The sequence below is a fragment of the Staphylococcus sp. URHA0057 genome, from assembly GCF_000620265.1.
Classification (GTDB): Bacteria; Bacillota; Bacilli; order Staphylococcales; family Staphylococcaceae; genus Staphylococcus; species Staphylococcus pasteuri.
In genome coordinates this window covers 1-57671 of record NZ_JHVS01000010.1, presented here as the reverse complement: position 1 = coordinate 57671, position 57671 = coordinate 1, and the positions used below count along the sequence as shown (strand labels likewise).

Below are 57671 nucleotides of genomic sequence, written 5' to 3'. Positions count from 1 at the left end.
AATTCATTAACGGATAAAGCCATCATTGAGAAATTATTTGAAGCGTCTCAAGCTGGAGTTAAAATCCAATTAATTATACGAGGTATTTGTTGTTTAAAACCTGGTATTCCAGGTATCAGTGAAAACATAGAAGTAGTAAGTATTGTTGGTAGACTACTTGAACATTCACGTATTTATTATTTCCATAATAATGGTGATGAACGTATCTACTTATCTTCTGCGGATGTAATGACACGTAACATGATTAAACGTGTTGAAATACTCTTCCCTGTTGAAGATAAAACCATTGCTTCACGTTTACTAGACTTTATGAATTTACAATTGTCTGATAACCAAAAAGGTCGCTATCAAGATGAACATGGCAATTACCATTATATAGAAAATAATTTGTCACCTTTAAATTCTCAAGTCTATTTAATGCAAAATGCAATTAAACATGGACAAGAATTAAAAAAACAAAGTACACATCCTACAGGTCAACCTGTACGTTCAAGACGAGGCGGTAACTGGATGAGCCGTCTAAGAGATACGCTTAAACGCTAATATACAAAATTAAAGAGTTTGTAGATATATCCAAACGAATAATCTACAAACTCTTTTTTTATTTATCCAAATTATTGAAATGAATTTATACTGGTCTAACCGTCACTTCATTTACGTTGACATGGCTAGGTTGAGTTAATGCATAAATCGCTGCATCTGCAATATTTTGTGCTTCTAATTTTTTACGTCCATTGAAATCGTAATGCTCAGTTAATGGTGTTTCAACCATACCTGGAGAAATACTTGTCACTTTAACTCCAGTCTTAGCTAGTTCTTTTTCTAAACCTTGAGTTATGGAATGCACAGCGGCTTTTGTCGCACTATAAATTGCACTCCCCTTCGTCACTTCAAAGCCAGAGATAGATGCGATATTAATAATATGTCCACTTGATTGCTCTAACAATGTAGGTAATGCTGATTGAATTGTATATAATGTACCTTTGACATTTACATCAATCATTGAATCCCAGTCATCTACATTGTAATCAGTAATTTTAGATGATTTCATTTGTCCGGCACTATTAACAACAATATCTAATCTGCCAAATGTATCTTTAGCTGTGTCAATCAATTGTTGAACTTCTCTTTTATCTGTAACATCTGTCGCAACAACTTTGACATTTCCTTGTTCAAATTGAGTCGCTACAGCATTTAATTTATCCGTATTTCTACCTGCTAATACGACTTTAACACCATTATTACCAAGTGCTGTTGCAATTGCTTCACCAATGCCACTACCTGCACCAGTAACAACTGCTACTTTATTGTTTAATTCATTCATATTTTAAAACTCCTTCTTATTAATCACTATTTTTATAATTACCTACAAAGTTACACGTTTAAACCTTTGTTCTTTTAACAAAATCACATCTTCTCCTGTGATTATAAAAAATCTTGTTTGTAAAAATCATATATAAGTTATAAAGTTAGTATGTAACTATCATACATGTTTTCAAATTATAGGGGGGATACGATGACTTTTCACGATCGCATATTAAAATTAAGAGAGCAAAATAACCGTACTGCATTTGAATTTCGCTTCGAAGAATTATTTAGTGAAGAAGAATGGTTAGAAATGTCAATTGCTGAGAGAAAATCAACTGAAAAACAATTCCAACATGAATTATCTAAAATGAGTGACGTAAGAATGCCTTACTCAAGTGTAGATAAAGCTAAAAATAAATTGTTCAATCAAGTCTATGCTTATAATGGAATTAAGAAGAACTTTAAACAAGTTGAAGAAAAAAGTAATGCTAGATAATATGATAAAAATAACCTGGGACCTTTAAATTGGTCTCAGGTTATTTTGTAGCATTTTCCAGAATTATATGGGGGTATAATAATGTATTTGCCTTCAATTGCTCACCAACGAAGGCAATCAATTGCTTTTTGATTAGGAGTCAAAAATTATTGTTAGTTTGTTACTAATGTTTTACGTTCTAAGCCATAGTAGTATAATCTTTCTGCATCAATATAAGGGATTGAATCGATAGTTAAATAGCCATCTTTGATGTCACCAATTATACCTTGATTAACACCTGTATTGACATAAATTTCATAACTGCTTACATCAGAGAATACAAGTTCTTCAATTACTTTTCTCACTTTTATCACTCCAACATGTCTTATTCCTTACAATTCATATACTACACCATTTTTCAGAAAATAAAAGCATTTTGTGATTATTTTCACAAATTTATCACTTTTCAAAATCTGTGAAATTAATGTCTAAATTCATGAAATAAGTCATATTTTTAGAATTACATCAATAATAAATTACAATTCCAATTCAATATCTACGTTTATTGTTTATTCTATTACTGAATTGAAAAATGCTGCCATTTGTTCAGCGGCAGTATCACTGAACATCACTTCTAAATTATCTTGAGATTCTTGTGCACTTTCTTTAGAAACTCCATACATTTCTTCTTCATATTGAGCTATAGCTGATTTAAGGTCTTGAGATGTTTTAATGGCACTCGCTAATAAATATGCATCGTACAATGCCATATTAACGCCTTCACCAGCAAACGGACTCATTAAATGCGCTGCATCGCCCATTAAAGTGATGTTGCCATTACTTTCCCAAGTAAAACCGATTGGTAATTTGTAAATTCGTCTAAGTAGCATATCATCACTGGCATACTCGATATATTTTTTTAATTCTGGTGACCAGTCCGCAAAGTCTTTTAATAATTGCTGTTTAATTTCTCCTTTTGATAAAGCTTTGTAATCATCAAGTTTATCTACATCCATTAAATAAGACATATAGACTTTAATTCGTCCATCTCCATTAAGTTGTCCTAGAATTGCTTTGTTGTCACCTAATGCCATCATTTTACCGTTTTTATTGAATTGAGCTAAATCAGGATGGTCGTTTTTAACATTATTCACATTTAATTCGACCATTGAAATATCATTATATTCAACATCTACATCTGAAATAAATGAACGCACTTTTGAAAATGCACCATCAGCACCTATAACTAAATCAAATGTTTCTTTATTTCCTTCTTTAAATGAAACTTCAACTTGGTCATTTTCCAATTGAGTTAATGTATTAAAAGTATAACCATATTGAATGGATGAAGGTTCTAACTGATTCATAATAATATCACACAACTCACCACGATCAATTTCAGGTCGAGAACCTTCGCCTTCTGCATCTTCTTCAAATAATACCGTTCCATCTTTAGCTACAACTTTAGTGTCTTCACCTTCGTATCGGGCTAATTGTTTAAACTGTTCATAAATATTTGCTTCTTTTAAAGCAAGTTGCCCACTATCGTCATGAATATCAAGTGAACCACCACGATCTCTATTCACATTCGAATCTGCTTTTTCAAAAATAGAAATGGTATGTCCTTGTTGTTGTAATAATAGACCAAGCATGAGTCCTCCAGGTCCTCCACCAATAATTCCAATACGTTTTACATCTTCCATCTTCATCACTCCTCAACTTATTATTTATATATTTATGTTCAATGCATTTGTCATTTAATTAGATATCTAACTATTTATTTGATGTTGCTCATTCTATTCCTTTTATTTGTAATATGCAAGTATAAAATTTGTTTTTATAAAAATTTAAAAAATCGAGATAAAAAATTGAATTAGAGAAAGTGTCGTTACACTTTTCTAACCTATTTTCATCTCGATAGATTATGATTTATTCTTTTAAATACTAGATACTAGTTCCAGAAAGTTTTAATACTTTCTGAATCTGATTGACCTTGCTTTTCGCCTAATTTAGCCATATCTGGTCTAATAGATGGATCTACAGTATTGCCACCAAGTTCATTTAATTTATCAAATACTTCTTTACTTGGGGTAATAAGCTTAACTTCAGCACCATTTTGTTCTAATTCATTTATCGCATCTTCCAATTTATATGGTGTGTTGATCGGTAAATTTGTTGATAAAATTAAGACTTTTTTAGCTCCTTTTGCTAAATCTGCATTTTCCATTGAGTGACAACCGCCATCAAAATGTTTGCTATTATTAACTGTTGTTGTTGGCCAAACACCTGGAAGTGATCCACTTGCTGCCATCGCCCTATAAATATCTACATTGGATTCTGTAGTAAATGCTGCTCTTGATTTCGCTTGTGCATCAACAGCCGTAATCATCAAATTTTCAGGCCATTGGTTGACTTTAATTCTATTTTTCAATCGATTAATATGTTCATTTTCATCAAATTTGTCATACTCTAATGCATATTCACTATAGCCTTTTATCCACTCTTTTGGTGTTGATGAATTCTTTTCAATGTCTGCATATCTCGTGAAGATATGGGACATATCACTTTGTGGTGGTTCTTCGTTTGATTTCGGAGCAATTTGTTCTTCAAATATTTCATCCCAACTTTTACTAGACGTAATACCAGTAGCTACCTGAGCACCACCTGATGTACCTATAATTAAATCTGCATTACGAACATCAATACCTTCTTTAGAAAGTGCTGATAAGTATCCTAATTGCCATCCAATTGCTAGTGACCCTCCGCCACCTAGGACAATGGCATGATTCATGTTTTGTTTATTATTCATGTTTAATGCTCCTCTTTTTCTTTTAATCATATTATCTATGATATAGTTGTTCTTTTTCCAGTAAAAGACTAATATGATAGCTAATAATTTATGTTATTCATTTTTAGATTGAATATCTGCTTGGTCTGTATTGTTAGTAATTATTTGTTGAGCGATATTCCAACTATCATGCTCGATATCTAAAACACTTCTTAAATAAGCCCATGTTGTATGTTGTAGTAAGTCAATTCTTTCAGGATTTTCGTCAGTCGTTTCTTTGGCTTCATATCCTGCTATACCACCTAATGAATGTTCCGCTTCATATAATTTTAATAAACTTTTTTCACCTGGACTTAAATAATACGGTTCTTCCATCCATTCAGGTCCTATACTAGTTAATGGATTTTGATCTTTATCTCCCACTACAACTAAAGCTGGTTTAGTCATATGTTCAAAGGTTGGATTTAAAAACGAAAAGTTATCTTTCGCAAATTGTGTTAATTTGTCTCCACCTTCTCCAGCAGTTGCTAATAAAATTCCGCCTTTCACTCTATCATCAGAATAATCTGTTGTCGCTTTAGTTATCGGATCAATCACTTGAAGTCCTAATAAATTACCTGCTGTTTGACCACCGAATGAGTGACCAACTGTCGCAATCTTACTCGTGTCTAATCGTCCACTCAAACCTGGGACTTGAGTCTCAATATATCCCAAATGATCTAAAATTGTTTTAACATCTTCCACTCGCTGACGCCATAAGTTTGATTGTCTAGGATCATCTTGAGACATGCCAATCGTTCTTGAATCTAAAAATGTAGGTTGAATGACAACAAATCCATGCGATGCCCAAAAGTCAGTTAAAGGTTCATATGCGTGCATTGAAGATCCAAATCCATGTGCAAATAAAATGATAGGTAAATTGTTACCTTCAGACGGCATACTTACTTTCACTTGTAATTCATCACCACGTTCAGTTGGCGTTGGTAAAGAAATCGGTTTGATTGTCATACTAGGAATAGCTTCGTTTATATTAAAATTGAGTTGATTCATTTTAAAAGCCTCACTTTTTTATTAGTTAAATTTTGTGGATTTTGAGTATAAAAAGTATATTTATTAAGCAAGTTTAAAATGAGACACTCTGAAATTCAAATATATTGACTGTAATAGACCAATTTGTATTTATTTAATAAAAATATGCCTTGATAACATCTTTTAAGATGTACCAAGACATATAGCTATATCAATATTATTTTTCAATCTATAAAATAAGCAGGTATGGATTTTCGATATATTTTGCAAGCACTTTTAGGAAGTCCGCTGTTCCTGCACCAAAATTTAAAAATTCTAACATTCCAATCAAAGTTCATTATATTTAATCAGAAGTAATATACCTATAAATATCATCTCTAACTGGTTGATACATAGATAATTTCATCGTTACAACTGAATTTCCGTTAGGCATTATATCTTCCTCTTCTGTCCCTTCAATATAATTAGCTGTTCCAAGATAGTAGAAGTACTTACCATCATCGTCTTTTTTCTTTACAAAAATATACATTGTTACATTATTTTCCACATGATTGAGTATATTTTGTACTTCTGGAGATTGGATTTTTCTTGGTGACCTTGTGTACCATTTCAACTCATCTTGGCTTAAAAACTCATCTTCATATTTAGTATTATCACTTATGTCTTCATGTTTATCATAAGTGATAAATATAGGTAAAGTTTGATGTTTCATTTTATAGCCATTTATAGTTCCCGACTCATCACTATCCCAATTAAGCAGTTTAACAAAATCTTCACGGGAATATTTATTATAAATAATCATCCTATTTCCACTATCTTGATATCGACGATTATTATATTTAGACAGTTCTATTAAATCAAAAATATATTTTAAAAATAATGGATTATTTAATGAGTTGGAAAATTCTTTTGTTAATTGAATTTTGTCATTTTCAATATTTATAAGTGGTTCACCATAAGTATCACCAATTGTTGATTTGAATAATGAGAAGTCTAAAATTTTCAGGGATGTTATTACATCTTTTTCAATTATATCGTCGTTTAATTTTCTCATTTTCTCTAATAATTCTTTAATGAATATGGGGCCTTTCAATATTTCTTCTAATACTAAAATATCCACTTTCTTTAAACCTGGAGTTAGTTGCCTTGATAAAAAAGTTAAGTTTTTAAATTCATTAAGATTGATTTTATCTTCTATGTATTTATTTTTTAATAAAAACTCATGATAATTTTTGTATTTAGAAAAAATAACACTAGGATCAATTGAATTTTGTCTAATAAAATCCATTAACATAGGTAGTCTACCAATTCTATTCTGAACTGTTTCATAGGCTTCTCTTATCAATTTAGGCTGATTTAATTTAACTGCATCTAAAGAATCATAAATCTTTTTCTTAGCTATTTCTTCAAAATTTATTGTAGACACACCGTTTAATTCACTATTAGAAGTTAAAAACTTTTTATAACTATCCTTATTTTGAGACTGATCTCCTGATAGAGCGACTGGTATTAAATAATTCGTTTTATAATTCCCAATAAAATCAATAACTGTAACGTATTCTTTATTGTTACTTTTCCTTAATCCTCTACCTAATTGTTGAATAAATATGATACTTGATTCAGTTGGTCTTAACATTACGACTTGATTAACTTCAGGAATATCAATACCTTCATTGAATAAGTCTACAGTTATAATATAGCTAATTTCTCCATTTTTTAAACGCTCAATTGTGGTACTTCTTAATTCAATTTTATCTTTTCCTGTTAATCCTACAGAAGGTATTCCATGATCGGTTAATTTCTGCGCTAATTCATATGCTTCATCTCTTCGACTTACAAAAATTAACCCTTTAAGTTCTTCTCCAGAATAACCATAATAGTTAGTTTTATCTAAAATATTTTGCAATCGTTCATCTGACGTTAGATTCTTTAAATCTGCAACTTCCTCACTTATTTCTCCACCAATTGAATAATCAGTAACACCAAAATAGTGAAAGGGACATAAAATTTCACTTTCCAATGCTTCTTGTAATCTAATTTCAAAAGCTACATTATAATCAAATAATTCATATATATTTAGATCATCAGATCTTTCTGGTGTAGCTGTCATACCTAACATAAACTTGGGTGTGAAATAGTTGAATATTCTTTGGTAGCTCGAAGCAGCAGATCTATGAGCCTCATCAAATACAATATAATCAAAATGTTCTTTTGAGAATGCTTTAAAATTTTCATTATTAGATAAAGTTTGAATAGTAGCAAACAAATATTTTGCATTAACGTTTTTGTGTTTACCAGTAAGTAAACCAAATTCATTATCATCAATATGAGGCATTACTTTTTGAAATTCTTCTCTGGCTCTATTTAAAATACCTTCGTTATGTACGATAAATAAAAACTTTTCTGGGTTAAACGCTCTAACATCTAATGCACACAATATTGTTTTCCCTGTTCCTGTAGCCGAAATAATAAGACTTCTATCTTTTCCTTCTTTTCTGTGTGAATCCAGACAACTTAATGCTTCTTTCTGCATTTTATTAGGCTGAATATTAAATACGCTTTTATATTTATCATTCAACACTTTTTGTTGATTTTGTAATTCAAATATTTGTTTTATTGACTTGTATTCAAAAGTCTCTTTATAATCATCAATCCATTTCTGAGTTAAGGATATACTTTTATCCCATAGGTCATTAAATTGTGACTTAATATTATGTACTAATTCACCATTTCTATGAGTTGATAACAATATATTATGTTCGTAATTAATTTTTAATGCATTAGAGGTTAGATTTGAACTACCAATGATCATAGAAGAGTAATTTTCATGATCAAAAATATACCCTTTTGCATGAAACCCTTCTACATCAGTTAAACGTACTTCCACATTTTCTAATTTTAATAATTCACTATACATTTTAGGACTATTAAATCCTAAATAATTGGAAGTTAATATTCTCCCTTTTATTCCTTTACGATTTAAATCATATAATATGGATTTTAAACTAGCTAATCCACTTTCAGTAATGAATGCTACTGAAATACTAAAAGATATACACTTTTGTAACTCTTGAACTATTGTAGATAAAACATTTTCATTTTTATTATTTATTAATAATTTGGGAGTAAAATTTCCTTGGTGCGAAACATTTTTATCTATAAATCCTTTATGTAAAGATTGTGTGAAATCTTCAATTAATCTATTCATAGCTATTCTCCTTCAATTATTAATTTAACCGCTGGAATATCTGCTGGAGCCCATGTTAATGAATTAAGCTGGTTAATTGGTAACCACTTTATTTCTTTATGTTCAGTTAAAGTAGGAACATCTTGGTTTAATTGACACTTAAAGGTTGTTAAGTTAACTATACCAAAATCATATTCATACTCTGTAGTTGTCAATTTTTCATTAATAGAAATATCACATTTCATTTCTTCTTGAATTTCTCTAATCAAGGCTTCTTCTTCTGATTCATTTTTTTCAACTTTTCCACCTGGAAATTCCCACATTAAAGGTAGGCTCATTTTTTCACTTCTTTGAGCACATAAAATTTTATTATCAGAAAATATAATTGCTCCAACTACATTTATCACTTTTTTCATATATTTCACCTTCTCTATCAAATTTATATATACATTCTATCAAATAATTTAAAAGCAGTAAGTTAACTAATAAAAATATAGAAATTTCATTGAAATCAGAAGTGTAAAAATCCGAACAAGTTCTTCACTTGTCCGGATTCAAAATCTTTCTATTTAATTTTATCAAACAACTTTTTAAAGTTGGCTGCGGCGTTTTCTTGTTTGAGTGTTGCTTTTGTAGCAACATGTGTTAGTGGTTCTCTAACTACTTTATCCATGTATTTTGCAAATTCTTCAATATTATCTGGTTCTACTAAATAACCATTAACGCCATCATCAATAATTTCACTTGGACCGTATCTAACGTCATATGAAATAACTGGACAGCCCACTTCTATACTTTCCATTACTGTTAAACCAAAGCCCTCATACTTACTAGTTAATAATGAAGCTTTAGACTTTCTAAATTCATCCAATGGATTATTAGTATAGTTATATACTTTTACTTTATCACCTAGGTTATACTCTTTTATTAAATCTAACATTAATTTTTTTTGATTGGCTTCATCTGGTCCAAACACTGTTAATTCAGTATCATGACCATAAGATAGAAATTGTTTATATGCTTTAATTAAGTGGTCAATTTGTTTTTGTAAACCTAATCTACCAATAAATACAAATCGGTCTAATTTTTCAACTTGATCTGATTCAGGATATGGTTCAATAAAATGCGGAATAACAGATATTTTATTGTCATCGATATCATACAAGTTTTGAATATCATCTTTTTGCATTTGAGTAAGTAATAAATATTGAGCTACTTTATCAGCATTTCCTAGCGCAGTTTTGTATGAGCCTTTTACATTTTCTCCATCTAAATGACTATTGTGGAATACAAGAACGTTTTTAGTTTTAGGTATTTGATTAAGCATTGGTTTATCTAATACTCTAGCATCATTAAAGATGATATCTCCGTCTTTAAAGCGATGGTTGAAATAATACTCAAATAAATCTTTTTCAGTTTTAAATGAGCGTAAATATTTATTGTCTTTAAATATTTGAATAAAATCGATACGTTTATCTACACTAGCATCATAAAATTTCTTACAATAAATTTGTCCTTCTGTATCGTAGTATTCTTCTAATATTTTAAAGTATGTTTTACTAGAGAAATAATTAATTTTATGAAGTTGACCATACACATTGTACTCATGACGTTCAATTCTTTTCTTAGATACAGGAGACATAACATCTTCGAATTCTACAATATTAGTACCTTCATAATATCTTCTATAAAGAACGTACGTATCTCCATCATAATAACGAACGACATTACCATCTTTAAATTCTTTCTTTTGTAGTCCTTCAATTTCTTTATCTTTTTCTTTATAAATTGGTTTTTTCTTAAATTTTGTCGTTGGTATAGATAATAATTTAAAATCTGAAAGCCAATCATATAAATTTTCGTATTCTGTATTTTTAGTTACAAAACCTTTTTTTAAAAATTCATCATATACTTCTTTATAATTAGCATTATAATTTGTAGTATATATCTTATTAACGATATTCATTTCCTCATCTAAAAACTTGATTCGTTTTAATAACGCTTTAGTTCTTCCCCCATGGACTGGTGGCAATGTGCTTGTAATTGTATTAATCATATTTAATCCCCATTTATATTTGATATGCTAATTATATGAGACAACATTTACAAAGTATAGACTTTTGATATTAAAAAATAATTGATAAACACTTATTTTTTAATATTGTCATAAATACTTAAATTTCAACTTTGAATTTTTCTCATCATTTTTTATATCTTTTTAATGTAACTTACAATAAATGTACTATATAATAAGATTAACTTACATGCGTACATCTGTATTCAATATACCCGTTTGATAATGATTTAAAATAATTAATTTAGATGTAACGCGATTATTTTTTAAAGGGGAATTTTATATTATGAAAGATAATTGGACTAAAGTAGCTGATGAAAGTTTAGTTAAAGACTTTTATGAGAACCAATCAACTGAAGTTCAACAAGAAGGCTTTGAAACAACACTTGCTTTTGGTACGGCTGGAATAAGAGGCAAATTAGGACTTGGAGAAGGACGTTTAAACCGATTTACTGTATCTAAAGTCGCTTTAGGCTTAGCCAAGTTTTTACAATCCAAACACACATCACCAGTAGCAGTGATTCATTATGATACAAGACATTTGTCACCGGAATTCGCTCAAATTATCGCAACGATTTTAGCTAGTAATGATATCAAAGTTTATTTATCTGATACATACCGTACAACACCTGATTTATCTTATGCTGTTAGATTTTTAGAAGCAGATGCGGGTGTCATGATTACTGCAAGTCATAATCCTAAAGACTATAACGGTATCAAAGTTTACGGTGAAGACGGTGCACAACTGTCTACAGAACCATCTGCCGAGCTAAGTGATTATATTAACGATTTAGGTGATCCACTTAACATTGAACTACCTGAATTAAATGAACAACAACAATCAAACATTTTAACAGTCCCAACTGACGTAAGAACATCATACTTTGAACACATTAAGGAATTAGTCGGTGACATTCCTAAATCAAATTTACAAGTGGTGTTTACAAGTTTACATGGAACAAGCGTACCTGTTGTACCTGACATTTTGACAACGTTAAATTTCAATCAATTTAATTTAGTTGAAGCGCAATGTAAACCTGATCCTAACTTCAGTTCTGTTGCAAGTGCAAATCCAGAAGATCATAAAGCGTTTGATCAATCCATTGAACTTGCAAATCAAATTAAAGCTGATTTATTAATTAGTACTGATCCAGATGCTGACCGTTTAGGTATAGCAGAGCGTGATGCAGACGGTAATATTCATTACTTTAATGGTAACCAAATTGGTGCCCTATTATTAAATTATCGTATTAATGAAACAGCACACTTAAACAATAGAATTATGATTCAATCTATTGTAAGTAGTGAACTAGCTAAGTCATTAGCGCGTTATCATAATGTAGAATACAAAGAAGTGTTAACTGGCTTTAAATATATTGCTGAAGAAATTAGAAATATGTCTGATGATCAAAATTACTTACTTGGTTATGAAGAAAGTTATGGTTTCCTAGCTGGTCCATTCGTAAGAGATAAGGATGCGATTCAGATCGTACCGCTTATTATTAAATATGCTTCTGAACTTAAAAATGAAGGACGTATGTTAAAAGATGAGTTGGAAGATATCTACCAACAAGTAGGACACCACAATGACAAATTATTCTCTCATACATTTGAAGGTGCAAAAGGCAAAGCAATTATCGATGATATTATGACAACATATAGAAATAACCCACCACGTTCTATTAATGGATTAGATGTCATTGCTATTGAAGATTATGAAACAGGAGAAAAAGTTGATTTCCAAACAAATCAAACCTCTTCTATTACGTTACCTAAAGCAAATGTACTTAAAATTTACTTCAAAGAAGGGTTTATTGCATTAAGACCTTCTGGTACTGAACCTAAGATCAAATTGTATGTATCATTAACACATGACGATTTTGATAATATTACAAACAAAATAAATTCATTTATTTTTGATAAATAATAAGAAGCTTCTCCAATCAATGGAGAAGCTTTTTATTATACCGCACATTTAATTATTTAATATTTTGATATTTTAATTGATAGTGCTATACTTTTAGTGATTTTCAAATATATTATTCAGTCATAAAAATAACAATTTCAAAACACTAATTAGGGAGAGAGTATTATTCAAAAGCTTATTTCAATTATTGTACCTGTATATAATAAAGAAGCATATTTAGAAACATGTATTCAATCTTTGATAGACTTAAAAATAGATAAAACGCTTATTGAAGCAATATTCATAGATGATGTATCCACAGATAAATCATATGAATTACTAAAACAATATAACGAAAAATATGACTTTATTCAGACGTACCAACTAGATGAAAATTCTGGTGGTCCTACGGTTCCAAGAAATTTAGGTATTAAAAAAGCACAAGGTGATTATGTTACTTTCTTAGATGCTGATGATTGGTTAGATACTGAAGGTTTCCCTAAATTTGTTGAACAAGTGAACAGTCATCAATCAGATATTGGATTTGGTCAATGTTATAAACATACTAATGAAAACATTAAAAAAATTGCTCGTTTTGCGTCATATAAACAGGATGATAATTTAGTTCCAAGTGATATTTTCAAAATATTTCGTGCTGTAGGACCACCAGGTAAAATTTACAAACGTTCTATTTTGTTAGATCATCATATTACCTTTAAACATATGAAATATGGGGAAGATAAATTATTCTTTTTTGAAACTTTACCTTTATGCCATTCAGCATCAATGACCACTGAACCTGTATATCATGTAAACCGTTACGAACTAAATGACTCTCTAGTTAATGACACTAACATGTTAGAGAAATCACAATTAAATTTAAATATACTTGAGCATGTCTTAAAGATGGATATAGAAAATGGAATTATGATTAAAATTTTAAGTAGAATAGTGGAAATTGATTTTATTTCTAGATTTTTATTAACTAAGACATTTAATAAATCAAAAGATAAATCATTCTTTTATAAGCAGTTTGATAAAGTAGAGTCTTTAATTACTAATGCAGGTTACAATATGAATGATTTAATTATTACTGATAAATTCAAACGTATTTATGACGCTTATCAACAAAATAAAAATATTTTAGAATCATTAATCAACTTTTTATTGAATGATGCAAAAGTTAGTAAGTATATTAAAGAAAATACTATGTACTACATGTATCCTGAAGATTTAAAACATTTACCTGAATTAGCACTCGATTGTGTGCCTATATTTAGAGGTACATATTATATTAAAGATGAATTATACGATGAAATTGAGATTTTTAAATTAGCAGAAACAGAAATAAATTCCGTCGAACTAATTAAAATTCACGACGAACGATACATTAAACCCGTCAAATATGAGTGGACAAATCAATCACTTTATATTAAACATAAAGATATCTTCTTTAAAAATACTGACTTTAATATTTCAATCACTTATAATGATTTTGAGAAGTGTTTAGTAAAAGCTACACCACCTCATTATAGCGATTATAATTATTTAAAACGTCAGAACTTATCATTAGCATTTCACTCATACAAAGATGGAGATGAAGACATAAACATGAAACAATATCTAACTGATACACCAAAGCATGTTGTCGCATTGCAAAAGTTTAAGAAGTATGAAGAAGCAAACTTTATAAACGAAATAAGTGATATTAATAAAGGCCAATGTATTCGTATTATCCATATGGATAAAAGTGATAAAGGCACTCCTAGATTGGTTACAGAGGATGGAAGTTATATAACTGCTAATCAAGATTTTGTTACACCAATCAATCTTGATAGTATTGAAGGCTATATTACAAACACTCCGAAATCTGTTGAAGTAATTAAGAAATGTAAGCTATATGAGGATGTAGGTTTTAAGAAAGATCCAGTTAAGACTTTAGAAAAAGGCACAAAAATAGATATTATTGATATCGAATTTACTAGTAAGTTAACACCTAGATTAAAAACAACAGATGGTTATTATTTAACTGCTAATCAAGGTTTTATCAAAGTTTTAAAATAATATTGAAAAAGCATCAATCACTATACATTGTGATTGATGCCTTTTTGCTTTATAAGTCTAATTGTTTAATGAATGCTTTTAAATCATCTTTCATGTCTTTATCTTTTAATGCATATTCAATCGTTGTTTTAACGAATCCTAATTTTTCACCAACGTCGTATCGATCACCTTCGAAGTCATATGCGTACACTTGGCTTTCTGTGTTCATACGTTCGATTGCGTCAGTTAATTGAATTTCATTTCCTGCGCCTTCTTCTTGTGTTTCAAGATAGTCAAAGATTTCTGGTGTTAATACATAACGTCCCATTATAGCTAAGTTTGATGGTGCTGTACCTTGTTTAGGTTTTTCTACGAATTTTTTAACTTCATAACGTAATCCAGATTGTTCTAATGGATCAATGATACCGTAACGGTGTGTATCTTCTGGTGCTACTTCTTGCACACCAATGACAGATTTACCAGTTTCATCATAGACATCCATTAATTGTTTAATCGCAGGTGTTTCAGATTCAACAATGTCATCGCCTAATAACACTGCAAATGGTTCATCGCCAATAAATTGACGTGCTGTGTGGATGGCATGACCTAAACCTTTTTGTTCTTTTTGTCTAACGTAAAAGATATTAGCTAAATCGGTTGAATATTGAACGCGTTCTAATAAATCATTTTTACCTTTTTCTTCTAATACCATTTCTAGTTCTTTTTGGTTATCAAAGTGGTCTTCAATCGCACGTTTATGTTTACCTGTAACGATAATAATGTCTTCGATACCTGCTCTTGATGCTTCTTCAACGATGTATTGAATAGTTGGTTTATCTAGAATTGGAAGCATTTCTTTCGGCATTGCTTTTGTTGCTGGTAAAAATCTAGTACCCAAACCAGCTGCTGGAATAATTGCTTTTTTTATTTGTTTCAAAGTCTCTACTACCCCTTTTTTAAAAGAATAACTGCTAATGTATAACATCATTTTATCATTAATACCACAATGTGCATAGTTTACATCATTTTAATATTTTACATTAAATTAATGTGAGAATTTTTTATATTTAAAACAATATATTGTTCATTAGGATTTTGGGATTTCTATTACTATATCTCCTACTATTTGAAGTCAACTAGTAGTATTTTACACTCAAACTTATTACCTTAATCTTCATATCATAGTATAATTTAAGTATAATATTACACCTAGCAACTTTTAGAGTGTTTACTAGGTGGAAAAACTAAGCAACATATTTTGAGGGTTAACTCAATTCATATGTTCTACACAAACAGCTTTTAGACTCGTCTTATTGCAGTAAGACGGGTTTATTTTTTTGCTCGAATGTGCTTGATAAACCACATAACAATAAATGTAATAGTTACCACAACCGGTAAATATACAATGATATGTATAGTAATATCTATTGTTATCATTATCATCCCTGCACATTAGACCTTCTTAGTAATTGATTACTTAGAAGGTTTTATGCATGAACTTCAGTTCATGTATACCATTAAGTTTTCAAAGCTTTTATATCAATGCTTCACAGTTATTCAAAAATGGTTTAGACAGACAAGAAATATATCAGTTTTTGTTGCGACCTTTTATAAATCCATACAAAAATACCGACTGTCTCCAGCCGGTATAATTATAAATATTTTATACGAATAAACTAATAAATAAGATGAAGATAATGCCTGATACCGAAATAACTGTCTCTAGTAATGACCAAGTTAAGAAAGTTTCTTTAACTGTTAATCCAAAATACTCTCTGAACATCCAGAAACCAGCGTCATTGACATGAGATAAGATAACACTACCTGCACCAATAGCTAGTACGACTAAAGCAACATTGGTATCTGACGCTTGAAGTAATGGCATGACTATACCTGTAGTAGAGATAGCCGCAACAGTAGCGGACCCTAATGCGATTCTAAGTACTGCAGCAACAATCCATGCGAGTAAAATTGGGGACATATGTGTACCTTCAAACATTTTTGCGATTGTGTCACCAACACCGCCATCTATTAGAACTTGTTTGAATGTACCGCCACCACCAATGATTAACAACATCATACCAATTGGATATATAGCTTGTGTGACTGATTCCATAATATCTTCCATTTTTCTTTTTCGAAGTATTCCCATAGTAAATATTGCAAAGATAACTGCTATAAGCATTGCAGTACCCGCATTACCAATTAGATAAATGATCGACTCAACACTATTTTTAGGTGTATCATGTCCAGTAACCAATTGAACAATTGTTGAAATCAGCATCAATATAACTGGTAATATTGCAGTTAAAATACTAATACCAAATCCTGGCATTTCCTCATTAGTAAATTCTTTTTGTGCACCTAATGCTGAAATATCTCCTTCACGTGAGTATGCTGAAGGAATGATTTTTTGTGCAAATTTATTAAATAATGGGCCTGCTATTAAAGTGACTGGAATTGAAATAATAATTCCGCACATTAATACATGACCAAGATTTGCTTTTAATTCTTTCGCAATAACAACTGGTCCAGGATGTGGAGGTAAGAATCCATGTGTCACAGATAAAGCTGTTACCATTGGTAAACCTAGTTTTAAAATAGAAACGTTTGCACGTTTAGCTACTGTGAATACAAGTGGGATTAATAAGACTAGTCCTACTTCAAAGAACAATGCTATACCAACGATGAATGCTGCAATAAGCATCGCCCACTGTACATGTTTCTGTCCAAACTTTGCGATTAATGTATCAGCGATTCTTGTCGCGCCTCCACCATCAGAAAGTAACTTTCCTAAAATAGCACCTAATCCAAAAATTAAAGCTATATGACCTAATGTGCTACCCATTCCGTTTTCAACAGTTTCCATAATTTTATTGAGTGGCATTCCTAGTAGTAATGCCGTGATTATCGATGTAATAATTAGAGCAATAAAGGTATTCAATTTTAAAAATATAATTAAACTTAATAAAATGATAATTCCTAAAACAACGCTAATTAGTGGCCAAATTTCTCCAAACATGGCAGTCCCTTCTTCCTTTTCTGTGTTATTCTCAATAAAGTTGCTCGAATTCAAAAGTGACATGGCTACATTGCAATTAAATACTGTCTATGTGCTAAGATATTTTATGAAATCAATTAATCCATATGTTGACGTTGAAAATCTGCAATTTCACTATAAGATTCTGTTAATGAACGACTAATCTTAATGAATATTTTGACTAACTGTTGATAAATGTCTACTGTATTCGGATCAGGTTGATGTTCATGAGTTGTTCCAACCATTTGTTCAATTATTGAAAAATCATCTATTTCTCCTAGTGCCTTCATACCTAGAACGCAAGCACCAAGACATGAGCTTTCATAGCTTTCAGGTACACTTAATTGTGTATCAAAAATATCTGCCATCATTTGACGCCATATTTCACTTTTCGCAAATCCACCTGTTGCTTTAATTTCATTTGGTGTTTCTTTCATCACTTCAATCAATGCAAGATATACAGTATATAAGTTATATAAAACGCCTTCTAATGCAGCACGAATCATATGTTCTTTTTTATGTGATAATGTAAGTCCAAAGAAAGACCCTCTTGCATCGGCATTCCACAACGGTGCTCGTTCACCTGCTAAATATGGATGGAAGATTAAACCATCTGCTCCAGGTTTAACTCGACTTGCAATTTGTGTTAGTACATCATATGGATCAACACCAAGTCTTTTAGCCGTTTCAACTTCACTAGCTAATATTTCATCTCGAAGCCATCTTAAAATAACGCCACCATTATTTACTGGCCCACCAATAACATAGTGTTCATCAGTTAACACATAACAAAATATACGTCCTTTTTCGTCTGTTCTCGGTTTATCAATAACAGTTCTTATCGCTCCAGACGTTCCGATAGTGACTGCTACTTCACCTTGCTGATAACTATTAACACCGAGATTTGATAAAACGCCATCACTTGCCCCTATGACGACTGGTGTATTTTCATCAATGCCCATTAAAGTTGCATATCGTTTTTTCATTCCAGTTAAAATATGTGTTGTTGGTACCAACTCTGGTAATTGAAATCGTGAAATACCTAATAAATTGAGTACATCATCATCCCAATCTAATTGTTCAAGGTTAAACATACCTGTTGCTGAAGCCATTGAATGATCAATCACATATTGCTCAAATAATTGATATAAAATATATGTCTTAATATCAGCAAACATGGCAGTATTATCGAAAGTAGATTGTTGTTCGTGTTTCATCCAGAAAATTTTTGATAACGGTGACATTGGATGGATTGGCGTGCCTGTTCTTCTATAAATATCTAATCCATTATATTGATTATTGATTAATATTGCGTATTTGCTTGCTCTATTATCTGCCCAAGTAATGTTTTCAGTTAATCTATGATGATTTTCATCCATAGCTACAAGACTATGCATTTGTGCACTAAAAGAAATCAATTTAATATCTTCTTTTGCTATGTTTGCTTCCCTTACCACATATTTCACTGTCATTAAGACTGCATCAAATAGTTCGTCTGGATTTTCTTCAGAGACATCAACATTAGGTGTATGTAATTCATATCCAATGTTATGCTTCATTATAAATTGTCCATTTTCGTCATATAGCACTGACTTAGTACTCGTTGTCCCTATATCGACTCCAATCATATATTTCATCATTTCCCCTACTTTCTCAAAAAAATTATCGTAACCAAAATCCTTCTATATCTTTTCCAACATCATCAAAGTTTAAATGAAATGCTTCTCTTAATTTGTCTGAATCTTTATTATCAACCGCTTCCACAAAAACGTTATGATTGCGATGAATACGTTCAAAATCTTCCGGATTTTGTAACATTCTACGTCTCATAGACAATAAAATGAGTGATTCCATGACAGGTTTAAGATGGTACCAAAAGGTTTTTAGATATTGATGATTAGAAGCTAAAATCATTGCCTCATGAAACTCGAAATCATGTTTTGTAAATGATTCAGCATCTTCGAATTGTACGGCTACTTTCATCATTTCTAACTGCTTTTTCATTTCCTTTGCGATAGCTTGTGTATCCTGTGTTCTCAACCTTGAAAAGGCAAACGATTCTAACATCAAACGTAAGTCATATAGCTCTCTCTTTTCTTGCTCTCCAAAAGGTAGAACCTGTGCACCCATTCGTTCTAAATGTATCAATTGGTCTGTTTGTAATAGTTTAAAAGCATCTCTAACAGGTGATCGGCTTACATTAAATTGTTTAGCAACTTGATTTTCTGTTAACCAAGTCTCAGATTCAATGTCACCATTAATAATGCCTAATCTTATTTCAGCCGCGATTGATTCACCTGTAGTTAAATGTCTTTTCCAACTTTCTGGATAGCCATATGTCATATCTTACACCTCAATTTCCAGTTGCCTTTATACTTGTATACAAGTATATTAATATATGTATCCTCGTTTTGCAAACGCTTACTAATTATTATAAGTCTCTCCATTTAATCGAAACTTTTAAGTTACCTATGTTATTTTCACTAACCAGTTATTTTGATGTAGTGGTTATTATTTTCGATAATCTTATACAAAAAAGTAGTATATTTTAGTCATTAACTTTGAATAAAATATACTACACTTCATTACTCTGTTTAATTTTCCGAGATTTCTGAGTGAATTTGCTGCATTTTTCTTTCAACATCTGTTATTTCTGTTGCACATTGTTCTAACAGTCCTTTATATTTTTCAGTATCTGTATTATTTTTGTATCGGATTTTATGTTCTAAACTTGCCCACATATCCATACCAATTGTTCTTATCTGGATTTCTACTGGTGTTACTTCTACAGAATCAGCTAAAAATACAGGAATCGTTACAACAATATGTAAACTTCGATAGCCATTTTCTTTAGGATGTTCAATGTAATCTTTACGTTTGATTAATTTGACATCTTCTTGTTTTAATAACATTTTTTCAATTACATAAATATCATCTAAGTAATTACATATAACTCTTATACCAGCAATATCCATAATATTTTCTTTGGCACTTTCAGCACTTACTTCCAAATCTTTGCGTTTTAGCTTTCCAACTAAACTACCCATTTCTTTCACACGACGTTCCATATGATGAATAGGGTTATGTTTATACATATGATTAAAGTTATCATCTAATATACTTAGTTTAGTACTAATTTCTTTAAGTGCTGATGAATAAATATGATCTAACTCAACAAAGCCTACTAAAATATCAAAAGCTTCATCGCTATTTTTAAATGTATTCAAACTATTTTTAAATTCTGTTCTTAAGTCTTCTAGATATAATGAGGGTTTTCTCTCTACATACATATTATTTCCTCCAACTTCTTTATCAATTTTATTATAACTAAGTTCATAAAGAAGAAGAAATAATTGCACTCCCTACTTTAGTCGCATCCAATATAAAAAGACTACCCTCATTTTGAGGATAGCCTTTCTAGACTTTTTCTCTATTCATCTTTTTGATGTTCTATTACTTTCGTATTTTTATTTTCTGCAATTTCTTGTGCTCGCTTAACTGCATCTTTTTTATATTGAAAAGTATCAGAAGCTTGTTTAGCCTTTTCTGTTTTTACTTTCCACTCATTGTCTTCAAAGTAAACGTGTATAGGTTCTTCATTTAATTCTGGGTTTGCAGACTGATCTGTTTGATGTTGTGTAATGTGTTTATTTTTCAATTCATTTAAATCATCTTTAGAAGCATCTTTGTACCATTTTTCAGCCTGTTTCGTAGCAATTGGGATAATATCTGATTCTTTATAACCATCTTTCAACATGGCATTAGCTATATCAATTGCTTTTTTACGTTCTAATTCATCAAGATTTTTTAAACTCTGTGGGTAATCATCCATTGTCCAAGGCATAGTATTCATCTCCAGTTTAATTTGCTTATATATTAGTATTACCACTAATACTAACTATTTAACCACTATGACGTCATACTACGGTTAGACAACCCTCAGACTACTCTACTTTCCTAATATGCCTGCTTCAATGGCATCTTCACGTGCTTTTTGACTGTTTTTCTGTATTTTCATTAAACCAGACTTAATATAATTATACTGTGGTAAATCAGTTAATTCTTTTACTTCGAGATGTGATTGTAATTCGAAATGTTTAGCAATATTTTCAAACGTAGCTAAATATTCCCCCATTAATTGATCATCTATTCTTGAACGATGATTATCACTAAGCGCCCTACTAAGCATAAAACTAATTTCTTCAAGCGCAAATATACTTGGATAATAGTATTGGATTACTTTTTTATTACTGAACAACTCACCATTCGCTGCATTATACATTTGAGTCATATTATTTAATCTAACTGATAATCCTAGATTAAGATTTTTTTCTTCTTCTTTATTATGATACTTGTTTTCTGAGAATAAGTAATGGAAGAACGATGCTTCTTTTCTCACAACTTCTGCAATTGTATTTGGTAACAATATTGATGATGTTCTTTGACCTAATATAAATAGGCCGATAGTAGAAATAGCTACACCAATAATTACGTCTACAATTCTTGGATATGCAATACTAATAGATAGGTTTTGTGAAGCAAGACCATTTAATAAGATAACTTGAATTGTAATAAATATGACCGCAAACGTGTAATTTGCACCAACAAACATTTCTGTAATTCCAGCGCCTAATCCCATTAATATAATTGCTAATGGTGTTGGAATAGAAAATGCTAATATTCCTGTAAGCACTATAACACCTAATATAGTACCAAAACTTCTTGCAGTACCTCTTTCTAATGAATGAATTGTTGATGTTCCTACCAATAAGGTATGAGCAGATAATGGAATCCAGTATGCTTTATCAAATCCAAAGAATAAAGCTATGAATATTGCTGCTGACATGATGACTGTATATCTCAATGTGTTTCTAAATACAATAGAATCTAATGTTAGATTTTGTAAAATACGCTTACTATATAAAGGTGTTCTAATTTTCGCTTCATGTTCGATATGATTAGAATCAGCATGTGCAATTTCATCTATTTTTAGTATATGATTTAATAAATTTTCAAATTCAGAACTTACATTGATTTCTTTTTTCCATGTTTGATGATTAGTTTTTGGATGTTTTACTTTATTGATAATGAAATTCAACATTTCAATTAAATCATTAGGTAATGGTCGTATATTTTTTTTCATTAAGCTCTAATAATTCTGAATAAATACCTTGAACTGAAGTATGAATTAATAATAATTTTTGAAATCGTGAACTCATTTTATCGTTATTCGCAGATGACGTTATGAGTAGTTTATCTGACGCTTTAAATGCAGATACTGCTGAATTTGCAACTTTTTTAAATGCTTCTGGATCATTGTAATTTTCCATCATATCTTGAATTACTTTGAAATCTGCATTAATTGCACTATCTTCAGCTTTTTCTTTTTTAATATAAATAGTTAATAGCACCATTAATGTCGCTAATATTCCACCTATTAATATAGCCAACCCTCTAATTAGTGCTTGGTCAGGTGCAATAGGTAAGTTCATCGGTAAACAGAACGTTACGATGAAGAACGTAGATGAAGGGCCTGCTATTTTGAGAGAAGTGAATATATAAAATGGTACTACTGTAACAATTAATAGCAAGATACCAAATATAATTGGTTGTGCTGTTGTCAATGTTCCAAGCATCATACATACTACAAACGCTAAAGAACAAAGTATTACAATTCTAATTTGTGATTTTGGTGCTCCTTTAAAGACATATATATGCGCTAATGTACCTGTGGCAATTAATATACCAAAAGAGAAAAAGCCAAAATAATATCCTAAAAGAGCCGGGATAATCATTAATAATCCTTGTCTTAACCCTTTATATGGATCAACTTTTGATTTATTAAATGTCATGACTAGCTGTATAAAACTCTTCAATATGTCCTCTCCTTTCCTTTTTATTGATTTTAAACAAAATAAAAGAACGGAATGTTTCTCATTTCATTGATTTGAAATCAGCGTTATTCCGCTCTCAATAGCGTTAACTTATTAGATGTATTGTTCACAATCCATCAATGATACATACTATTATATCACTTTCATTAATATTTGATTACTATTTCCCATTATATTTTATCTACCAAATTTATTTAATTTGTTGGGCAATTTCTATAACTGGTTCTTCTGCAACATACTCTTTAACTTTATTATTAAAGTTTTGGAAATGTGGAGACTCCATATGTGAGTTGATTGCTGCTTCATCAATATAATTTTCAACTACCACAAATGTATTACGTTCTTGTACATCTTCAAAATGGCTATAGTATAAGACTCCATCTTCTTTTCTTGTTTCTTCAACTAAACTTTCCATCAATTTTAAATATTCGTCTCGTTTTTCTTCTAATATTTTAATTTTTGCATTAATGATCATCATTTAAAACACACCTTTCTTATTAAGATATTATGTACTTAACAAAATATCAAAAGCAATAAATGAGATTTGATATAGTACATTACTATATCAAATCTCATTTATTGCTCTTTTTAATATCTACTATTCTATTGTTTTATGTTCATCAATAACTAATGGTTTATCAGGTTTAACAAAGAACCACATTATAATTGCTACTACTGCAGGAATTGCTAACAATTCAAATGTTAAAGTCCATCCTAGACTTTCAACAAATATTCCTGCTAACAATGGGCTTGTTAATGCCCCAATATTACCCCATAAGTTCATCCATCCTGATACTGTACCTGAGAAGTTACGGCCTAAGTCAGTAGCTGCCGCCCAGCTCATACCCATAGACATACCAACTCCACCAAGTCCTAATGATAACCAGAAAATAGTAACATAAAGGCTATCTGTATGTACTGCAAGGAACATTGACGCTGAAAATACAATAAATCCTATAATAGCAATAACACCACGAGCGACAAAGCGTGATTTGCCAGTGTTTAAAATTCTATCTGAAATTGCTCCCCCGCTAAGTATTAAGAAGAACATTAATAACCATGGAAGAGAACTAATTGACATATCTTTAAAATCAACATGATATACTTCTGTTAAATATGTAGGTAACCAAATTAAAAACAGAGTGATAACGAATTGAACAACAAAGTATTGAATTGCAATTGCATAGAAACTAAAGTGAGTTAAGAATCGTTTCCAAGGTGGTAACGATTTGTCTGTGTCTACAATATCTCTATGTTGCATAATAAATTGTTTTTCAGCCTCGTTGACCATTTTATGTTGTTCAGGTAAATCTTTTGCAATAATTGCCCAAAGTATTGCCATTACAATTCCTATTGCACCAAAAATATAAAATACCGCTTCCCAGTTAAATGCATTTACGATAGCTATAGTTACAATTGGCGCTAATACAGGGCCAAAGTACGAACCTGCTAATAAAGCACTTGAAGCTCGTCCTTTTTCATTTTTTGCGAACCAAAATGAATTGAATACTGCATTAGAAGGATACATTGGCGCTTCACCTACACCAAATAAAAATCTAACAAAATATAATAAACCATGATGCTTAATCATACCTGTAAATATAGTAAAAGCACTCCACCATACCAATGCAATTGTAATCATTTTACGTGGTCCAAATTTTTCAGCTAACATCCCAGAAGGTACTTGCATTAATGCATAACCTAGTGAAAAAAATGAAGCCAATAAACCAAATTGAGCTTTTGACAAATGCAAATCTTCCATCATTGGAACAGCAATATAAGAAATATTAGACCTGTCCATGTATGCAATAACTCCGATCAAGAAGAATGCAATTGCGAAGCCCCAACGAACGTTACTTCTTTTCTTATTCATTTCTTTTCCTACTTCCCTTATTAAATATGTTGTCTCTAAGTGTTGTCGTTCAGTTTCAGAAATCCTTCAAGATGACTATGATTAAACTACTAAGAAACAACTTAAAAATTTCTTGTAGCGCTACAATTTTTAATAATAATAGCACGAAATGGAAACGGTTACAATATAAATTTAATAAAATATTCACTTTTTATTCAATAAATATTAACAATACATTCAATATACTGTCACAAGTGTAATACTCAATTTAGAGTTAAAACTATAACTACAATAAATAAACAATTTTAGTGTTTTAAAAAACTAAAAATACTAATAAAATTTTAAATTGACTCCCCTTTCACAAGCATTTATGACTATTTTTTATTATAATGACGTTACCGTACTTTTAATTAAGTAGATTGTTTAGATGAATAAAGGAGTCTATTTATATAAATGGAACAAATTATAACGAATTTTATTAGCCAATGGGGCTATACAGCTATTTTTATTTTAATTTTATTAGAAAATGTCTTACCTGTTGTCCCTTCAGAAATTATTTTAACTTTTGCAGGATTATTATCAGTTAAATCTCATTTATCAGTTTGGACATTGTTAATTATTGCAACGATTGCATCATTTATTGGATTATTAATTTTATACTATATTTGTCGTCTTATTTCAGAAGAAAAACTTTACCGTTTTGTCGATCGACATGGTAAATGGATGAAATTGAAAAGTAGTGATTTAAAACGTGCCAATGATTGGTTTAAAAGATATGGCGCATGGGCAGTATTTCTATGTCGATTCATACCAGTATTACGTGTATTAATTACCATCCCTGCAGGTATTAATCGTATGAATATTATTGTTTTCACATCTTTATCATTATTGGGTACAACTATATGGAACTTTGCGCTTATTATACTAGGTCGTTTGCTTAGCGATAGTTTTGGCGCATTAATGAATGGTATTCATACATATTCTAGAATTATGTATGTTATTATCATCATTGCCATTATTTACTTTGTTATTAGATATTTCGTAAAACGTAAACGTGTCAAATAATATATTATTACTTAACGCTAACATAGTGACTACTTTGTTGGCGTTTTTTAGTATGACCCCCTATTTGTTCCATGCCATAATCAATTAGCTCCCTCTAAAAAATTGTCATTTTCAAACTTGAAGCACTCTGAATATAAAAATATATTTTCAAATAAAGCTTTGCTATTGAAAATTAATCACTTTTTCTTGATAATCAAATGTAAGCGCATTAATTATTACAAAGACTGACTATATTGGAACTTATAAACAGGAGTGACAAATCATGACACATATTACTGAAAGTGAATTGAAACAAAAATATTTAGACTTACTATCACAACGTTTTGATAGTGCTGAAAAATTAGCTACAGAAATTATCAATTTAGAATCAATATTAGAACTTCCAAAAGGCACTGAACATTTCGTAAGTGATTTACATGGTGAATATGAATCTTTCCAACATGTTTTAAGAAATGGTTCAGGTAATGTCAGAGCAAAAATAAATGATATATTCGGAAATACGCTTAACGAAAAAGAAATTAATGATTTAGCAGCACTTGTATATTATCCTGAAGACAAATTAAAGTTAGTTAAAAATCAATTCAATGCGAAAGGTCAGCTCAATGTTTGGTATATTACAACTATCGAACGTTTAATAGAATTAACAAAATACTGTTCTTCAAAATATACTCGTTCTAAATTACGCAAAGCGTTACCAAAACAATTTGTATACATTATTGAAGAGTTGCTTTATAAAAATAATGAATATCAAAACAAAAAAACATATTACGAAACATTGATTAACCAAGTTATTGAATTAGAACAATCTGATGATTTAATTATCGGTCTTTCATATACTGTACAACGATTAGTCGTTGACCATTTACATGTAGTTGGAGACATTTATGACCGTGGACCTAAACCAGATAAAATTATGGATACGCTTATTAATTATCATTCTGTAGATATTCAATGGGGAAATCATGACGTATTATGGATTGGTGCTTATGCCGGTTCCAAAGTGTGTCTAGCTAATTTACTTAGAATCTGTGCACGTTATGATAATTTAGATATTATTGAAGATGCATATGGCATTAACTTAAGACCTTTACTTACTTTAGCTGAAAAATATTATAGTGGAGATAATCCAGCTTTCAAACCGAAAAAACGTCCTGACAAGGAAGTAAGTCTTACTCAACGTGAAGAACATCAGATTACGAAGATTCATCAAGCAATTGCAATGATACAGTTTAAGCTTGAAATGCCAATTATCAAACGTCGCCCATCATTTGAAATGGAAGAACGCTTAGTTTTAGAAAAAATTGATTACGACAAGAATGAAATTACTGTTTACGGTAAAACATACCCATTAAAAGATACATGTTTCCAAACTGTTGATCCAGAACATCCTGAAACATTATTGAAAGAAGAGGAAGATGTTATTGAGAAGTTACTCCTTTCTTTCCAACAATCTGAAAAACTTCGTCGCCACATGTCCTTCTTAATGAGAGAAGGAAAATTATATCTGCCTTATAACGGAAATTTACTTATTCATGGATGCATTCCAGTAGATGAAAATGGCGAAATGGAATCATTTGAAATCGATGGTGAATCACATAGTGGACGTGAACTATTAGATGTTTTTGAATATCATGTAAGAAAAGCATTTGACGACAAAGAAATCACAGATGATCTTTCTACTGATTTAGTTTGGTATTTATGGACTGGTAAATACTCTTCATTATTTGGTAAACGTGCCATGACAACATTTGAACGTTATTTTATTGAAGATAAAGCCTCACATAAAGAAGAAAAGAATCCTTATTATTACTTACGAGAAGATGTTGATATGATTCGTAAGATGTTAAAAGACTTTGATTTAAATCCTGATGAAGGCCGTATCATTAACGGGCATACACCAGTAAAAGAAATTGACGGTGAAGATCCAATTAAAGCAGATGGTAAAATGTTAGTTATTGATGGCGGTTTCTCAAAAGCTTATCAATCTACTACAGGAATAGCTGGTTATACGTTACTTTATAATTCATTTGGTATGCAATTGGTTGCTCACCAAGAATTTAATACTAAGGAAAAAGTATTATCAGATGGTGCGGATGAGTTATCAGTTAAACGTGTTGTTGATGAAGAACTAACACGTAAAAAAATTAAAGACACTAATGTAGGACATGAACTACAATCTCAAATAGATATTCTTAAAATTTTAATGCATGATAGATACTTAAAATAATATAAAAACAGAGCGATAATTGAGTAGAATTCCAATTATCGCCCTGTTTTTATATTTTATAATATTTTTTTCTTTTAAATTAATTATCCCTTGCTATAATAATACTATCGTCTATGCTTTAGACGTCCTAATGACGTGTAAAGGAGGTGTTATGATGCGGGATATTCTGATAAATATTCTGGCAACCATAACAAGCGGTTGCATCATTGCTTGGTATACTAATTGGTTACGCTGCCGCAATGATAAAAACAATAGACGTAAGTAACCACACCTATAAGAATCCCCTCACTATCACCAGTAGTGAGGGGATTGGTGTTATATGCGAGATATTTCTGATGTTATATTAACATTATTTTTTTATAAAAGCAATATTTTATACGTTATAAACATTTTTTAATATACCATATGTCCCATGTTCTTCTTTAGGTAGTGAATGATTATTCCTTTTAAAAGTGACATTTTTATTTTCATTAATATAATAAATTAACATATCTTTATCATTAATTTCATGATATCTTTCGGCAGGCACTTCTATAATATTATGTTGTGTTATATAGTTATCAAACCATCTTGGTGTATGATTTTCATCAAATAAAATATGATTTCGAATAGGACCATTTAAATTATTACGTGCTTGTTCATCATTAAATGATACCGGCATCATATGGACATTATTCAAACCAAATTCAGGTACTAGTTCATTAAATGCTAAACTATTAAAAATAAATGATTTCGTCATCAATATACACTTATTATATCTTAGTAAATCTGAATATATACGGTCATTGCTAGATAATAAATTCCCTTTAAATACTTCAAATCCTTGCTGATGTGCTTTATCTGAAGTGTTTTCAAATAAATTGAACATCATAATGGGTATACCATGATCTTTAAGCATACTTCCTAAATGAAATGAGAATTCACTTTCCCCAACAATAATAACGCCAGGTGGTTCATTACTTGCTACGCCTAACAACTTACTTAACGGCGTAAAGCTAAATCCATAAATAACAACGGTAATAAATACAAGACCAAATGTGACTGGTGTTATGTATTGAGCCATCTTAACGCCGTCATCCATAAACAAACTTGAAAAGAATTGTGCAACGGTAAGTACAACAATACCTCTAGGCGCCATTAAGGCTACACTAACACGTTCTCTTTTAGTTATTTCTGTTCTAAATGTGGAAATAATTACCGATAAAGGTCTTACAAGTAAAATCATTACAATACTAAATACAAGTAATTGCCATGATAGTACGTTTAGTAATACATCTTTAGTAAGTGATGATGTAATTAAAATAAATACTGTTGAAACCATTATTGTTGATGCATTTTCTATAAAATGATCAGACTCCTTAAACATTAAGTCATGACGTTTATTTCGTGCCATTATAAGTCCAAATATGGTTACAGATAATAATCCAGATTCTGCTAAAATTTCGTCACAGATACTAAATATTAAAAGTATAAATACCAGTTGTATTGGCGGCATTAAACTTTGTGGTATCATGTCACGTTTAATTAACCAATTAAATAAGAATGATGCACCAAAACCTATTAAAACAACGCTTAAAATTTTTAAGATAAATAGTAAGATTACTAAAAAACTTATACCTTCATCAACAATTTGGTATACATAGAATGCTGATAGTGCCAACATAGGACCAATAGGATCTAATATGATACTTTCCCAACGTAATATTGAATCGACATTTTTCTTTACCTTTGCTTGTTTTAACAATGGTTGGATTACTGTAGGGCCAGTGATTAAAAATAATCCACCCATAACTAATGATACTGAAATTGGAAAATCTAATACAAAATGTAATGCAATTGCACCTAAAATCCATGCAATCGTTGCACCTACAGTAATAATTCTGATGACCGCTTTCGATATCCCTTTTAACTCTCTGAAATCTAAATTACTACTACCTTCAAATAATATAACGGCTACTGCTAATGAAACTATAGGACTAAATACTTCCGATCCCATTGCTTCTTTAGGATTCGCTATGCCTAATATTGGTCCAATTAACAGACCTACAATGGCCATTACTACTATGGATGGCCATTTTATTTTATTTGCTAACCATTGACTGAATATACCTAATGCTAAAAATACAACAATCATTAGCATTAAAGGTAAATCAAATATCATAACAACACCTTCTTCAACTTTTACACTTTTTCCAATCAATATTTGCTAATACTATCAAAGTATCATCATTAATGCATTAATATTTATTAAAAATTTTTGTCATTACTATTCTACACTAATCATTTTGTATTGCATTACTATTTTTAATTCTTAGAAACCGTACGTCTTATTTACACAATAGTCCATATAGCATGTACTCAAGTATTTATTTTTAGTATTATTTCGTCTAAAATAGAAAGATATGAATTTTTAAGATAATTATAATTAAAATTGAAATCTCATTAATTTTGACATGAAGGGATAAGAACATAAATGAATATAGCTAAAGAGTCCATTATAGTGGCTTTCGCATTTGTAGGCGTTGTCGTAGGTGCAGGATTTGCGACTGGTCAAGAAATATTCCAATTTTTCACTAGCCATGGTGTTTATAGTTTAGCTGGCATTATTGTAACAGGAACTATTATTACTCTAGGCGGAATCTTTGTTTTAAAGACAGGTTATCGACTAAAATCAGGTAACCATTCAGAATCAGTACATTATTATTTACATCCAATGATTGCTAAAGTCTTTGATTTAATATTAACTGTTTTTTTATTTTCATTAGCTATTATAATGACAGCTGGCGGAGCCTCTACTATTCATGAGAGCTTCAACGTTCCATACTGGCTGAGTTCATTATTACTAGTCATTCTTATATTATCAACATTATTTTTAAAATTTGATCGTCTCATTGCAGTACTAGGAGGAGTGACACCGTTTCTAGTAGCAGTTGTAACAATGATAGCTATTTATTATTTTGCATCAGGTCATCTTAACTTTAATGCAGCTAACCAATACTCAAATCATCATAAATCTATTTCACCTGGATGGTGGTTTGATGGTATCAATTATGCTAGTTTACAAATTGCGGCTGCGTTCAGTTTCTTCTCAGTTATGGGTGGCAAATTAAAATATCGTCAGTCAGCAACGTATGGCGGACTAATAGGCGGTGTCATCATCACATTTTTAATATTAATGATTAATTTAGGTCTTGTAACTCAATTTAATCAAATTAAAGATGTTGCGTTACCTTCCCTATTATTAGCTAAAAATATTTCACCATCCATTGGACTAATTATGTCAGTCATTATGATTTTAGTAATTTATAATACAGTAGTAGGACTTATGTATGCTTTTGCTGCTAGATTTAGTAAACCCTTCTCGAAACGTTATTATATATTGATTATCACAATGGCATTCATTACGTTTATATGCACTTTCGTTGGATTTATATCACTTATTGGAAAAGTATTCCCTATTATGGGGGTATTTGGATTTATACTCCTCATACCTATATTCTATAAAGGGTTCACAAAAAGTTAGAGCATTGTTGCTCTAACTTTTTTATGTCTAAATTTAATTTTAATATTTAATCACTGACTTTTAGGGAATATTTCAAGTGGAGGTATGTTATATGACTAATCAATTATTTATAAACAATGAATTTATAGAAAGTAATTCAAACGAAACAATGGATGTAATTAATCCAGCAACTGGTGAAAAAATAGATACGATTACATTTGCGACTACTGAGGAAGTTAATGAAGCCATCGAGAAATCTAAACATGCACAATTAGAGTGGGAAAAAGTTCCGCAACCAACTCGTGCCGAACATGTTAAATTATTAATCCCATTACTTGAACAAAATAAAGAAGAACTTGCACAACTTTACGTCAAAGAACAAGGTAAAACATTAGCCGAAGCTCAAGGCGAAATTGATAAATCTGTTCAATTTATTGATTATATGACTAGTTTAAGCATGAGTAATAAAGGCGAAGTTTTACAAAATAGTGTAGAAAATGAAACTATTCAACTCACTAAAAAACCTATCGGCGTAACAGCTGGTATTGTACCTTGGAATGCTCCTATTTTAGTATTATTACGTAAAGTCATTCCTGCTATTGTAACAGGTTGTTCTGTTGTCATTAAACCTAGTGAAGAAACAACATTACTTACCCTACGTTTAGCTGAAATTTTTAAAGCTTCAACGATTCCTGCAGGTTTAATCCAAATCGTCCCAGGTACTGGTGAAACTGTTGGTACACAATTAGCACAACATAAAGATATCAAATTAATATCTTTAACTGGTAGCATGCGTGCCGGTAAAGCCGTATTTGAAAATGCAGCAAACACAGTTAAAAAGGTAAACTTAGAATTAGGTGGAAACGCCCCTGTCCTCGTAACGCCAAATGCAAATATTGATAAAGCTGTGGATTATATTGTAACTGCTCGTATTAAAAATGCAGGCCAAGTATGTACATGTCCTGAGAGAATATTTGTACATGAAGACGTTCATGATAAATTTGTTGAAAAAGTAAAATCTAAAATGGAAGCTTTAACTGTAGGAAATCCTCTTGATGAAAAAACAGATTTCGGTGCTATTATTAATGAAACTCAATTAAATAGCATAGACGAAAAAGTACAAGATGCTGTTAATAATGGAGCTAAACTTGTATTAGGTGGTCACAAATTAGACCGCCCTGGTTATTTCTATGCTCCTACTGTTTTAGATAACGTTAAACAAACAGATAGTGCATTTAAAGAAGAAATATTTGGTCCTGTATTAGCAATCACAACATATAATGACTTTAATCAAGTTATTGAAGACGCTAATGATACAAACGCTGGCCTTTCTTCTTATATATTCTCAAATGATTTATCAGAAGTCATGACGGCAACTGAACGTTTAAAATTTGGTGAAGTATATGCCAATTGTGAAGCTGAAGAAGTTGTTAACGGCTACCATGCTGGTTGGAGAGAATCTGGTCTAGGTGGCGCAGATGGTATTCATGGTTTCGAGGAATACTATAATACTACCGTTTCTTATATTAGATATAGTTAAATTGTTTAAATGCTCTGCTGTAATTTTATCTAGCACTTCAATTTAATCTCTATTCTTATATAGCAAATGTTTTAAATTTTTATTTAGTGATAAATATACTATATACACAATAAAGGAGCGATGAATTATGGCTGAAGAAATTAAACAAGGTACAAATAAATTTTATGTTGGCGAAGATGAAAACGATCCTAAAGCAGTAATCACATTTAAAACTGCAGATAATAATGAAATTGATATTGATCATACTGGTGTTTCTGATGAACTTGGTGGACAAGGACTTGGAAAAAAATTAGTATATCAAGTTGTAGACTATGCTCGTAAAAACAATTTAAAAATTATTGCTTCTTGTCCATTCGCAAAAGATGTTCTTGAAAAAGATGATAGCGTACAAGACGTATATTTAGGTTAAATTGATAAAGTAGAAGTAATAAGAGGGATAAATGTTTATTTCAATTTATCCCTCTTTTTTAAACTTTTATCTTGAATATACTTTTTATATCAGTTATAATAAGTATATTCAAAAGAGAGAAAAGCGGGGAATTAACTATGACATTTCATGATAAAACTGCAACACAAATTACAAATATTAATTTAAACGTCAAAGATTTAAACACAATGATTGATTACTATACAAACATTTTAGGATTTAATGTATTATCACAAAGCGACGAACAAGCTATTCTGGCAATTGGTAAAAGTGGACACACTTTAACTTTAAATGTACTTAAAGATGGCAGACAACCTAGTGCATCAGAAGCCGGACTATTCCATATTGCTTACTTACTTCCTACTGATACTGACTTAGCTAACTTCTTATATTACGTAGCTAATAAAGGTATGAGAATTGGTGCTGGAGATCATCTTGTAAGCCAAGCACTTTATTTCGCTGATCCAGAAGGAAATGGCATTGAAATTTATAGTGACCGTCCAAAAGATGGTTGGATTTGGAATGACGGATTCGTCAAAATGGATACTTTAGAAGTTGATGGACCTACATTATTATTAGAAAGAACTGAAGATGGCTGGGATGGTATGCCTGATGGTGCTAAAATCGGACATTTACATTTAAAAACTAATAGTTTAGAAGATGCTAAATCATTCTATATAGATCAAATTGGTTTTGAACATATTTCTAAATTCCCACAAGCACTATTTATGTCTACTAATAAATATCATCATCATTTAGCTGCTAACACTTGGCAATCAAGTAAAAAACGTGAAGATAATGATAATAGCTATGGATTATCTGGATTTGATATTTATAAACCTAATCAATCAAGCGAAATTTTAACTTCACCTGAAGGACTTACTGTACAATTACATTCAGATGAATCAAAAGTACCACAACAATAACTTCAATATAAACATAAAGCCAGTCCAAGACATTGTTTAAGTCTTGGACTGGCTCTTATTATATATTCACAAACCTCAGAAAGTATTAATATATATTAATATAATCCATTAGTTTCATTTGAAGTATCGATATAAATATTTTTTACTTGTTGATAGTTTTTAATTGCGTCTTTGTAAACTTCACGACCGATACCTGATTTTTTATATCCGCCGAATGGTGCGCCAGCTGGAATTTGGTTATACGTATTGATCCAGATACGACCTGTACGCATTGCTTTAGCTACATTTAATGCACGGTTTAAATTAGTTGTAAAGATACCACCAGCTAGTCCATATTCTGAATCATTAGCAATATCAATTGCTTCTTGTTCATCGTCAAATTTTTCTACTACTAGTACAGGACCAAAAATTTCTTCTTGTGCTAATCGATGACTATTATCTTTTAGTTCTATAATTGTTGGTTCAAAGAAGAAACCTTTATCTCGTCCATTATCAGTAAGGCGATGACCACCTGTTACAATGTTAGCACTTGAATCTTCTTCAGCTAGTTTGACATAGTTTTGGATTTTTTCTAGTTGTTCTTCACCAGTTTGACTTCCCATTTTAACATCATCTGCAAATGGGTCACCTACTTTAATATTTTCAAATGCTTCTTTTAATTTTGGTAATAATTTATCATAAACTGATGATTGGACAAGTAATCTAGATCCAGCACTACATACCTCACCTTGGTTGAATAGAATACCTAATTGAACACCTTCAATAACTTGATCAATATTAGCGTCATCAAAGATGATATTAGCACTTTTACCACCAAGTTCTAATGTAGTTGGTACAATACGTTCAGCACCTGCTTTAGCTACGCCATAACCAACGTCTGTAGAACCAGTGAATGATAATTTATCAACACCTTCATGATTGAATATAGCATCACCAGATTCAGAACCTTTACCAGTTAATACGTTAACAACACCTTTAGGTAATACTTCTTGGAATATTTTAGCTAATTCAATTAATGTTAAAGGTGTAGATGATGAAGGTTGAATAACAACAGTATTACCTGCAGCAAGTGCTGGTCCTAGTTTCCATGATGCAAGTAAAATTGGGAAGTTCCATGCCACAACTGCACCTACAACACCAACTGGTTCATTTACTACTAAACTCATAGTATTATGATCAATTTCATTAACTGAACCTTCATCAGTAGTTAAAACACTTGCGAAATATTTAAATTGGTTAGCCGCCATTGGTACATCTATAGTAGATGTTTCACGATAAGGTTTACCATTTTGTAATGATTCGATAGTTGCTAATCGTTCAGCATTGTAATGAATTTTACGGCTAATTTCTAATAAATAATCAGCACGTTCTTCTTTAGAAATTTTACTCCAAGCATCAAAAGCTTCAGTAGCCGCTGTTACTGCTTTATCAACGTCACCTTTACCTGCTTTAGCTACTTGAGCTAATTCTTCTCCATTTGCTGGATTAGAAAATGTTAATGTTTCTCCACTTTCACTTTTATGAAACTCGTTATTTATAAATAAGCCATAGCTTTCATCTATATAATCTCTTACGTTAATATTTGCCATCGTATCCCGTCCTTTTATAATTTTTGAAATACTGTAGGAAATGTATTAAACAATATATAAAGTTATATCGAAAATGTAAACGTTTACTTTTCCTTAGTTATCATTCTACATCCATACGCTATGATTAAAAAATAATGTGCTCACAAGGATGTACACTTTAAGTTTACCCTGCAACATATGATTCTATTCATCAACCCAAAATAAGAGCGATGATTGAAATAATAATTAAATCGAATTATTTCTCACCGCTCTTTCTTCACTTAAAAATATTTATTTACTCAAACCACTCAATGACATCGTTATAATTTTGACGAACTTTACCGTGTGGTGGTTCATCAGCACGATAACCAAATGCTGCCATTACAGAAATACCAAAATGATCTGTATCTAAAATACCTTCATCTTTTAAAAGGGATGTCACTTCATCTAAATCAAAGCCTTCCATTGGACAAGAATCAATGCCTAAAAGCGCTGCACTTGTCATCATATTTGCTAAAGCAATGTATGTTTGTTTACTTGCCCAATCAAACAATGTTCTTTCGCTATCATTAATATGGAAATTAGTTTGGAAATTATCAAATTTTTCATAAACTGCTGGTAATGTACTTTCCTTATAACCTTTAACACCTTTTACTAAATCTTGAACGAATTGAGATTGAGACGTTACATTTTTACGCGCAAGTACGATTACAAAATGGCTTGCTGAATCAAGTTGTTTTTGAGCGCCCCAACTGTAAGGTTTCAATTTGTCTCTCAATACTTTATTTTGCACAACTACAAACTTCCATGGTTCTAAACCTAATGAACTTGGTGACAATCTTCCCGCTTCCAAAATTGTTTCAAAATCTTCTTTTGGAATGATTTTTTCAGGATCAAATTGTTTTGTTGCATGTCTAAAATTAAACGCATCTATAATTGTTTGATTCATATTACTCATAAAGGTACCTCCATATTATTATTATGGATATTATATCTTAAAAGATGCCCTCTCTAAAATAATTGAACTAATTCATATTTTAATGCTTGTTAACATACATTTGTAATTAAACATATAAAACTATTTCTATTCAGATTTCAAAAAAACTAATTTTTAACTTGATTTGTGAAAAGATTCACAATATAATGTGGATGTAGGTTATAGTTTTACTTATTTTTTATATCATACTATTTGTTAAACAACTTTTTATAATTTTTGAAATGGGGTAATTTCATTATGACAAGAATAATGTTTTTCGGTACTAGAGAATATGAGAAAGAAATGGCGTTAAACTGGGGTAAAAAGAATAATATAGAAGTCACTACTTCACCTGAATTACTTAGCAAAGACACTGTTGATCAACTTAAAGATTATGATGGTGTTACGACAATGCAATTCGGTAAACTTGAAGACGAAGTTTATCCTAAATTAGAATCTTATGGCATTAAACAAATTGCACAGCGAACTGCTGGATTCGATATGTACGATTTAGAATTAGCTAAAAAGCACGGTATCATTATTTCAAATGTACCTAGTTATTCACCTGAAACTATTGCTGAATACTCTGTATCAATAGCATTACAATTAGTACGTAAATTCCCTGCTATTGAAAAACGTGTACAAAATCACGATTTCACTTGGGCAGCACCTATTATGTCACGTCCTGTTAAAAACATGACTGTAGCTATTATCGGTACTGGACGTATTGGTGCAGCAACTGCGAAAATCTATGCTGGTTTCGGTGCAAAAATCATTGGTTATGATGCTTATCCAAATGAGTCACTCGATTTCTTAGAGTACAAAGATTCAGTAGAAGAAGCTATTAAAGATGCTGATATTATTTCATTACATGTACCAGCAAATAAAGATAGCTATCACTTATTTGATAAAGATATGTTTGCCAAAGTAAAAGAAGGTGCCGTGCTAGTTAATGCTGCTCGTGGTGCCGTATTAGATACAAAAGCTTTAATTGACGCTGTTAATAATGGTCCTTTATATGGAGCAGCTGTTGATACTTATGAATTTGAATCACCTTACTTCACATTTGATTGGACTAATAAAAAAGTTGAAGATGAAACGTTATTAGAACTCATTGAAAATGAAAATATTTTATTAACACCTCACATCGCTTTCTTCTCTGATGAAGCCGTTCAAAATCTTGTAGAAGGTGGATTAAATGCTTCATTATCAGTTATCAATACAGGTACTTGTGATACACGTTTAAATTAAGTATATAAATAAAATGCGACGAAGTGATTCATTTAGAGACACTTCGTCGCATTTTTATTATTTATGATTATCAAGTACCATTGTTTCAATTGTTGTTAACACGCCTTGCTCATCATTACTTGGTGCAACGTCATACGCTATATCAAACAATGAGGCGTCTTGACTATTTTTCATGACATAACTATATTGCGCTAGTTCTAGCATGTCCTTATCATTATTTGCATCACCAAAAGCCATCAATTCAGAAGGTTCTAATCCCCATAATTCAAGCAATCTATGTAAAGCTTGTCCCTTTGTCATATTTGGCATAATAATATCAATACTATCATGACCACTTGATACTAATTTGATAGTTTCTGGGAAACGTTCTTGTAAATCTTTATCTAATTGTGGATGTGTTTCTCTATTAATGTTTAAAGCTATTTTGACATATTCATCTTCAGGTAAATTTTGTAATTGGGATATTTCGCTTAATTGATGGTAATAAAATTTTGTATCCTCTTTAAAATCTTCTGGTGTGTCTTCTAAAATATAGGCACTTTCTAAACCACATACAACTAATTGATTAATTTGTCTTTCTAAATTTAAATAATCAATGACGTCTTGATAATCTTGATGATTAAAACTTCGATATTGATATAATTCGTTACCTTTATATATCACTGCCCCATTTTCTGCAATAAAAAACATGTCTCTCTCACCAAAAATAGACTTTAACTTTGCATATTGATTTCCACTAGCAGCTATAAATTCTATGCCTTTACTTTTTAATTCTTTAAAAATTCGTTCGAAACGTTCTTTATCGAATTGTTTTTTTGAATCTAAAAATGTCCCATCCATATCAACGGCAATTGCTTTAATCACATGTAGTCCCCCTATCTCATCTTTATCCTAATTATAGACAACATTTCAAAGACAATGAAGATGACCTATTCAGACTGAAACTATATTCACAATTTGAAATTACTTTCATTATTGAAAAATAAAAATGATGAACACCTTCACCATTGATTCATAAGAAGTTGTTCATCATCTAAATATCTTTTCTATTTAATTTCTTTCGCGACAAATATTTTACGTTTTTCCCAAACTCCAGTTTCTTTATTATAATTATCACAAGTAATCAATGTTAATTGATTTTTTTCACCTTTGTGTTCATCTAATACTTTCACATCAGATGGATCAACATCTCTTATACTTGTCATTTTATATTTTCGTGTCTCATTACCAACTTTAAAGTAAACTTTACTTCCCTTTTTGGCAGCTTTCAAATTAGTAAATTGATAATGTGGTCTGTCAGTAAATGTATGACCTGCAATAGAAATATTTTGATCGCTTAGAGATTCGTTACCTTCCGCAAAGCTAACACCACGATTTAATTGTTCTGGTGTAGCTGGGCCAGGGTAAACTGGCTCTTCAATTTCAGCATCTGGTACTTTAATATATCCAGCCATTTTAGATTTATCCTTAGGAATTTCTGGTGTTTTATCTTTGGAATGTTCACTTTGTTTACTTTCTGTTTTATCATATTTTTCGATTTTATCGCTATTATCTTTTTCATGGAAATAATTATCAATATGAGGTTTAGCAAATAAATATATTGCTACTAATATTAAAATGACACCGACTATAGTCATTAATCGATTTGTCCATTTTTTCATAAATGTTTCTCCTTTAACTAAAAACGATATCATTGAGACCAAATTTAGCTATACTTTTATTTTGCTTTTAGTATATCATTAAACATTGTTCACTACATCATCTTTGAATAAAATTTTGTTTTCATTTAATGATACAAAATTCAAAATATATAAATCTTGCAATCTTTATTTAAATAGTTTCTAATTGATTGAGAGGTGATTAAGATGATTAGAGAAGCGCAAAAATCAGATTTAGAGGCTATATTAACTATATATAATGATGCGATTATTAATACTACTGCAGTATATACGTATGAACCCACAACTATAGAAGAACGTATTCAATGGCTTGAAAATAAAAAACAGAAAAATGAACCTGTTTTTGTTTTTGAAGAAGATAATATCGTTCAAGGATTTGCAACTTATGGTTCTTTCAGAGATTGGCCTGCATACCTATATAGTATTGAACATTCAATTTATGTTCACCCTGACTATAGAAATAGTGGTATTGCGTCACAATTATTATCAAAATTAATTGAGGAAGCACAACAAAGTGGCTATCGTACAATTGTTGCAGGTATAGATGCTTCAAATATAGGTAGCATAAAATTACATGAGAAATTTAATTTCAATCATGCTGGCACTATTAAGCAAGTAGGTTATAAATTTGAACAATGGCTTGACCTTGCTTTTTATCAACTTGATTTATATAACATAAAATGAGATTAAGTCAGATTGAATATCCATTACTTAACCTCACTAGCTTTCCCTATTTTCAATAACAAAACGAATGTAATAAAACATGAACACAATGATCATACTTAGCGATAATGATTTGAATAATAAATTCACCCAAGTTCCCTCTGATGTCCACAAATACGTTATCGTTGTGTTAATGATGAATGCTATAAAAATTAAAGTTAAACGTAGCATTGCACCAGCCCCTTTAAAATTATTTTATTTATTGGGATGTGCAATTGCAATAAGTTTTTTTAATCTTCAGAAAAATAAATGATTATATTTCCATATATTAATAAAAACATATGAAAAAAGCACTTAAGTACCAGAGTTATCCGGCACTTAAGTGCTAAATTATGATTAATGAATTAGTTGTTTTTTACCATATCTTCAGCTTCACCAAAGATTTTACGTTTAATTTCTTCACCAGTTGGTGTTCCTGCTAAACCACCTAAACCAGTTTCACGTAATGATGCTGGTAAATTTCTACCAATTTTATCCATAGCGCTAATCACTTCGTCAACAGGTATTCTACTTTCAACACCTGCTAATGCAAGGTCAGCTGAAATTAACCCATTACCTGAACCAATTGCATTTCTCATAACACAAGGAATTTCTACTAGTCCAGCAACTGGGTCACAAACTAGACCTAACAAGTTACTGATAGCTAATGCCATTGCATGACCTGATGCTTCTGGAGAACCACCAAAAATTGCTACTGCTGCTGCAGCTGCCATTGCTGATGCAGAACCTACTTCTGCTTGGCAACCACCTGTTGCACCTGCAACACTAGCATTATTAGCAACTACTCTTCCGAATAATGCTGCTGTAAATAAGAAATCTACCATTTGATCTTCAGTAATATTATGCGTTTTTTCTAATTTAAATAGTACGCCTGGGATTGTACCCGACGATCCAGCTGTAGGTGTTGCACAAATGATACCCATTGCTGCATTGACTTCATTAGTTGCTACCGCACCTTTAACTGCTTCAATCATTTCATGACCTGATAGCGCATGATTATTTTCGTTATAATCACGTAGTTTTGCTGCGTCATGTCCAGTATAGCCTGTAACACTTTCTACACCTTCGCCCGTAGTACCTTTAACTACAGCATCTCTCATTACTTCTAAGTTTTGTCTCATGTTTTCACGTACTTCATCACGTGAAAGTCCTTTAAGTTCCATTTCTTCTTGGATCATGATTTCTGCAAAGGACATATCTTTTTCAACTGCATAATCTATAGTTTCTCTAATTGAATCAAACATTTTGAATCCCCCTTAATTAATATAGGAAACGGTAAAATCACTGTATTTGTCTCTTAATGTGTCTAATGCTGATTCTTTGATTGCTTTATTTAATGGTAACACTACTAAGCTTTTATCATCATTAATTTGAGTTAATTCATCTTTGTATTCAATTGACATATCGTTTAAATCGTTAATTAAATGATTGATTTGCGCTTTATCTGCCGGTCCATCTACAGTTAAAATCGGTAAACCATGATTCATTTTCGTTTCTAAACCATTAACATGGATACCTTTTATCTTGATAGTTCCGCCACCAATTGAAATACCGATAACTTCTATATAGCGTCCGTTTGCATCTTTAGCTTTGATGAAAGCACAGTTTGGATGTTCTCCAATACTTTCTCCTTCATCTTCAATAATTTCTACTTCAATGCCTTCTTCTTCTGCGATGTCTAATGCTTTTTTAATTCTATTATCAAATGTACTATAACCCATTGCACCACCGACAACTGCAACATCTGTGCCATGCCCTTGATGTGTTTTGGCAAATGATTCATAATAACGAATTTCTAAACTTTTAGGTACATCGCCTAAAACTGCTCTTGCTGAGTTTCCGATTTTTACTGCTCCGGCTGTGTGAGAGCTTGATGGACCCATCATAACTGGTCCAATAATGTCAAACGCACTTTGATAATCATAGCTTTTAGCCATCACTAAACACTCTCCTTAAGTTTGTTCTTTTTGCTCGGTACATTTAAACTTAAATTCATTAAATTGAATTTTTTAATAATCATACTCATGATAAACGCTAGTATTATACTTACAATAGCTACAATTACAATTGTAATAATCGCTCTAACTGGTTGGTTGAAACCGAATAATACGATCGCACCAGCAATTGGTGTTGCCATACCTTTAACGCCGATGACTACGCCCATAAATGTCACGATACAAGCGTTAACCATACCTATTATTGCATTTGAACCGTAAAGCTGTACTGGATATTGTGCGATTAAATCAATTTGAGTTAATGGTTCAATACCAACTGCAAATGCTTTAGATTTACCACCAATTTGTAATCTACTGAATAATACGTAGTTTACAAATGAACTTCCCATACATGTCATTGCACCAATTGCCATCGGTACTCCTGTTAGTCCTAATAAGCTTGTTAATACCATTGAACTTAATGGTGTCATACCTGTTACTGGTATTACGAGTCCTAAGATAATTGCTAGTGCATATGGGTTATTGTCGCCAACTGAAGTTACCGCACTACCAATTTGTTTAAGTGTAGCCATTACTCCTGGTGTAATAACGCTTGCTAAACCAAATGTAATTGCTGGAGCCAATAAAATAACAACAATTAAATCTAGTCCTTCTGGAACTTTTTTCTCTATTAATTTAATTCCAAAAGCCACAATATACGCTGCAATAAATGCTGGTAATAATTTGAAATCATGTAATACTAAACCAACAATAACTGCAAACACTGGAGATACGCCTAAATTTAAACAAGTTAGTATACCTACTGCTATACCACTTAAGCTTCCTGCTAAATCACCAATTTCTTGCAAAAATTTAATGTGGAATACGCCACCAATTGCATAACTTAAAAACGCTTGAGGTAAAAACGTTGCACAAGCAGCTCCTGATAAAGCTTGCAACCCCTGTTTACCATATGGCGCGAATTTTAAGAATAGCGTCATAATTACAAGTACTAATACTAAAGTACCCACTCCTAAGATAATATTCATTTCCCCAAAACCTCACTTTTATATTTTTAAGCCATAGTTATCGTACACCCTTAAGAAAGCGATTTCAACAACTAAAAAGGTTTAATTAAGACTAAAATGTGAAATCATTCACGAATTAATTGTAAAATGCACATTATATAAACTTAATACGTTTATATAGTAATTCTATTAGTGGTTTGTATTTTACATGAAAATAACTCTAATTGTAAAATCACTCTATTTCGTGTAACATTTTTACAACCATAATGGCGACTTAACTATTCTAACGCTTATACACTAAATTTGTAACAAATTGCTCGCAATTTTTTAGAGATTTTTATCACAAATTTGTGTAATAAATATTTATAAAGTGAATTCTTACATTATACTGAGGTTTTACACTTAATCAAAACGTTTCATACCTTCTCATTCCATTAATAATTACCATAATTAAATAAAACGGCGTGGTTACAAATTTCATTTTGCACCACACCACTTCATAATTTATATTATCGAATTAACTTTGCTGTTATGTCTTTAGTTTGTTTATAGATATCTTTATATATATTGAAATAATATTGATATTGATGATGTCTGTCTTTATTAGGTTCGAACGTTGTATCTGTTTGAATAAATTGCTCAACACATTCTTCAATAGAGTTATACCAACCTAATCCATATGCTGCAAGTATAGCAGCTCCCATGCTTGGTCCTTCTTCGTGTTTTAATTTTTTAACTGATGCATTGAAAACATCAGCTTGTAATTGTAACCAAAAATCACTTTTTGATCCGCCACCGATAGAAACTACGGCATTTATGTCTTTACCTTCTTGTCGAATCAATTGTATAGATTCATACAGTGAATACGTAATGCCTTCAATCGTTGCTCTAACAAAATCTGAATGTTGATGTTGATCACTGATACCAATAAAACTTCCTCTAATTAGTGCATCACCATGTGGTGTACGTTCTCCAGCTATATATGGGGTAAATAGCAATCCATTGGCACCTATCCTAGATTGTGATGCTAGTTTTATAAGGTTGTCGAAGCTTTCATTTTCAAAGAACGTATCTTTTAACCAATTTAAACTATGACCTGCTGCTAAAGTTACGCCCATCGCATAATAAGTGTTAGGAATCGCATGATTAAAGAAATGAAGATTATTTCCATATTCTGTTACACTTTGATGTTCTACATTTAATATTACACCTGACGTACCAATACTACACAACGTTTCTCTATCATGAATAATACCTGCCCCTAAGGCACCACATGCATTGTCTGCACCACCAGCAAAAACAGCTACGTCTTCATTTAAACCTAACTCACTAGCAATTGAAGGTAATAAATAGCCTACACTCTCATGTGAATTAATAAGTGGCGGATATATATCACCAATTTCAAACTTATCGCCAATATCTTTATTCCATTGATTAGTCTTAGGATCTAATAACAATGTTCCAGCAGCGTCACTATATTCCATATGTATTTGACCAGTAAGTCGATAACGCAAATAATCCTTAGGTAACATAAAACGATCAACCTGTTTCCAAATATCTGGCTCATGTTGTTGCACCCATAACATCTTTGGTAATGTGAACCCTTCTAAAACAGGGTTACCATTTACTCTATTACCTAATTTGTTGATAATTTGCTTACATTGCTCTGAATTTCTTGTATCATTCCATAATATTGCGTTTCGTAATACGTTACTTTGTTGGTCAATCATGACTAAACCATGCATTTGTCCTGAAAATGACATACCTTTGACTACGGTATCTTTCATTTTAGAAGATGCTAGTAAACTAGAGATGGCATCTTTTGTTGATTGAAACCATTCTTCAGGATCTTGTTCGCTGTAACCATTATGTTCTTGTATTAATGATAACGATGAATTGGTCACATCAAGAACATTACCTTGTCGATTTACTGCTATCACTTTAACAGAACTTGTGCCTAAATCTACTCCGAGAACTATTTCATCCATTTATCTCACACCTTTTATTTTATAACATTAAACAATCTAGTTACTGGTGTTGCCTTAGATAATCAATACAACTCTATCTAATTAATATTTCATACTGTTTCATCTTAATATACACACTAAAAACTGTCTATTTAATGTTAATGAGACTTGTTATTCATTAATAAGAATCTTTCAAAATAAAAAGGGTAAATATAATAAATCAAATTAAATCTACTCACAAAGGATGAATGTATATGAATCATAATCAATTTGAACATTTAAAATATATTGATGTGGGACTTTATGCAACACCAACAACTGAATTACCTTTCGACTCTAGATTTGAATTTAAATCATTAGTTTTACAACGAGATTCTGAAAATGTCATCATTTATCACTCTTCTCATTTGAAAGAATCAGAAAAGGATATTAACGCTTTAGGCGGTGCAGATAAAGTGTTAATGAATCACGATCATGAATCTTTAGGTGGTAGCAAAAGCATTGATGTACCTTATTTTATAAATGAAAATGATGCTTCAGCTTTAAAACCTAGTATTCCTGTCGAAGGTTATCTAAATCAACGCGAAATGTTATATGATGATTTAGAAGTGATTCCAGCCCCTGGCCATACACTTGGAACAACATTATATTTATGGGATAATGGTAAACATCGCTATTTATTCACTGGTGATTTCCTATGCTTTGAAGGTGATCAATGGCGTACAGTTATTCTAGGTTCAAGTGACAGAGAACAATCAATACAGAGCCTTGAAATGATTAAAGAATTAGACTTCGATGTACTTGTTCCTTGGGTCACAATCAAAGAAGGACCACTTGCCTACTATGTAAAAAATGATGAAGAAAAGCGCCAACAAGTCCAAAATATTATTGATCGAGTACGTAATGGTGAAAATGTTTAATAAAGTATAAAAGAAAAATAGGGTGATATGACGTAGCATCACGATAATGTTTGAATTCATCGAATTCATTAAGTTGAATTGTTTCAACGATTTCATTAACATGTCGCGACATATCATTTGTGGGAATATGGACTGAAGTTTCCATAGGTAGCGTATGTTGAATCATGTTATAATCTTTATACATAAGTCACTTCGTTTATTTAGTTTAGTGATGTTTATTAAATTATACGAAAGTGCTTTATTTTCCCAAAGTGTTTTAATGTAAAATTACATATAAATACGTAGTATTTATGGCAAGACTCCTGAGGGAACAGTACTAGTTGAAGACCTTAGAAATTCTCACAGATTTATCTGTGTAGTATTTCTGGCTGAAACTGTACCCTCGGAAAGTGTAGACATACAATACGAAGTATTGGGTATAAAGTAAGCACTAAGATGATTAAAATAAATCATCTTAGTGCTATTATTTTAGTATTTATTTCACAGCCTGTTGTAGATATATCTTATCTGTTACCAACGTCTGAACCGACGTCTACTTTCTTACTTTTCTTGTCGTATACTGCTCCTTGTACACTACCAAAGTTTGGATCATTTCGTTTTTCCTTCACACCATATCCAAGATTTTTGAAAATCTCTAAGTCTTCGTCACTCGTAGCATTTTCATAATAAATGGTACCACCATCATTGTAGAATCTTGGTTTGTCGACCGCTTCTTGTAAGGTACCGTCACCTCTTAAATAATCGACAATGACTTCATTTAACATTGTTGGAATTTTGTTACCACCAGGAGTACCAATACCCATATAGAAGTCTGTACCTACTATAATTGATGGCGAAATAAATGAACGTGGTGCTTTATGTTTTTCACCATAGTTAGGACTTGCTTGAGATTTAGAGAAGTCTCCTAATGAGTTGTTCATATAGAAACCTTCCTTCATAAAGTCACCTGAACCAAAGTAACTTGATAATGTATTGGTAGTACTCGCAACTTTACCTTGCTTATCAATAACAACAAAGTGTGTTGTACTAGTATTATCTGTTTGAATTGGATTAAAATCACTTCCACCTTCAGCTGTTGTACCTACATTTACTTTGTTCAATTCACCTAGTAAATAATCATCTGATAAATGTTCTTCGCTACTAGGTTCCGCACCATTTACAATGTCACGATTGCTATACATAACATCACGAGATTCTAATATACCTTTAATGTAGCTATTACGATCAGCAGTACCTTGATTTTCTTGTTCATCTATTTTTAATCCTTGTAGTGTCAATGTTCCTCCTAGAGGATTTGAAGCTGAATAAACTTTGTTTCCTAAGTACTCTGTACTTACTGGTTCTTTCTTTTCAGTTTTAAATGTATTGAAATCTTTCTCTGTTAATTGATTATCCAATTGTTTAGAGATACTTTTACCTACATCTTTATAGAAATAATCTGGACCTTTATCACGAATTTTCTTCAATGTATCCGCTAGTTTATCTTGTTTAACAACATCGCCTTCACGGACCGTTTTCTTACCTTTAAAGAATGGTGAATTACGATCAATTTTAGAACCATATATTTTCAAACTACGTTCTAATTCTGAATCTACTTCAAATCCATCTTCAGCAAGTGGAATAATATAACCAAAGAGTTTCTTCTCATCCATCTTACCTTCTTTTTCATGCATATCATGCATACCTCTTACGAAACCAGGCGTACCAATTTTATCTCCTTGTTTATAGTTATAAGAAGAATATGTTTTATATTCATATAAATTTGGTACTTGGCCTTCTGTACCATCATAAGTTAATGTGGCGCCACCACCACCTAGACCAGATGAATGAGGTTCAGTAACCGCTAATGCATATGATACTGCGAAAGCAGCGTCTGTTGTATTTCCACCATCTTCAATAACCTTGTTACCTATTTTAGTAGCAATCGCATTGTTAGATGCCACACCATAGTTTTTATTTCCAGCCTTTTTATGATTTGTTATTTTGTTCTCGTATAGTTTATCTTTATCAATCTTTTCATCTTTCGTAAAATAGTAAAATACAAACGAAATAATGATGGTCAAGATTAATATGACAGTCAAGGTTGCTTTATTATATATGTTCATTCCTAACTTGCCCCTTTTGAAAGATATTGCTGTTCTCCATTTTTCAATTCTTGCTGTTCATAACTATCTAAACCTTCATTTGCTCTTGCGAATATGACGAGTAGGAAAATAATTACTACAATAACGATTACAGTGATCGGCAGCCAATGTTTTTTAATATTCAAATGTATAACCTCCATCGTCAGCTTTTTTTAAATCAATTGATTGGTCTTTAATATTATTGTAAAAGCGTCTTTGGTCCATTTTGTTCATATCATCTTCAGAAATTTTACCGTCTTTCGATTGAATTGGTGTGAGATGGAACTTATGTTTTTTATCTTTCCAATCATCTTGTACAACCATACCTTTTTGATTTTTCGATAAGAAATCATCTGATGTTGTATTTCCCAGGCTATAAAAAATAGGAGTGTTCTTGTATTTTTCGACTTTTTGAATAACTGAATTATGTCCAATAATCACATCTGCTCCTGCTTTGGATAAAGCATACGCATATTCTTTTTGACGATCTGTAACATTTCTTTCGTTTGGAATTCCCCAGTCAACATTAACTACTACATAATCATTATTTTGTTTTAATTTTTTAATTAATGGATAAAAAATGTCTGGATCCAAACTGATAGATGTCGTATTTTTAAGTGGTTCTGCATAATTTGATTCTACATCTGTAAATGATACATTAGCTATTTTCTTACCTTTAACATCTTGTTGCACGGTTTTACTATTAATAGGGTTAGAACCATTCCCCGTTAGGAAATTATACCCAGCTTGCGATTCTACCTTTTCCATCAAGTCTCTTGCAGTAACATTATCCGCAGTCTGATTAATTAAATTTACACTTTTAATGTTCTGCTTTTTCAAGAACATGATGTTTTCTAAATTTTTCTCAATCTCTTTCTTAGAATCTTTAGCAAAGTCATTCAATAACAATGAGGCCGTTGAAAAGTCACTATTCTTCAGTGGCTCTTGTAACCCTGAAAATACACTATTGAGATTATTTTGACGTATATGTTTATTTAATGTGATATTACCCAAATAGGTCATGCGAACGCTGTTTGGATCTTTTGCATCACTTTTCACAGGTACCACTTTAACTGCGCGAATAGCGAAGACTATTAATACTAAAGCGATAAGAAGAACTATGGCTGTGTATAAAGTGTTTCTACGTTTATGACGTTTAGATTGTTTGAGCAACCATTCGCTTGGTGTTAATCGTTTTTTCTTTTTCATTGTAATTACGCGCTCCTTGTTCTTGATTAATTAATAAAACTGTATAAGAACAAGATGACATATGTAATACATGTTAATAACATAGTAGATGATAATGTTATTACAACACCTTGTTTTTGAATTGTGTTCGCGATGATACCAGGAATAACTACCCCAATACCAGACACTTCGACCATTTCAAATGGGGTTAATGGATATATCAAATCAAATATAAATTTTAATACCATACCTGTTAAAATCATGGCAGCGAATTTTCTTCTACCATATAAAATAACCCATTTACTAATACCGTTGTTTACAATAAAGAATGTTAAACAACTGATAATTAATACTGATAAAAGCATGATGGGTTGATCAAAAATTAATGCTAAATAACCAGGTACTACCAGTCCTGCTGGATTAATACCAAATTTCTCAGCGAATATAAGACTGAGAACAACACCTACAAATAAGGAGAAATATAATTCTGAACCTATCATTTTATTCTATCCCTTCTATGAATTCCGCTATTCTTCCACCTGGTCCGTGTATGTTACCTACACAAAAGACAAGTGCATTGTCCGCTTCTTTCATAATAGCTTTTTCTATTTCTGTAAAATCTTGTCCTTCAAAATTTAAATATTTCTTATCAGGTAATCGATGCATCAAATCTGATACCATTTGTGTACTTTTTCCGGTACAGATAAGCGTATCGTATTCCACATCTTCTAAGAAATCTTCAACAAACAATTTAGTTCTATCAATTCTATCTGAACGACAATTTAATATGACGATTTTCTTACTATAAGGATAATTGTATGATTCTACTTTATTTAATATCGCTTTCGTAGATTTTGGCTCATTAGCAGCAAATGCATTAACAAAAACATTTTTCGTGTTATTTGCATGGAAATATTTAATTCTAACTGCACCTGGATCTGCAGGCGCATTTAACATTCCTTCTAACGCTGTTTCACTATCAACGCCTACTGCTTGGGCAATGCCTAATACAATAGCCACATTATCTGGAAAGACTAAATAATCAAATTTTCTTAAGTATGATTCAGGTATTTTATCTTTATCAACAACAATTAATTCTGTTTTACGTTTTTTAGCTTCTTTAGCAAAAAAGTCTGTAAACTCATCTTTCATAACAACCAATTTCCCTTTATAAGGAATGGTTGCGGTAAACGCTTGTGCTACATCTTTTAGTGTCGGTCCTAATACATCCATATGGTCTTCCATTACATTAACGATAACGCCCACGTTAGCTTTTACTAAGTCCTTCTGGAATGTAATTTGATAGTCAGGATTGACAGCCATACATTCATTTACAAGTGCATTGGCTTTTTGTTTAACAACTTTACGAATGATATCTCTTTGTTCACCTATATTGGCACCTTGAGGTTTTCTTATTACTGGATACTCTTTTTGAGTAAACCAATACATCATTCGTGCGTCTGTTCCTGTTGTTTTCCCTATGACTCTATAGTGATCTTCTCTCAATACACTATATGCCATTCGAGTAATAGTTGATTTACCTCGAATACCATTAATATTAATTCGTATAGGGATTTTCTTAAGTCGATTCGCATGGCGCCTTTTTTCTTTAATACCTAGCCATAGAATCAACACAACACATATTGTTATGAGAATCACGCTACAATCCCTCTCTTTTCTATGTATATTGAATTGTTAATGGAATGGAAATTTATTTTTCTCTATAAAGTATGAAAAAAATCTATCCAATTATTAAAACGCTTCCATTAATATAAATCTTATAAAAACAATTAATCAAAAGTCAATATATATTAAATATTCACTTAAAACTTAAAATAAAAAATTACTTATCTATAACTTATAGTAGTAGACTATCATTTGGTTATTGATTCAGTTTTAACTCTTTTAATTAACCATTAAAATAATGTAAATAAATGTAAAGGCTTACTTGAAGAATAGGACATATTGTTAATCATTTAGACTGTATTTGGTTACTAGCCTTGACATACCTTGTATTGAGAAAGACATATATTTTTTACTAGGAATTTACATTAAATTAAAAAACAAATGTTAAATTAAGAGTGTAGTTACTCAGACCTTAGGAGGAGAAGAATGGAAAAGTCAGTTAAATTTGCTATTGGAATTTATTTAGCAGCTATTTTAATAGTGACAACACTTTACTTATCATTCATTCTAGTTGGAAGTTTACAAGGAAAAGACATGAGCAATTCTGTATTAGATACAGATCACACTAAAATAAATAATAAAACACGTAATAGCGATGAAGCCGTAGACTCTAGTTTAAAAAATGAAGATGCTTCATCAAAAGAACATTCATATACATCTACAAATTATAAAAATGTTGATTCTAAAGACTCAAATCAGCATCAATCAAAACAAATAGATAACAAAACAGCGAATTCAAATTATCAAACATATTGATAAATGAATTCGCTGTTATACTCAATGTAAACCCACTCATTTTATAAGGAGTAGGGTTATTTTTTTATAATAATTTGTTTAAGTTGATTCAAGACGTCTTCTCTTTCCGGAAGAGGAAATATAGGATAAATATGAAACAAATTGTCACCTTGTATAAATTCATGTTCAATCCCTTTTTGATCAAGCATTTGGGATAATTTAAGCGCGTCAGGATATAATGTTTCTTTAGTACCTATGACAATAGTCAAGTGACCGAGATGGTTTATATCACCATTAATAGGTGAAATTCTATAGTCATCTAAAGGCGTATCCCCTGCCCATAAACCTGCTAAGTATTTACTTCCATCAATACCTAACATTGGGTCTATTTGTTCATATTTTTTCGTTTCTGGATTACTAAATGTAGCATCTAACACAGGTGATAATAATACAATATGTCCTGGTTGTGGTAATGATCTATCATTTAATGATTGTGCAAATGATAAGGCAATTTGACCACCTGCTGAATCACCCATAACAATAAGTTGATCCGGATTATCTACTTTATTAAGTAAATTTTGATAAATTTTATGGAGGAGTACCTCTGTCGTTATATAATCTCTATGTGGCACTTTAGGATATATAGGCATTACTATTTTAGCGTCTAACGTTTCTGCAAGTAAGTCTATAAATTCAAAGTGATAATCTAAAGGATCTTGAAACCAAGCGCCACCATGAATATATAATACTGTCCTTTGTTGTCGGTCACCTTGATTGTTAACAACATAAACTAATGAACCAAAGTAATCTTGGATACTAACGTTATGGTTAAATTCATATTCAGTACCTGCATACTTACCCGCAGTTTCATCTTTGGTCTTTTCAAGTGCTTTTTTAGCGCCTTCAACACTATCGAACGTGCTTTTCATTCCATTTAATCGCATCATTTTTTCTTGAACGAAACTACGATAACTTCTCTGTTCTTTGACTTTAGCGAATAATATACTACCTACTAAAGTAGAACTTATCACAGCTAGAACTTTCTTGAACATTGAAATCCACCTCCTTTATCCTTTACTTCTATAATATAATAATTTCGAATTTTTCGCGTTATAAAAGTCTTTTTAAGTTTATTTAATATTCATAAATCCGTTACCTAAAACGTCTCTTACATCATGAATAACAAGAAATGCATTGTCATCATAACGGTTAACAATTTTCTTTACTGTAGCAATCTGACTTTGAGATACTACTGCATATAATATATCTGTATTATCTAATTGATAAGCACCTTTACCATCTAACAATGTTGATCCTCTTCCAGTAGCTTGGTATATTTCAGAACTAATATCTTTATTATGATCTGAAATAACTGTTACTGCTTTTTTAGGATTAAATCCTTCTACTACAAATGCCATCGTTTTTTCGACAATAAATAGCATAACGATTGTATATAGTACATTAATGATAGGCAACACTAGTAAAAATGATAGTACTACCAATGCGTCTAATATAAATAACGCTTGGGATGTTTTAACTTCTGAATATTTACTTATAATACGTGCAATGACCGATGTACCACCTAATGTACTTCGTGATGCAATAACTAGGCCTGAACCTATACCGATTAATACACCAGCAAAGACTGCATTAATAAAGTTTTCATTAATTCCTAAACTAAAACTTTTAGTTAAATCTAAGAAAATGGAGCTGGCTGTAATCGTAATCACTGTATAAATTGCCGTCGTTTTACTCAAATATTTCCAACCAATGATAATTAAAATAGCATTAATGAGGAAAGATGTAAGCGCCGGTGATAAACCTAGGGTATATTTTAATACAAGAGACATACCAATAGCGCCGCCCTCACCAAGGTTACCAGGTATCACAAAACTATTTACACCGAGCGCAATTAATAGTGTTCCTACAAGACAGAAAACTGTATTTTTAATATGATAAGTACGAGAATGTTTTGCCATTTTAGCCTCCTTCTGTAACACTGCTTAAATCGTTACTATCGTATTTTTATATAAAAATTTCACACGTTTTCTATCATAACACTTAATTATTACACGTCCCACCAACTCGGGTTAAATCGTATAATGAGAATTTAGTATATAAAAAAACACTCGAACATTAATTTCATTCGAGTGTCTGTAAACCTATTTATTATTTTGAACTTTCGTATATTTGTTCATACATCGGTGTTAACTGGCGTTCAAATTTTTGTAAATCAATAAACCTACCTTGTCTATGCATTTCTTTACCATTCAAAAATACTAAATCTACAGGTACGGTAAAAATAGATAATTCTCCTGCAATATCTGTTACTTCATTTTGATTAATAATAGCTAATTTCACTTGAGGAAACGTTTCTTGTAATAAATCTTTCACTTGAGGTAACACGGCATGACAAACACTACAGTGATCTTTCATCACATGAACTACAACTAATGGATGTTGATTAATGAAAGTTTTAAATTGTGCTACATCTCGAATTGTCTCAGTCATATCATACACCCTCTCGAGTTAAAATTAGTACAGATCATCTTTAATATAAGTACGAATTTTCACTTTATTTCATTATATCTTGAAAAACTTGAGGTAACTTCGTTATTTTTTGCTTTTCTAAATCATAAAAACCACCTGTTTGGTAACCTATACAATGTACTTTATCTTCAGATGAGATTTCAAATTTGAATATCCATTTCATTTTACTTGCTTTAATCATCCAACAACGTGCTCTCGGTCTATCGTGTATCGTTACTGGTACTTTATAATCCGCTTCCGTTTTCATTAAAATTGGTGAAATGCCTTTAGATATCATTTCTGAATAATTCATATATTGATTAATAAAAATGGTACGTAAATCTTCAAACCATCTTATAAACACGATATTACTTACAATCCCCATTGCATCAATATCATATCCATTTACTTCTATCTCTGTATCAACAATTAATTTGCCTTCTTCAGTATCCATTATTAATTTCTCCCTTATATCTATATTCATGTCTATTTTAAGCTATTTAAACATTATTTTCATCTTTGTGGACTTTACCATGTTTACCGGGTCTCTTTTTTATAACTATATTATTCTATTATTTATAATCATTATTTTAATAGAAAACAATTCAAAAATTTTTAATTATGGTATAATAGATGTGAAATCATTCACATTAAAATGGAGAGATTCCTATGAAAGCCTATAATTACTCAAAACCTGGTGTAGCAAAGTTAATTGATAAGGAAAAGCCAGTCATTACAGAAAGTACTGACGCTATTATTAGAATGGTCAAAACGACTATTTGTGGTACAGACTTACACATTATCAAAGGTGATACTCCAGAAGTACCTGAAAATACAACACTTGGTCACGAAGGTATCGGTATTGTTGAATCAGTTGGATCTAATGTGAACAACTTTAAAGTTGGAGATAAAGTCATTGTCTCTGCAGTATCTTCTTGTGGTAAATGCTATTACTGTAAAAAAGGCATTTATGCACACTGTGAAAATGACGGTGGATGGATTTTAGGACATTTAATTAATGGTACACAGGCAGAATATGTTAAAGTTCCTTTTGCAGATAACTCGTTATATCATGCACCTGACTCATTACCAGATGAAGCTTTAGTTATGCTTTCAGATATTTTACCAACTGGTTATGAGATTGGTGTATTAAAAGGAAAGGTTAAACCCGGTAGTACTGTAGCTATTGTTGGTGCTGGACCAGTCGGTTTAGCTACATTATTAACTGCACAATTCTATTCTCCGTCAAAAATTATTATGATTGATTTAGATGATAACCGTTTGGAAACTGCTAAATCACTTGGCGCGACACATACTATCAATTCTAGTAATGTTGAACAAGCTATTAAAGAAGTCTATGAGCTCAATCATCGAGGCGTCGATGTCGCTATTGAAGCTGTAGGTATTCCTCAAACGTTTGATTTATGTCAAAAATTAATTGGTGTCGACGGTACAATTGCTAATGTCGGTGTTCACGGTTTACCAGTTCAATTTGATATCGACAAATTATGGATCAAAAATATCAATGTCTCTACTGGTTTAGTTTCAGGTAATACTACAGAAGAACTATTAGAAGCATTAAAAAGTAAAATCATTCAACCTGAACAACTAGTTACTCACTATAGTAAGTTAAGCGAGATTGAAAACGCATATGATTTATTTAGAAATGCTACTGACCATAAAGCGATTAAATTATTAATTGAAAATGATATTACAGAAGCATAATCCTTTAGATATAAAATAGACTGTGACATGAATCCTAAAATAATAGCACTAAGATGATTGTACTGAACCCCAAAAGTTGTACTCTGGTTTAGTATACTATTTTAAAGGTTTGTTTCCTATATTGCTTAGGAGACAAGCCTTTTAATTTTGCTTTAATTCTTGTATTGTTATAAAAATTGATATATTTATGAATAGATTGTTCTAATTCTTGGAATGTTTCAAATGATTGTCCATAATACATTTCTTGTTTTAATAACCCAAAGAAGTTTTCCATTGAGGCATTATCTAGGCAATTTCCTTTTCTAGACATACTTTGAAATACATCATGTTCTTTTAATGACTCAATATAGTTTCTA

The 57671-nt window shown here is 31.1% G+C and carries 52 protein-coding genes and 2 pseudogenes (1 of these 54 running past the window's edge); 16 read left to right on the top strand and 38 right to left on the bottom strand.

Going from position 1 to position 57671, the window contains the following annotated elements; genetic code table 11:
- A protein-coding gene (locus tag N524_RS0107270; protein WP_029056117.1) for an RNA degradosome polyphosphate kinase crosses the window boundary here: on the top strand, positions 1-543 show its 3' end. 1623 nt of this gene lie to the left of the window's left edge; the window shows 543 of its 2166 coding nt (coding positions 1624-2166); its start codon lies off the left edge, out of view; its stop codon occupies positions 541-543.
- Positions 544-628: 85 nt separating this feature from the next.
- On the opposite strand, the gene N524_RS0107265 is transcribed toward N524_RS0107270, so the two are convergent.
- A complete protein-coding gene (locus N524_RS0107265; protein ID WP_017636432.1) occupies positions 629-1324 on the bottom strand; it encodes an SDR family oxidoreductase in 696 nt (231 codons plus the stop codon).
- Positions 1325-1516: 192 nt separating this feature from the next.
- On the opposite strand from N524_RS0107265, the gene N524_RS0107260 reads away from it, so the two are divergent.
- Positions 1517-1804 carry a DUF1413 domain-containing protein gene (locus N524_RS0107260; protein WP_029056116.1) on the top strand — a complete coding sequence of 96 codons (288 nt, stop codon included), beginning with the start codon at positions 1517-1519 and terminating at the stop codon, positions 1802-1804.
- Between the two features lie 152 nt (positions 1805-1956).
- On the opposite strand, the gene N524_RS0107255 is transcribed toward N524_RS0107260, so the two are convergent.
- The 7 genes from N524_RS0107255 to N524_RS0107225 form a co-directional block, all read right to left on the bottom strand.
- Positions 1957-2148: a hypothetical protein gene (locus N524_RS0107255; RefSeq protein WP_002450408.1), complete on the bottom strand. Its 192-nt coding sequence runs from the start codon at positions 2146-2148 to the stop codon at positions 1957-1959.
- A gap of 204 nt (positions 2149-2352) precedes the next feature.
- Positions 2353-3492, bottom strand: coding sequence for an FAD-dependent oxidoreductase (locus N524_RS0107250; RefSeq protein WP_029056115.1), 1140 nt, complete (start codon positions 3490-3492; stop codon positions 2353-2355).
- Positions 3493-3734: 242 nt separating this feature from the next.
- Positions 3735-4592 carry a patatin-like phospholipase family protein gene (locus N524_RS0107245; RefSeq protein WP_029056114.1) on the bottom strand — a complete coding sequence of 286 codons (858 nt, stop codon included), beginning with the start codon at positions 4590-4592 and terminating at the stop codon, positions 3735-3737.
- A 93-nt stretch (positions 4593-4685) separates the two neighbouring features.
- Positions 4686-5621 (bottom strand): alpha/beta hydrolase family protein, encoded by a 936-nt coding sequence (locus tag N524_RS0107240; protein WP_029056113.1) that lies wholly within the window; start codon positions 5619-5621, stop codon positions 4686-4688.
- Between the two features lie 322 nt (positions 5622-5943).
- A complete protein-coding gene (locus N524_RS0107235) occupies positions 5944-8808 on the bottom strand; it encodes a DEAD/DEAH box helicase (RefSeq protein ID WP_029056112.1) in 2865 nt (954 codons plus the stop codon).
- Positions 8809-8810: 2 nt separating this feature from the next.
- On the bottom strand, positions 8811-9203 hold the full coding sequence (locus tag N524_RS0107230; RefSeq protein WP_029056111.1) for a (deoxy)nucleoside triphosphate pyrophosphohydrolase: 393 nt from the start codon (positions 9201-9203) through the stop codon (positions 8811-8813).
- Positions 9204-9352: 149 nt separating this feature from the next.
- Positions 9353-10843 carry a glycosyltransferase gene (locus tag N524_RS0107225; RefSeq protein WP_029056110.1) on the bottom strand — a complete coding sequence of 497 codons (1491 nt, stop codon included), beginning with the start codon at positions 10841-10843 and terminating at the stop codon, positions 9353-9355.
- Positions 10844-11147: 304 nt separating this feature from the next.
- Here N524_RS0107225 and N524_RS0107220 point away from each other — a divergent pair, with 304 nt between their 5' ends.
- Together N524_RS0107220 and N524_RS0107215 are read left to right on the top strand one after the other, a co-directional pair.
- Positions 11148-12788: a phospho-sugar mutase gene (locus tag N524_RS0107220; RefSeq protein ID WP_037555640.1), complete on the top strand. Its 1641-nt coding sequence runs from the start codon at positions 11148-11150 to the stop codon at positions 12786-12788.
- A 162-nt stretch (positions 12789-12950) separates the two neighbouring features.
- On the top strand, positions 12951-14831 hold the full coding sequence (locus N524_RS0107215) for a glycosyltransferase family 2 protein (RefSeq protein WP_183998751.1): 1881 nt from the start codon (positions 12951-12953) through the stop codon (positions 14829-14831).
- Positions 14832-14880: 49 nt separating this feature from the next.
- Here N524_RS0107215 and galU read toward each other — a convergent pair whose 3' ends face one another.
- The 9 genes and pseudogenes from galU to N524_RS0107165 form a co-directional block, all read right to left on the bottom strand.
- Positions 14881-15747, bottom strand: a complete 867-nt coding sequence (gene galU / locus N524_RS0107210; RefSeq protein WP_029056107.1) for a UTP--glucose-1-phosphate uridylyltransferase GalU — start codon at positions 15745-15747, stop codon at positions 14881-14883.
- A gap of 726 nt (positions 15748-16473) precedes the next feature.
- Positions 16474-17832, bottom strand: coding sequence for a gluconate:H+ symporter (locus N524_RS0107200; RefSeq protein ID WP_029056105.1), 1359 nt, complete (start codon positions 17830-17832; stop codon positions 16474-16476).
- Positions 17833-17948: 116 nt separating this feature from the next.
- Entirely contained in the window at positions 17949-19487 is a 1539-nt protein-coding gene (gene gntK, locus N524_RS0107195; RefSeq protein ID WP_029056104.1) for a gluconokinase, read from the bottom strand.
- Positions 19488-19512: 25 nt separating this feature from the next.
- A complete protein-coding gene (locus N524_RS0107190; RefSeq protein WP_029056103.1) occupies positions 19513-20193 on the bottom strand; it encodes a GntR family transcriptional regulator in 681 nt (226 codons plus the stop codon).
- Positions 20194-20444: 251 nt separating this feature from the next.
- The gene (locus N524_RS0107185) at positions 20445-21140 is read right to left on the bottom strand and encodes a GTP pyrophosphokinase (RefSeq protein WP_017636535.1); all 696 of its coding nucleotides are present in this window, start codon (positions 21138-21140) and stop codon (positions 20445-20447) included.
- 140 nt (positions 21141-21280) lie between these two features.
- Positions 21281-21694 carry a DUF2188 domain-containing protein gene (locus tag N524_RS0107180; RefSeq protein WP_029056102.1) on the bottom strand — a complete coding sequence of 138 codons (414 nt, stop codon included), beginning with the start codon at positions 21692-21694 and terminating at the stop codon, positions 21281-21283.
- A gap of 105 nt (positions 21695-21799) precedes the next feature.
- A pseudogene (locus N524_RS12805) lies at positions 21800-23645 on the bottom strand (FUSC family protein).
- Positions 23646-23934: 289 nt separating this feature from the next.
- On the bottom strand, positions 23935-24222 hold the full coding sequence (locus N524_RS0107170; RefSeq protein ID WP_017636538.1) for a putative quinol monooxygenase: 288 nt from the start codon (positions 24220-24222) through the stop codon (positions 23935-23937).
- A 120-nt stretch (positions 24223-24342) separates the two neighbouring features.
- Positions 24343-25617, bottom strand: coding sequence for an MFS transporter (locus N524_RS0107165; RefSeq protein WP_017636539.1), 1275 nt, complete (start codon positions 25615-25617; stop codon positions 24343-24345).
- Positions 25618-26049: 432 nt separating this feature from the next.
- Here N524_RS0107165 and N524_RS0107160 point away from each other — a divergent pair, with 432 nt between their 5' ends.
- The 3 genes from N524_RS0107160 to N524_RS13415 all read left to right on the top strand — a co-directional run bounded on the left by N524_RS0107160 (position 26050) and on the right by N524_RS13415 (position 29153).
- Positions 26050-26661: a DedA family protein gene (locus tag N524_RS0107160; protein WP_017636540.1), complete on the top strand. Its 612-nt coding sequence runs from the start codon at positions 26050-26052 to the stop codon at positions 26659-26661.
- A gap of 262 nt (positions 26662-26923) precedes the next feature.
- The gene (locus N524_RS0107155) at positions 26924-28888 is read left to right on the top strand and encodes a fructose-bisphosphatase class III (protein WP_017636541.1); all 1965 of its coding nucleotides are present in this window, start codon (positions 26924-26926) and stop codon (positions 28886-28888) included.
- Positions 28889-29018: 130 nt separating this feature from the next.
- Positions 29019-29153: a type I toxin-antitoxin system Fst family toxin gene (locus N524_RS13415; protein ID WP_371106450.1), complete on the top strand. Its 135-nt coding sequence runs from the start codon at positions 29019-29021 to the stop codon at positions 29151-29153.
- Positions 29154-29261: 108 nt separating this feature from the next.
- On the opposite strand, the gene N524_RS0107150 is transcribed toward N524_RS13415, so the two are convergent.
- Positions 29262-31049, bottom strand: a complete 1788-nt coding sequence (locus N524_RS0107150; RefSeq protein WP_029056101.1) for a cation:proton antiporter — start codon at positions 31047-31049, stop codon at positions 29262-29264.
- A 312-nt stretch (positions 31050-31361) separates the two neighbouring features.
- Between N524_RS0107150 and N524_RS0107145 the strand changes: the two genes are divergently transcribed.
- From N524_RS0107145 to N524_RS0107130, 4 genes are all read left to right on the top strand, one after another.
- Complete coding sequence (locus tag N524_RS0107145; RefSeq protein WP_029056100.1) at positions 31362-32411, top strand: YkvI family membrane protein; 1050 nt, start codon at positions 31362-31364, stop codon at positions 32409-32411.
- A 91-nt stretch (positions 32412-32502) separates the two neighbouring features.
- Positions 32503-33930 (top strand): aldehyde dehydrogenase, encoded by a 1428-nt coding sequence (gene aldA / locus N524_RS0107140; protein WP_029056099.1) that lies wholly within the window; start codon positions 32503-32505, stop codon positions 33928-33930.
- Positions 33931-34057: 127 nt separating this feature from the next.
- Positions 34058-34339 (top strand): GNAT family N-acetyltransferase, encoded by a 282-nt coding sequence (locus N524_RS0107135; protein WP_017636545.1) that lies wholly within the window; start codon positions 34058-34060, stop codon positions 34337-34339.
- A 137-nt stretch (positions 34340-34476) separates the two neighbouring features.
- Positions 34477-35283, top strand: coding sequence for a VOC family protein (locus N524_RS0107130; protein ID WP_017636546.1), 807 nt, complete (start codon positions 34477-34479; stop codon positions 35281-35283).
- 95 nt (positions 35284-35378) lie between these two features.
- On the opposite strand, the gene N524_RS0107125 is transcribed toward N524_RS0107130, so the two are convergent.
- Together N524_RS0107125 and N524_RS0107120 are read right to left on the bottom strand one after the other, a co-directional pair.
- On the bottom strand, positions 35379-36872 hold the full coding sequence (locus N524_RS0107125; protein ID WP_029056098.1) for an aldehyde dehydrogenase family protein: 1494 nt from the start codon (positions 36870-36872) through the stop codon (positions 35379-35381).
- Positions 36873-37146: 274 nt separating this feature from the next.
- Complete coding sequence (locus tag N524_RS0107120) at positions 37147-37809, bottom strand: NAD(P)H-dependent oxidoreductase (protein ID WP_017636548.1); 663 nt, start codon at positions 37807-37809, stop codon at positions 37147-37149.
- A 276-nt stretch (positions 37810-38085) separates the two neighbouring features.
- Between N524_RS0107120 and N524_RS0107115 the strand changes: the two genes are divergently transcribed.
- Entirely contained in the window at positions 38086-39078 is a 993-nt protein-coding gene (locus N524_RS0107115; protein ID WP_017636549.1) for a D-lactate dehydrogenase, read from the top strand.
- A 57-nt stretch (positions 39079-39135) separates the two neighbouring features.
- On the opposite strand, the gene N524_RS0107110 is transcribed toward N524_RS0107115, so the two are convergent.
- Together N524_RS0107110 and srtA are read right to left on the bottom strand one after the other, a co-directional pair.
- Entirely contained in the window at positions 39136-39942 is an 807-nt protein-coding gene (locus N524_RS0107110; RefSeq protein ID WP_029056097.1) for a Cof-type HAD-IIB family hydrolase, read from the bottom strand.
- A gap of 182 nt (positions 39943-40124) precedes the next feature.
- Positions 40125-40739 carry a class A sortase SrtA gene (srtA, locus tag N524_RS0107105; protein WP_029056096.1) on the bottom strand — a complete coding sequence of 205 codons (615 nt, stop codon included), beginning with the start codon at positions 40737-40739 and terminating at the stop codon, positions 40125-40127.
- A gap of 204 nt (positions 40740-40943) precedes the next feature.
- On the opposite strand from srtA, the gene N524_RS0107100 reads away from it, so the two are divergent.
- On the top strand, positions 40944-41441 hold the full coding sequence (locus tag N524_RS0107100; protein WP_029056095.1) for a GNAT family N-acetyltransferase: 498 nt from the start codon (positions 40944-40946) through the stop codon (positions 41439-41441).
- Positions 41442-41477: 36 nt separating this feature from the next.
- Here N524_RS0107100 and N524_RS13410 read toward each other — a convergent pair whose 3' ends face one another.
- The 5 genes from N524_RS13410 to xylB all read right to left on the bottom strand — a co-directional run bounded on the left by N524_RS13410 (position 41478) and on the right by xylB (position 46430).
- Positions 41478-41651 (bottom strand): hypothetical protein, encoded by a 174-nt coding sequence (locus tag N524_RS13410; protein WP_096807728.1) that lies wholly within the window; start codon positions 41649-41651, stop codon positions 41478-41480.
- 173 nt (positions 41652-41824) lie between these two features.
- Positions 41825-42724 (bottom strand): L-serine ammonia-lyase, iron-sulfur-dependent, subunit alpha, encoded by a 900-nt coding sequence (gene sdaAA / locus N524_RS0107095; protein WP_017636553.1) that lies wholly within the window; start codon positions 42722-42724, stop codon positions 41825-41827.
- Between the two features lie 12 nt (positions 42725-42736).
- On the bottom strand, positions 42737-43417 hold the full coding sequence (sdaAB, locus tag N524_RS0107090) for an L-serine ammonia-lyase, iron-sulfur-dependent subunit beta (RefSeq protein ID WP_017636554.1): 681 nt from the start codon (positions 43415-43417) through the stop codon (positions 42737-42739).
- Between the two features lie 2 nt (positions 43418-43419).
- The gene (locus N524_RS0107085; protein WP_029056094.1) at positions 43420-44463 is read right to left on the bottom strand and encodes a PTS sugar transporter subunit IIC; all 1044 of its coding nucleotides are present in this window, start codon (positions 44461-44463) and stop codon (positions 43420-43422) included.
- A gap of 488 nt (positions 44464-44951) precedes the next feature.
- Complete coding sequence (gene xylB / locus N524_RS0107080; protein ID WP_029056093.1) at positions 44952-46430, bottom strand: xylulokinase; 1479 nt, start codon at positions 46428-46430, stop codon at positions 44952-44954.
- Positions 46431-46663: 233 nt separating this feature from the next.
- Between xylB and N524_RS0107075 the strand changes: the two genes are divergently transcribed.
- The gene (locus tag N524_RS0107075) at positions 46664-47329 is read left to right on the top strand and encodes an MBL fold metallo-hydrolase (protein WP_029056092.1); all 666 of its coding nucleotides are present in this window, start codon (positions 46664-46666) and stop codon (positions 47327-47329) included.
- Between the two features lie 7 nt (positions 47330-47336).
- Here the strand turns inward: N524_RS0107075 and N524_RS0107070 are convergent.
- The 6 genes and pseudogenes from N524_RS0107070 to pgsB form a co-directional block, all read right to left on the bottom strand.
- Positions 47337-47513, bottom strand: a pseudogene (locus tag N524_RS0107070) (IS5/IS1182 family transposase); the annotation flags it as partial.
- Between the two features lie 319 nt (positions 47514-47832).
- On the bottom strand, positions 47833-49434 hold the full coding sequence (locus N524_RS0107065) for a gamma-glutamyltransferase (RefSeq protein ID WP_029056090.1): 1602 nt from the start codon (positions 49432-49434) through the stop codon (positions 47833-47835).
- Positions 49435-49436: 2 nt separating this feature from the next.
- The gene (locus tag N524_RS13405) at positions 49437-49598 is read right to left on the bottom strand and encodes a hypothetical protein (RefSeq protein WP_017636560.1); all 162 of its coding nucleotides are present in this window, start codon (positions 49596-49598) and stop codon (positions 49437-49439) included.
- Positions 49588-50661, bottom strand: coding sequence for a CapA family protein (locus N524_RS0107055; protein ID WP_029056089.1), 1074 nt, complete (start codon positions 50659-50661; stop codon positions 49588-49590). Before N524_RS0107055 ends, N524_RS13405 begins: the two co-directional genes overlap by 11 nt.
- A gap of 26 nt (positions 50662-50687) precedes the next feature.
- Entirely contained in the window at positions 50688-51140 is a 453-nt protein-coding gene (gene pgsC, locus N524_RS0107050) for a poly-gamma-glutamate biosynthesis protein PgsC (RefSeq protein ID WP_002450119.1), read from the bottom strand.
- A gap of 1 nt (position 51141) precedes the next feature.
- Positions 51142-52299, bottom strand: coding sequence for a poly-gamma-glutamate synthase PgsB (gene pgsB / locus N524_RS0107045; RefSeq protein ID WP_026083444.1), 1158 nt, complete (start codon positions 52297-52299; stop codon positions 51142-51144).
- 453 nt (positions 52300-52752) lie between these two features.
- On the opposite strand from pgsB, the gene N524_RS0107040 reads away from it, so the two are divergent.
- On the top strand, positions 52753-53082 hold the full coding sequence (locus N524_RS0107040) for a hypothetical protein (protein WP_029056088.1): 330 nt from the start codon (positions 52753-52755) through the stop codon (positions 53080-53082).
- Positions 53083-53138: 56 nt separating this feature from the next.
- Here N524_RS0107040 and N524_RS0107035 read toward each other — a convergent pair whose 3' ends face one another.
- From N524_RS0107035 to N524_RS0107020, 4 genes are all read right to left on the bottom strand, one after another.
- Positions 53139-54113 carry an alpha/beta hydrolase fold domain-containing protein gene (locus tag N524_RS0107035; RefSeq protein WP_029056087.1) on the bottom strand — a complete coding sequence of 325 codons (975 nt, stop codon included), beginning with the start codon at positions 54111-54113 and terminating at the stop codon, positions 53139-53141.
- Positions 54114-54191: 78 nt separating this feature from the next.
- Positions 54192-55040, bottom strand: a complete 849-nt coding sequence (locus N524_RS0107030) for a YitT family protein (RefSeq protein WP_029056086.1) — start codon at positions 55038-55040, stop codon at positions 54192-54194.
- A 190-nt stretch (positions 55041-55230) separates the two neighbouring features.
- Complete coding sequence (locus tag N524_RS0107025; protein WP_029056085.1) at positions 55231-55572, bottom strand: thioredoxin family protein; 342 nt, start codon at positions 55570-55572, stop codon at positions 55231-55233.
- Positions 55573-55636: 64 nt separating this feature from the next.
- Positions 55637-56044 carry an acyl-CoA thioesterase gene (locus tag N524_RS0107020; protein WP_017636567.1) on the bottom strand — a complete coding sequence of 136 codons (408 nt, stop codon included), beginning with the start codon at positions 56042-56044 and terminating at the stop codon, positions 55637-55639.
- 215 nt (positions 56045-56259) lie between these two features.
- Between N524_RS0107020 and N524_RS0107015 the strand changes: the two genes are divergently transcribed.
- Positions 56260-57315 carry a zinc-dependent alcohol dehydrogenase family protein gene (locus tag N524_RS0107015; protein ID WP_029056084.1) on the top strand — a complete coding sequence of 352 codons (1056 nt, stop codon included), beginning with the start codon at positions 56260-56262 and terminating at the stop codon, positions 57313-57315.
- 88 nt (positions 57316-57403) lie between these two features.
- Here the strand turns inward: N524_RS0107015 and N524_RS0107010 are convergent.
- On the bottom strand, positions 57404-57671 hold a 268-nt coding region (locus N524_RS0107010), incomplete at its 5' end, for an IS3 family transposase (protein ID WP_029056083.1).

Bases quoted from the DNA above. Each gene is read 5' to 3' on its own strand.
- N524_RS0107230 (WP_029056111.1), bottom strand. From the start codon at position 9,203: ATGAAAAAAGTGATAAATGTAGTTGGAGCAATTATATTTTCTGATAAT.
- N524_RS0107165 (WP_017636539.1), bottom strand. From the start codon at position 25,617: ATGAATAAGAAAAGAAGTAACGTTCGTTGGGGCTTCGCAATTGCATTC.
- N524_RS0107250 (WP_029056115.1), bottom strand. From the start codon at position 3,492: ATGAAGATGGAAGATGTAAAACGTATTGGAATTATTGGTGGAGGACCT.
- N524_RS13410 (WP_096807728.1), bottom strand. From the start codon at position 41,651: ATGCTACGTTTAACTTTAATTTTTATAGCATTCATCATTAACACAACG.
- gntK (WP_029056104.1), bottom strand. From the start codon at position 19,487: ATGAAATATATGATTGGAGTCGATATAGGGACAACGAGTACTAAGTCA.
- N524_RS0107160 (WP_017636540.1), top strand. From the start codon at position 26,050: ATGGAACAAATTATAACGAATTTTATTAGCCAATGGGGCTATACAGCT.
- N524_RS0107025 (WP_029056085.1), bottom strand. From the start codon at position 55,572: ATGACTGAGACAATTCGAGATGTAGCACAATTTAAAACTTTCATTAAT.
- N524_RS0107190 (WP_029056103.1), bottom strand. From the start codon at position 20,193: ATGACATATGGCTATCCAGAAAGTTGGAAAAGACATTTAACTACAGGT.
- aldA (WP_029056099.1), top strand. From the start codon at position 32,503: ATGACTAATCAATTATTTATAAACAATGAATTTATAGAAAGTAATTCA.
- N524_RS0107130 (WP_017636546.1), top strand. From the start codon at position 34,477: ATGACATTTCATGATAAAACTGCAACACAAATTACAAATATTAATTTA.
- N524_RS0107225 (WP_029056110.1), bottom strand. From the start codon at position 10,843: ATGATTAATACAATTACAAGCACATTGCCACCAGTCCATGGGGGAAGA.
- N524_RS0107155 (WP_017636541.1), top strand. From the start codon at position 26,924: ATGACACATATTACTGAAAGTGAATTGAAACAAAAATATTTAGACTTA.
- N524_RS0107100 (WP_029056095.1), top strand. From the start codon at position 40,944: ATGATTAGAGAAGCGCAAAAATCAGATTTAGAGGCTATATTAACTATA.
- N524_RS0107170 (WP_017636538.1), bottom strand. From the start codon at position 24,222: ATGATGATCATTAATGCAAAAATTAAAATATTAGAAGAAAAACGAGAC.
- N524_RS0107235 (WP_029056112.1), bottom strand. From the start codon at position 8,808: ATGAATAGATTAATTGAAGATTTCACACAATCTTTACATAAAGGATTT.
- N524_RS0107020 (WP_017636567.1), bottom strand. From the start codon at position 56,044: ATGGATACTGAAGAAGGCAAATTAATTGTTGATACAGAGATAGAAGTA.
- N524_RS0107085 (WP_029056094.1), bottom strand. From the start codon at position 44,463: ATGAATATTATCTTAGGAGTGGGTACTTTAGTATTAGTACTTGTAATT.
- N524_RS0107200 (WP_029056105.1), bottom strand. From the start codon at position 17,832: ATGTTTGGAGAAATTTGGCCACTAATTAGCGTTGTTTTAGGAATTATC.
- pgsC (WP_002450119.1), bottom strand. From the start codon at position 51,140: ATGATAGGTTCAGAATTATATTTCTCCTTATTTGTAGGTGTTGTTCTC.
- N524_RS0107030 (WP_029056086.1), bottom strand. From the start codon at position 55,040: ATGGCAAAACATTCTCGTACTTATCATATTAAAAATACAGTTTTCTGT.
- N524_RS0107125 (WP_029056098.1), bottom strand. From the start codon at position 36,872: ATGGCAAATATTAACGTAAGAGATTATATAGATGAAAGCTATGGCTTA.
- N524_RS0107220 (WP_037555640.1), top strand. From the start codon at position 11,148: ATGAAAGATAATTGGACTAAAGTAGCTGATGAAAGTTTAGTTAAAGAC.
- N524_RS0107180 (WP_029056102.1), bottom strand. From the start codon at position 21,694: ATGCCTTGGACAATGGATGATTACCCACAGAGTTTAAAAAATCTTGAT.
- sdaAB (WP_017636554.1), bottom strand. From the start codon at position 43,417: ATGGCTAAAAGCTATGATTATCAAAGTGCGTTTGACATTATTGGACCA.
- N524_RS0107120 (WP_017636548.1), bottom strand. From the start codon at position 37,809: ATGAGTAATATGAATCAAACAATTATAGATGCGTTTAATTTTAGACAT.
- N524_RS0107035 (WP_029056087.1), bottom strand. From the start codon at position 54,113: ATGTTCAAGAAAGTTCTAGCTGTGATAAGTTCTACTTTAGTAGGTAGT.
- N524_RS0107040 (WP_029056088.1), top strand. From the start codon at position 52,753: ATGGAAAAGTCAGTTAAATTTGCTATTGGAATTTATTTAGCAGCTATT.
- N524_RS0107150 (WP_029056101.1), bottom strand. From the start codon at position 31,049: ATGATATTTGATTTACCTTTAATGCTAATGATTGTTGTATTTTTAGCA.
- srtA (WP_029056096.1), bottom strand. From the start codon at position 40,739: ATGAAAAAATGGACAAATCGATTAATGACTATAGTCGGTGTCATTTTA.
- N524_RS0107265 (WP_017636432.1), bottom strand. From the start codon at position 1,324: ATGAATGAATTAAACAATAAAGTAGCAGTTGTTACTGGTGCAGGTAGT.
- N524_RS0107145 (WP_029056100.1), top strand. From the start codon at position 31,362: ATGAATATAGCTAAAGAGTCCATTATAGTGGCTTTCGCATTTGTAGGC.
- N524_RS0107015 (WP_029056084.1), top strand. From the start codon at position 56,260: ATGAAAGCCTATAATTACTCAAAACCTGGTGTAGCAAAGTTAATTGAT.
- N524_RS0107075 (WP_029056092.1), top strand. From the start codon at position 46,664: ATGAATCATAATCAATTTGAACATTTAAAATATATTGATGTGGGACTT.
- N524_RS13415 (WP_371106450.1), top strand. From the start codon at position 29,019: ATGACGTGTAAAGGAGGTGTTATGATGCGGGATATTCTGATAAATATT.
- N524_RS0107065 (WP_029056090.1), bottom strand. From the start codon at position 49,434: ATGAACATATATAATAAAGCAACCTTGACTGTCATATTAATCTTGACC.
- N524_RS0107135 (WP_017636545.1), top strand. From the start codon at position 34,058: ATGGCTGAAGAAATTAAACAAGGTACAAATAAATTTTATGTTGGCGAA.
- N524_RS0107245 (WP_029056114.1), bottom strand. From the start codon at position 4,592: ATGAATAATAAACAAAACATGAATCATGCCATTGTCCTAGGTGGCGGA.
- N524_RS0107055 (WP_029056089.1), bottom strand. From the start codon at position 50,661: ATGAAAAAGAAAAAACGATTAACACCAAGCGAATGGTTGCTCAAACAA.
- sdaAA (WP_017636553.1), bottom strand. From the start codon at position 42,724: ATGTTTGATTCAATTAGAGAAACTATAGATTATGCAGTTGAAAAAGAT.
- N524_RS0107185 (WP_017636535.1), bottom strand. From the start codon at position 21,140: ATGTATGTAGAGAGAAAACCCTCATTATATCTAGAAGACTTAAGAACA.
- xylB (WP_029056093.1), bottom strand. From the start codon at position 46,430: ATGGATGAAATAGTTCTCGGAGTAGATTTAGGCACAAGTTCTGTTAAA.
- N524_RS0107260 (WP_029056116.1), top strand. From the start codon at position 1,517: ATGACTTTTCACGATCGCATATTAAAATTAAGAGAGCAAAATAACCGT.
- N524_RS0107240 (WP_029056113.1), bottom strand. From the start codon at position 5,621: ATGAATCAACTCAATTTTAATATAAACGAAGCTATTCCTAGTATGACA.
- N524_RS0107115 (WP_017636549.1), top strand. From the start codon at position 38,086: ATGACAAGAATAATGTTTTTCGGTACTAGAGAATATGAGAAAGAAATG.